The sequence below is a fragment of the Endobacter medicaginis genome, from assembly GCF_014192375.1.
GTDB classification, from domain to species: Bacteria; Pseudomonadota; Alphaproteobacteria; order Acetobacterales; family Acetobacteraceae; genus Endobacter; species Endobacter medicaginis.
In genome coordinates, this window is sequence record NZ_JACHXV010000002.1 from 291,514 (window position 1) to 349,184 (window position 57,671).

Annotated in this window: 49 protein-coding genes, 1 tRNA gene and 1 pseudogene (2 of these 51 only partly in view); 25 read left to right on the plus strand and 26 right to left on the minus strand. The window is 67.0% G+C overall.

The features are described 5' to 3' along the window. Positions 1-79 (plus strand): IS3 family transposase gene (locus tag FHR90_RS03465; protein WP_176622113.1); it begins 1,150 nt to the left of the window's first position. Within the gene, positions 1-79 belong to an annotated coding region that runs on past the window's edge; the region does not span the whole gene. 580 nt (positions 80-659) lie between these two features. Here FHR90_RS03465 and FHR90_RS03470 read toward each other — a convergent pair. The 3 genes from FHR90_RS03470 to FHR90_RS03480 form a co-directional block, all read right to left on the minus strand. Then, positions 660-1,505 (minus strand): ParA family protein, encoded by an 846-nt coding sequence (locus FHR90_RS03470; protein ID WP_176622114.1) that lies wholly within the window; start codon positions 1,503-1,505, stop codon positions 660-662. 71 nt (positions 1,506-1,576) lie between these two features. Continuing rightward, positions 1,577-2,653, minus strand: coding sequence for a DNA cytosine methyltransferase (locus tag FHR90_RS03475; protein ID WP_176622115.1), 1,077 nt, complete (start codon positions 2,651-2,653; stop codon positions 1,577-1,579). Further along, positions 2,650-4,767: an ATP-binding protein gene (locus FHR90_RS03480; protein WP_176622116.1), complete on the minus strand. Its 2,118-nt coding sequence runs from the start codon at positions 4,765-4,767 to the stop codon at positions 2,650-2,652. The genes FHR90_RS03475 and FHR90_RS03480 overlap by 4 nt, the downstream gene beginning before the upstream one ends. Positions 4,768-5,476: 709 nt before the next feature. Here FHR90_RS03480 and FHR90_RS17210 point away from each other — a divergent pair. The 3 genes from FHR90_RS17210 to FHR90_RS03490 all read left to right on the plus strand — a co-directional run bounded on the left by FHR90_RS17210 (position 5,477) and on the right by FHR90_RS03490 (position 6,808). Beyond that, positions 5,477-5,650, plus strand: coding sequence for a hypothetical protein (locus tag FHR90_RS17210; RefSeq protein ID WP_218061927.1), 174 nt, complete (start codon positions 5,477-5,479; stop codon positions 5,648-5,650). A gap of 26 nt (positions 5,651-5,676) precedes the next feature. Next, positions 5,677-6,069 carry a class I SAM-dependent methyltransferase gene (locus FHR90_RS17215; RefSeq protein ID WP_218061928.1) on the plus strand — a complete coding sequence of 131 codons (393 nt, stop codon included), beginning with the start codon at positions 5,677-5,679 and terminating at the stop codon, positions 6,067-6,069. 433 nt (positions 6,070-6,502) lie between these two features. Next, on the plus strand, positions 6,503-6,808 hold the full coding sequence (locus FHR90_RS03490; RefSeq protein WP_176622117.1) for a hypothetical protein: 306 nt from the start codon (positions 6,503-6,505) through the stop codon (positions 6,806-6,808). A 567-nt stretch (positions 6,809-7,375) separates the two neighbouring features. Here FHR90_RS03490 and FHR90_RS03495 read toward each other — a convergent pair. The 4 genes from FHR90_RS03495 to FHR90_RS03510 all read right to left on the minus strand — a co-directional run bounded on the left by FHR90_RS03495 (position 7,376) and on the right by FHR90_RS03510 (position 13,166). Continuing rightward, positions 7,376-8,584, minus strand: a complete 1,209-nt coding sequence (locus FHR90_RS03495; RefSeq protein ID WP_176622118.1) for a tyrosine-type recombinase/integrase — start codon at positions 8,582-8,584, stop codon at positions 7,376-7,378. A gap of 170 nt (positions 8,585-8,754) precedes the next feature. Further along, positions 8,755-9,927 carry an acyl-CoA dehydrogenase family protein gene (locus tag FHR90_RS03500; RefSeq protein ID WP_183274755.1) on the minus strand — a complete coding sequence of 391 codons (1,173 nt, stop codon included), beginning with the start codon at positions 9,925-9,927 and terminating at the stop codon, positions 8,755-8,757. Positions 9,928-9,954: 27 nt separating this feature from the next. After that, the gene (locus tag FHR90_RS03505) at positions 9,955-10,875 is read right to left on the minus strand and encodes an ABC transporter substrate-binding protein (RefSeq protein WP_266152707.1); all 921 of its coding nucleotides are present in this window, start codon (positions 10,873-10,875) and stop codon (positions 9,955-9,957) included. 11 nt (positions 10,876-10,886) lie between these two features. Next, a complete protein-coding gene (locus FHR90_RS03510) occupies positions 10,887-13,166 on the minus strand; it encodes a TonB-dependent receptor (protein ID WP_176624285.1) in 2,280 nt (759 codons plus the stop codon). Between the two features lie 153 nt (positions 13,167-13,319). Between FHR90_RS03510 and FHR90_RS03515 the strand changes: the two genes are divergently transcribed. Then, a complete protein-coding gene (locus FHR90_RS03515) occupies positions 13,320-14,300 on the plus strand; it encodes an ABC transporter substrate-binding protein (RefSeq protein WP_176624283.1) in 981 nt (326 codons plus the stop codon). Positions 14,301-14,327: 27 nt separating this feature from the next. Here the strand turns inward: FHR90_RS03515 and FHR90_RS03520 are convergent, their stop codons facing one another. The 5 genes from FHR90_RS03520 to FHR90_RS03540 all read right to left on the minus strand — a co-directional run bounded on the left by FHR90_RS03520 (position 14,328) and on the right by FHR90_RS03540 (position 18,873). Continuing rightward, positions 14,328-15,089, minus strand: coding sequence for an ABC transporter ATP-binding protein (locus tag FHR90_RS03520; protein ID WP_176624281.1), 762 nt, complete (start codon positions 15,087-15,089; stop codon positions 14,328-14,330). Continuing rightward, positions 15,083-16,066 (minus strand): ABC transporter permease, encoded by a 984-nt coding sequence (locus FHR90_RS03525; RefSeq protein WP_183274757.1) that lies wholly within the window; start codon positions 16,064-16,066, stop codon positions 15,083-15,085. The genes FHR90_RS03520 and FHR90_RS03525 overlap by 7 nt, the downstream gene beginning before the upstream one ends. After that, the gene (locus FHR90_RS03530) at positions 16,063-17,151 is read right to left on the minus strand and encodes an ABC transporter substrate-binding protein (protein WP_176626038.1); all 1,089 of its coding nucleotides are present in this window, start codon (positions 17,149-17,151) and stop codon (positions 16,063-16,065) included. The genes FHR90_RS03525 and FHR90_RS03530 overlap by 4 nt, the downstream gene beginning before the upstream one ends. Further along, entirely contained in the window at positions 17,141-17,863 is a 723-nt protein-coding gene (locus tag FHR90_RS03535; RefSeq protein WP_176626036.1) for a peroxiredoxin-like family protein, read from the minus strand. The genes FHR90_RS03530 and FHR90_RS03535 overlap by 11 nt, the downstream gene beginning before the upstream one ends. Positions 17,864-17,943: 80 nt before the next feature. After that, the gene (locus tag FHR90_RS03540; protein ID WP_183274758.1) at positions 17,944-18,873 is read right to left on the minus strand and encodes a LysR substrate-binding domain-containing protein; all 930 of its coding nucleotides are present in this window, start codon (positions 18,871-18,873) and stop codon (positions 17,944-17,946) included. 158 nt (positions 18,874-19,031) lie between these two features. Between FHR90_RS03540 and FHR90_RS03545 the strand changes: the two genes are divergently transcribed. Genes FHR90_RS03545 through FHR90_RS03565 form a run of 5 tightly spaced genes read left to right on the plus strand, consistent with a single transcriptional unit; the run spans position 19,032 to position 24,305 of the window. Further along, positions 19,032-20,141, plus strand: a complete 1,110-nt coding sequence (locus FHR90_RS03545) for an LLM class flavin-dependent oxidoreductase (RefSeq protein WP_183274759.1) — start codon at positions 19,032-19,034, stop codon at positions 20,139-20,141. A gap of 2 nt (positions 20,142-20,143) precedes the next feature. Then, positions 20,144-21,160: an NAD(P)-dependent oxidoreductase gene (locus tag FHR90_RS03550; protein WP_183274760.1), complete on the plus strand. Its 1,017-nt coding sequence runs from the start codon at positions 20,144-20,146 to the stop codon at positions 21,158-21,160. Between the two features lie 26 nt (positions 21,161-21,186). Continuing rightward, positions 21,187-21,981, plus strand: coding sequence for a class II aldolase/adducin family protein (locus tag FHR90_RS03555; RefSeq protein ID WP_176625896.1), 795 nt, complete (start codon positions 21,187-21,189; stop codon positions 21,979-21,981). 36 nt (positions 21,982-22,017) lie between these two features. After that, on the plus strand, positions 22,018-22,620 hold the full coding sequence (locus tag FHR90_RS03560) for a cysteine dioxygenase family protein (protein ID WP_176625893.1): 603 nt from the start codon (positions 22,018-22,020) through the stop codon (positions 22,618-22,620). Continuing rightward, complete coding sequence (locus tag FHR90_RS03565; protein ID WP_183274761.1) at positions 22,620-24,305, plus strand: rhodanese-like domain-containing protein; 1,686 nt, start codon at positions 22,620-22,622, stop codon at positions 24,303-24,305. Before FHR90_RS03560 ends, FHR90_RS03565 begins: the two co-directional genes overlap by 1 nt. On the opposite strand, the gene FHR90_RS03570 is transcribed toward FHR90_RS03565, so the two are convergent. The 3 genes from FHR90_RS03570 to FHR90_RS03580 all read right to left on the minus strand — a co-directional run bounded on the left by FHR90_RS03570 (position 24,297) and on the right by FHR90_RS03580 (position 30,253). Continuing rightward, complete coding sequence (locus tag FHR90_RS03570; RefSeq protein ID WP_176623846.1) at positions 24,297-25,706, minus strand: glycosyltransferase family 9 protein; 1,410 nt, start codon at positions 25,704-25,706, stop codon at positions 24,297-24,299. The two genes, FHR90_RS03565 and FHR90_RS03570, sit on opposite strands and share 9 nt — an antisense overlap. A gap of 182 nt (positions 25,707-25,888) precedes the next feature. After that, on the minus strand, positions 25,889-29,059 hold the full coding sequence (locus FHR90_RS03575) for an efflux RND transporter permease subunit (RefSeq protein WP_176623844.1): 3,171 nt from the start codon (positions 29,057-29,059) through the stop codon (positions 25,889-25,891). A gap of 9 nt (positions 29,060-29,068) precedes the next feature. Continuing rightward, entirely contained in the window at positions 29,069-30,253 is a 1,185-nt protein-coding gene (locus FHR90_RS03580) for an efflux RND transporter periplasmic adaptor subunit (protein ID WP_183274762.1), read from the minus strand. Positions 30,254-30,399: 146 nt separating this feature from the next. Between FHR90_RS03580 and FHR90_RS03585 the strand changes: the two genes are divergently transcribed. Continuing rightward, complete coding sequence (locus FHR90_RS03585) at positions 30,400-30,990, plus strand: TetR/AcrR family transcriptional regulator (protein ID WP_176625898.1); 591 nt, start codon at positions 30,400-30,402, stop codon at positions 30,988-30,990. A gap of 80 nt (positions 30,991-31,070) precedes the next feature. Here FHR90_RS03585 and FHR90_RS03590 read toward each other — a convergent pair whose 3' ends face one another. Both FHR90_RS03590 and radC read right to left on the minus strand, forming a co-directional pair. After that, complete coding sequence (locus FHR90_RS03590; RefSeq protein WP_246329999.1) at positions 31,071-32,039, minus strand: metallophosphoesterase family protein; 969 nt, start codon at positions 32,037-32,039, stop codon at positions 31,071-31,073. A 45-nt stretch (positions 32,040-32,084) separates the two neighbouring features. Beyond that, positions 32,085-32,840, minus strand: a complete 756-nt coding sequence (radC, locus tag FHR90_RS03595; RefSeq protein ID WP_183274763.1) for a RadC family protein — start codon at positions 32,838-32,840, stop codon at positions 32,085-32,087. 90 nt (positions 32,841-32,930) lie between these two features. On the opposite strand from radC, the gene FHR90_RS03600 reads away from it, so the two are divergent. Next, on the plus strand, positions 32,931-33,674 hold the full coding sequence (locus FHR90_RS03600) for an HAD hydrolase-like protein (RefSeq protein WP_176626405.1): 744 nt from the start codon (positions 32,931-32,933) through the stop codon (positions 33,672-33,674). Between the two features lie 168 nt (positions 33,675-33,842). Then, positions 33,843-34,040, plus strand: coding sequence for a hypothetical protein (locus FHR90_RS03605; protein ID WP_176626407.1), 198 nt, complete (start codon positions 33,843-33,845; stop codon positions 34,038-34,040). A gap of 196 nt (positions 34,041-34,236) precedes the next feature. Here the strand turns inward: FHR90_RS03605 and FHR90_RS03610 are convergent, their stop codons facing one another. Continuing rightward, positions 34,237-34,869: a JAB domain-containing protein gene (locus tag FHR90_RS03610; protein ID WP_246330000.1), complete on the minus strand. Its 633-nt coding sequence runs from the start codon at positions 34,867-34,869 to the stop codon at positions 34,237-34,239. Positions 34,870-35,124: 255 nt separating this feature from the next. Here FHR90_RS03610 and FHR90_RS03615 point away from each other — a divergent pair, with 255 nt between their 5' ends. The 5 genes from FHR90_RS03615 (at position 35,125) to FHR90_RS03635 (ending at position 43,317) form a co-directional block, all read left to right on the plus strand. After that, positions 35,125-37,326, plus strand: coding sequence for an ATP-dependent helicase (locus FHR90_RS03615; protein WP_176622364.1), 2,202 nt, complete (start codon positions 35,125-35,127; stop codon positions 37,324-37,326). A gap of 97 nt (positions 37,327-37,423) precedes the next feature. Further along, on the plus strand, positions 37,424-38,368 hold the full coding sequence (locus FHR90_RS03620; protein WP_246330001.1) for a 50S ribosomal protein L11 methyltransferase: 945 nt from the start codon (positions 37,424-37,426) through the stop codon (positions 38,366-38,368). A 123-nt stretch (positions 38,369-38,491) separates the two neighbouring features. After that, complete coding sequence (locus FHR90_RS03625) at positions 38,492-40,876, plus strand: phosphoketolase family protein (RefSeq protein ID WP_176622362.1); 2,385 nt, start codon at positions 38,492-38,494, stop codon at positions 40,874-40,876. Then, positions 40,869-42,020, plus strand: a complete 1,152-nt coding sequence (locus tag FHR90_RS03630) for an acetate/propionate family kinase (protein ID WP_176622360.1) — start codon at positions 40,869-40,871, stop codon at positions 42,018-42,020. Before FHR90_RS03625 ends, FHR90_RS03630 begins: the two co-directional genes overlap by 8 nt. Before the next feature lie 43 nt (positions 42,021-42,063). After that, positions 42,064-43,317 carry an NRAMP family divalent metal transporter gene (locus FHR90_RS03635; protein WP_317134331.1) on the plus strand — a complete coding sequence of 418 codons (1,254 nt, stop codon included), beginning with the start codon at positions 42,064-42,066 and terminating at the stop codon, positions 43,315-43,317. Here the strand turns inward: FHR90_RS03635 and FHR90_RS03640 are convergent. The 3 genes from FHR90_RS03640 to FHR90_RS03650 form a co-directional block, all read right to left on the minus strand. Further along, positions 43,298-44,545, minus strand: a complete 1,248-nt coding sequence (locus tag FHR90_RS03640; protein ID WP_218061944.1) for an MFS transporter — start codon at positions 44,543-44,545, stop codon at positions 43,298-43,300. The two genes, FHR90_RS03635 and FHR90_RS03640, sit on opposite strands and share 20 nt — an antisense overlap. A gap of 74 nt (positions 44,546-44,619) precedes the next feature. Beyond that, on the minus strand, positions 44,620-46,659 hold the full coding sequence (locus FHR90_RS03645) for an NADPH-dependent 2,4-dienoyl-CoA reductase (protein ID WP_176622354.1): 2,040 nt from the start codon (positions 46,657-46,659) through the stop codon (positions 44,620-44,622). Further along, positions 46,656-47,864 carry a benzoate/H(+) symporter BenE family transporter gene (locus FHR90_RS03650; RefSeq protein ID WP_183274765.1) on the minus strand — a complete coding sequence of 403 codons (1,209 nt, stop codon included), beginning with the start codon at positions 47,862-47,864 and terminating at the stop codon, positions 46,656-46,658. Before FHR90_RS03650 ends, FHR90_RS03645 begins: the two co-directional genes overlap by 4 nt. A gap of 74 nt (positions 47,865-47,938) precedes the next feature. Here FHR90_RS03650 and FHR90_RS03655 point away from each other — a divergent pair, with 74 nt between their 5' ends. The 4 genes from FHR90_RS03655 to FHR90_RS03670 all read left to right on the plus strand — a co-directional run bounded on the left by FHR90_RS03655 (position 47,939) and on the right by FHR90_RS03670 (position 51,774). Further along, positions 47,939-49,702, plus strand: a complete 1,764-nt coding sequence (locus FHR90_RS03655) for an aminopeptidase P family protein (protein WP_183274766.1) — start codon at positions 47,939-47,941, stop codon at positions 49,700-49,702. Between the two features lie 100 nt (positions 49,703-49,802). Continuing rightward, positions 49,803-50,831 (plus strand): isocitrate/isopropylmalate dehydrogenase family protein, encoded by a 1,029-nt coding sequence (locus FHR90_RS03660; protein WP_176625148.1) that lies wholly within the window; start codon positions 49,803-49,805, stop codon positions 50,829-50,831. Next, positions 50,831-51,499 carry an HAD family hydrolase gene (locus FHR90_RS03665; RefSeq protein WP_218062103.1) on the plus strand — a complete coding sequence of 223 codons (669 nt, stop codon included), beginning with the start codon at positions 50,831-50,833 and terminating at the stop codon, positions 51,497-51,499. The genes FHR90_RS03660 and FHR90_RS03665 overlap by 1 nt, the downstream gene beginning before the upstream one ends. Beyond that, the gene (locus FHR90_RS03670) at positions 51,496-51,774 is read left to right on the plus strand and encodes a DUF3253 domain-containing protein (protein ID WP_176625146.1); all 279 of its coding nucleotides are present in this window, start codon (positions 51,496-51,498) and stop codon (positions 51,772-51,774) included. The genes FHR90_RS03665 and FHR90_RS03670 overlap by 4 nt, the downstream gene beginning before the upstream one ends. Positions 51,775-51,978: 204 nt before the next feature. Here the strand turns inward: FHR90_RS03670 and FHR90_RS03675 are convergent, their stop codons facing one another. The 3 genes from FHR90_RS03675 to FHR90_RS03685 all read right to left on the minus strand — a co-directional run bounded on the left by FHR90_RS03675 (position 51,979) and on the right by FHR90_RS03685 (position 53,285). Then, on the minus strand, positions 51,979-52,755 hold the full coding sequence (locus tag FHR90_RS03675) for a DoxX family protein (RefSeq protein ID WP_183274767.1): 777 nt from the start codon (positions 52,753-52,755) through the stop codon (positions 51,979-51,981). 75 nt (positions 52,756-52,830) lie between these two features. Then, complete coding sequence (locus tag FHR90_RS03680) at positions 52,831-53,160, minus strand: hypothetical protein (protein ID WP_176626855.1); 330 nt, start codon at positions 53,158-53,160, stop codon at positions 52,831-52,833. 50 nt (positions 53,161-53,210) lie between these two features. Continuing rightward, a tRNA-Met gene (locus FHR90_RS03685) sits at positions 53,211-53,285 on the minus strand. A gap of 98 nt (positions 53,286-53,383) precedes the next feature. Between FHR90_RS03685 and FHR90_RS03690 the strand changes: the two genes are divergently transcribed. Next, a complete protein-coding gene (locus FHR90_RS03690) occupies positions 53,384-54,514 on the plus strand; it encodes a mechanosensitive ion channel family protein (RefSeq protein ID WP_183274768.1) in 1,131 nt (376 codons plus the stop codon). A gap of 606 nt (positions 54,515-55,120) precedes the next feature. On the opposite strand, the pseudogene FHR90_RS03695 reads toward FHR90_RS03690, so the two are convergent. Continuing rightward, positions 55,121-55,406 (minus strand): annotated as a pseudogene (locus FHR90_RS03695) (DUF4167 domain-containing protein); the annotation flags it as partial. A 344-nt stretch (positions 55,407-55,750) separates the two neighbouring features. Then, a complete protein-coding gene (gene prmC / locus FHR90_RS03700; RefSeq protein WP_246330002.1) occupies positions 55,751-56,605 on the minus strand; it encodes a peptide chain release factor N(5)-glutamine methyltransferase in 855 nt (284 codons plus the stop codon). A 70-nt stretch (positions 56,606-56,675) separates the two neighbouring features. On the opposite strand from prmC, the gene FHR90_RS03705 reads away from it, so the two are divergent. Together FHR90_RS03705 and FHR90_RS03710 are read left to right on the plus strand one after the other, a co-directional pair. After that, positions 56,676-57,137, plus strand: a complete 462-nt coding sequence (locus FHR90_RS03705; protein ID WP_176626525.1) for a hypothetical protein — start codon at positions 56,676-56,678, stop codon at positions 57,135-57,137. Next, positions 57,134-57,671: the 5' portion of an oxygenase MpaB family protein gene (locus FHR90_RS03710; RefSeq protein ID WP_183274770.1), read on the plus strand. It continues 305 nt past the right edge of the window; 538 of the gene's 843 nt are visible here — the first part of the coding sequence; the start codon lies at positions 57,134-57,136; its stop codon lies off the right edge, out of view. The genes FHR90_RS03705 and FHR90_RS03710 overlap by 4 nt, the downstream gene beginning before the upstream one ends.

Below are 57,671 nucleotides of genomic sequence, written 5' to 3' on the forward strand. Positions count from 1 at the left end.
GCCTATCTGCAACATCACCCCAGCCGAGGCCGAGCAACGATATTATGCAGCCATGGACCCAGTCCGCATGGCCGCGTAATTTGATCAAATCACTCTCCGCCAATTCCGGCGCGGTTCACGCTACTCTCGGGGTGGCTCACTGTCGGGAGGACCGCTGGATACTGGAGCAGACTGGCTGCCCCGCATGCTTTCACCCGCTTCTCTGATTGCATTCGATATAGGCTCAAGCTGCGTAGGCCCGGAGTGATGAGACCGTTCAGCTAGCGTCTCCAATCCCTTGGTCGACATCTCTATAAGAATCGGAAGCATCCGCTTGAACGCTTGGCTCCGATCACTCACATTTTTTGCATCTTTCTGATGGGCGGAAAGGAACGCCCTTCCATCAGACACCTTGGGAAAGGCATCCCCGCTGTCGTAGGCAGATGCGAGCCGCAGCAGTGCTTCTCGCTTGATCGCGTCAACTTCCATTTCTTCGACAAGCGATACGGCTGACTTGAGCGCTCTTGCCTTACCAGCTTTCTTTCTTGCAGAAGGCAGGTTTATTGGTGCTTGTGCATGTCGGTTTAACGATGCCGCTACCGCCTCTCGGCCCCAAACATCAATCAGTGTATCGAGAAGGCGATTTAGCGCGTCTTCGCCGGTGGTTCCACGCCGCATTATCAAACTCCGAGGTGATCCAACAGGTCTTTCGCTAAGCTAGGGAAATACGCAGCATCGCCTTGATGGGAATAATCGCCTCGCATCAGCTTTGGATACCCTCGGGAATGGTACATCTGACGAGGGAAAATATACCAGTCGTTCTTCTTGCACTCAATCGCGATGGCTTCCATAGCGCGCTGTTTCTCAGGACCACCATCATTACCGCCATCATAGAAAGCATTATTGATGATAACACCTGCAACTTCGATGGAGTGAGCCTTATTGCGTCGACGAAAATTCGATAGTGACTCAGCAAGAAGCGGAAAGCCAATAGTTGCAAAAAACTCAGGCTTTACCGGAATCAAAACATAGTCACTTGCGTGATATGCTGCCGTAGTAAATACCGACTCTGTTGGTGAGCAGTCTATTAATATGAGATCCTTTTCTTTGTAATTTTTGGCTAAGAACCGAGCCAAGATTCTTGGATCAGGTCTTATGGCATTCGTTAGAGCATCAGAAAAATCGAAGCGCGATGGGATAAGATCAAGGCGTCGATCTCCACTCTCCAGTATCATCTGCGTAACATGATCTGTGGAAAGCGGCTGCGCTCCGCCACCACCCTTCGCGGGCGGCATGTAATCCGCAAAGACCTCGACTATCGATCCCCCATTTCCTTTAATAAAGGCCGTATAGCTCTGATGCATCAATCCTTGACTGAGGTTTGCTTGGGGATCGAGATCAATAGCCAGCACGTTCTTCTTGCGCGTATTAAAAGCGTATCGACTTAGGAGCGCGGTAATCGTCGATTTGCCGACCCCACCCTTCAAGTTTATAACGCACACCGTTAGCGGTTTTTTATCAGTCAAAGCTCGTCCCCTTAACGCCTCATCCGTAGTGTGCGTGCGATGAGTCCTCGGCCATTCAGATAGCCTACATCCTAGTCCGCTCTATGCGTGAGAATCGATTTGCCGACTTCCTTAGCTATCGCCTCCGCAAAGGTGCAAGGCAATGCATTCCCCACTATCGCGCATGCATGCTCGAAGGCATCGGTTTCAAAGTGGTAGTCCTGTGGAAATGTCTGAAGAAGCGCAGCCTCGCGCAGAGAAATGGTTCGTAGTTTATCAGGGTGACCAAAACGGCCCTTGCTTAGGGTGGTGCAACCAGCGGTAATAGTCGGCGATGGTTCATCCCATGACATCCGCCCGTAAACGTTAGAAAAGCCGCTGTAGCCCCCTCTGTGACAGGGCGGTCGGAGATGATCTGGCGTGTCAGAACCGTTCGCCCCTGCCTTTGCTTGAGCTAGTCGCTCGCGGTTTGCATCAGACAGCTTCCGAACGACATGCCAATCAAACAAATGCGCTCCGCCGTTTTTTGAGGCTTCGACAAACTGCATGGCATCATTCATGTGTCCGATCGCCTCCCGGACCGTTTTCCACCGCTTCTTCCCAGCGGCCTCTACCCGTGCATGGGTGGCGGGGGGCATCTCGATCTTGAAGCCTTTCCCAGCTAGCAATACCAGCCGACGACGCATCTGGGGGACACCATAATCAGCTACCTGAAGCACACTCCAATTGCAGATGTACCCATTATCTTCCAGGCGACTGACCAAGTCGTCGAACAAAGGCCGCCCCTTTCCGGCGAGCCCTGGCACGTTCTCGATCATAACCGCAGTTGGGGCGATTTCCTCTGTGAGGCGAGCTACCTCAGAAACGAGAACGTTCCTAGGGTCGTCTCTTCGATACTTTGACGTGAGGCTGGAAAAGCCTTGGCACGGGGGGCAAGCCGCAAGGACATCGATCGCGCCACCGCCAAGATCAAGCAGCGTTTGACCCGATATTTCCCTGACATCTTGTCGAAAGACCTGTACATTTGGGTGGTTCGCCTTGAAGGTCGCGGCGGCATGACGTTCGATCTCGATCGCAGCGACAGCGCGAAAACCTGCCCGATCCAGACCCACTGCCAGCCCGCCCCCCCCAGCGAATATCTCGACTGCGGTTAAACGCTTATCTTTCATGACGCCAATGCCAGCTTCTTTTGACGGTTAGCTTCTTCCAAGAAGTCCTTATGCATATGCTGCGTCCGGCGCAGGAAGTTTGTCCAAGTAATTTGCTCCACAACGCGGTCTTCTTTATATGAATCAAAAGCACGCTTTTGCGCGCCTGAGAGGCCTATTTCGTCGCAGACTAAAGTCACGAAGAACCTTTTGAAAATAGCCCTAAATTCCTCATGCCCCGGCAGGTTCAGGAAATTGTCCATGGTATCTATGTAGACTTGAATGCGATCCCATTCATCATTCTTTATGCTGTGGCCGCCACGCTTTATCTCGATGATCTGGAGGCCATAATCCTGGCTAGACAATACAAAGTCTGGCCTCTTGCCTTTGGCATTGAACTTGTTCAAATGGATCTCTTGCCCTGTTTCTTTCTTGAAGTATTTCTCAAATTCGTCTTTCAGTGTCGAAAGCGACTGGTTCGAGGTGATCGGCGACCACTGAGGATTGATAAGCCACGGAGCCTCTTCAATGGAATCCTGTAAGGCTTGCTCCAGCTTCGATGGGTCGTCCTTTAGATTGATGATCTTTTCGATCACCTGTACCCGCTTCTCCGCAATCATCCCATACGATGATAACTCTGCTACACGGGCCGTGCGAAGGATGGATGCGAGGACGCCAACCGCTCCTTCGCCTTCTTCCGCCGCCTCGCGGAGCGTATCGTCCAGTGTGACGTGCGGGCCAAGCATCAAGCTCAGTTGCACGAGCGCGTCCACATGCTCTTGATCTTCTATTTCTCCTTGCCGAAGTCTTTCGCCCATCATCTTTGCTATGCGCAACGTGGTATCGCGAATCGGCTTCCACTCGTCACCGGGGAATTGCTGCTGTATGCGCTCGACGACATTGCCTGCCTTGAGGAAGTCGACTGTCGCTTGCTTTTTCAACGGCTCTCGTGAGAGCGTGCCTAGCAGCTTTACAACGCTCTGACCCCAGTTCTCTAGGCGCTGACCGAGATCGTCTGACCAAAGGATATCGCGACGATCAGTCTGAATGAGGTCTTCGCTTTCATCCAACCAATCGGCCTCAAGTTCGCCGACCAAATAGCTGCGAACCTGATACTCGCCTGTGAACCCTGACTTGAGATTGAACAGGGGCGTTTGCGCCGCAATCTTCCCTCTGCAGTAGATGCGAACGCCTGCCATCAGCTCATCGCGGTAGGACTCCTTCGCATAGGCAATCCAGCCTTTGACCGGATAAAAGCGTCCATCTGAATGGACGAAGCCCGCACTGAAGCCCAGCAGTTGATTCCCATCCGGACCGATCGCCTGCCATTCGGACATTTGGCTTGCTGCGGTAGCCTCGGTATCGTTGCCCGTGAATGTCACCATAGTGTTAGGCATAGTTTCGATGCTGAACGATCCGACCATAGCCTCGCGCGAGGGAGTGCCGACAGCCTTCTCGGTATCGACGAGCTTCACCGACCAGTTTGCTGCCGATACGCCGAATCGCTGAGATAACTGGCGCGAAAATGTAGGCATCTCTGGCACCATACGGCGAATAAAATCGCTTAGGATCAATGTCGTGCCGTGCTGAGAGCTGACGCGCTTGTCGAGCGCACCGATTTCCGGACGGTATTCATCATCATGATCGGTCATGATATCTGACCGCTTCATGACGAAGTGAGATGTTAAGTATCCCTTCGCGGGTTTACCCTCAGCATCCAAGCCATCCACTAAATCACCGCCGGCGCTAATTACCTCGATCGTATTGCAAATCCCAAACGGTGCCAGCTTACCTACGCCCTTTCTGCCCATCACCCTCCGCTTGTATTTGGTGCTTAGATTTCCTCGCTTCGGGTCCTTTCGACGCTCGCCGCCAACCTTTAAATAGAACGGATTGACGACATCGGGTTCCATCCCAATACCGTTGTCTTGGACAACGATCCTGTAGCCGGCGTCTCCCTTCGATGTCGCGAGATATGTTCCCATCGGGGCTTCAATAGTAACCTCGGTGGCGTCAGCATCATAGCTATTAGCCACAAGCTCTGCCATCACGGCGGAGACGCGATCGTATAACTTCACGCCCAGCTTATCTACCGTAAGCCGGGAGATCGTCATAACATATTCGCCGGTTGCCATGCTTCCCCCGTATTCTTAAACGCACTCTACAAGTGTGTTCTTTTCTGCTGAAATATAATAGATGGATAGAGCGACTAACTGAGTCCCACGACTAATCTGGTGCTCAATGCAGCGCCTAATGCAGAGAAAACCAAAGACAAATTATCCATATTTGGGTTTCCCTTATCAGATAGCATGCGATGCAAACTCTTACTTGGACGCCCTATTTCAGATGCGAGGCCTTCAAAGCCAATCGATGCATTCACGAGATCTCGCAATGCGAGACGAGAGGCGCGCGCATCTCCGATCAGGAAATGCGTTGCAGCCCGCTGCAACAGGGCAGTATGATCGGTACTGCCTATTTCCTGTATCGTCGCCATCTATCCCCCAATCGGCCGATACCACCCGATGCTGAAGACCATCGAGCGCCCATGAGGCTTGGGGCTCGAAAGCGATTCGGCATTATACGAGAGGCATGGTAACCTTTAGGTTACCGGAGGTCTATCGAAATCGAAAGCTAGGGGCTCCGCCCCACGCGGGGGGTCAAGGGATCGCTGGCGCTCGCCCGGGCCGGTATCCCCGGCCTTCCTCCATGTCGTTGCTCCGTTCCGTGCAGGTCGGGCGAGCGTCCTCCAGCTCGGACGCCCTTGCTCCTTGCTACCCCGCTCTCGCCGAGGGACTGGAGGTCAGACGCGGCGCTGCGCTGACCTCCAGCACGAAGGACAAGGCCATGACCACAACCGCCCAGGCTCCCCGCAACGTGATCTTCAACGGCGATTGCATCGACGTGATGCAGGCGTTCGATACCGGCAGTGTCGACTTCATCCTGACCGATCCGCCCTATGTCACGACCGCGACCGGCAGGGGCGTAGCGTCGCCAACGACGACAACGGCCGCTGGCTGAAACTCGCCTTCGCCGAATTACACCGCGTGTTGAAGGACGGCGGCTTCGCGGTCAGCTTCTACGGCTGGAACAAGGTGGACCTGTTCATGGAGGCATGGCGCGCGGCAGGGTTCCGCATCGTCGGGCATCTGGTGTTCCGCAAGCGGTACGCCTCGTCGTCGCGGTTCCTGCGCTACGAGCACGAACAGGCGTATCTTCTGGCCAAGGACAATCCCCGGATGCCGGTGCGCGTGATCCCCGACGTGATCGGCTTCCCCTACCCACGACAGGGTTGCGAAGGCTGCCCGGTAAGCGTGAGTCAGGGTCGTGCCATCGAGCCGAGGCAACAAGGTCATCGCACCCGCTACATCGTCACCGCCAGCCGTTGGCCCGCGTGCGCCGCAGCTCCCTCGGACAAGCCAGGACGCCGTGCAGCGTAGCTGCGATCAGCGCGGCGAGCGCGGGGCTGACAATGGCGAGCGCCACGCCTTCGCCCGCCACGCGTACCGTGCCGAAGATGCCGGTCTGAGGTGGTCCTGTCCAACGAGACGGGACCACCTCACCGGCGCGGCCCGCCGATTGCCCTCCATAGCCCGATATTGCCGCCGATCACCGCGTACCATCGTGCGGTATAGCAAGCCGCCATTTCCACGTTATTGCCTGATACTTGCGTGCCCAAGCCGACAATGCGGCCGCTTTCGACCAGCTTTCGCCACTTATCTGCTGGCTCTTGAATGGCCTGTGTCGCAGGAACCTGCCTGCTGCCAATTATGGCTGACCGGTCCACCACAACCCTTATCGAAAAATTATAGCTCGCCTATTTACGTCTTATCGTATATATGGTGTGTGTAGAATTCAGATTAGGAGTTCCGAATGAGCCTGACCATGCGACAAATCGACGATTTTATCGACGTCGCCATAGACCGCCTATCAGGAGAAGAGGGGGTTGCCATAAGCAGGTTTTATATTGATCTGCGTGACTACCAGCAGCGCATCACCCCAAAATTGGTGGAGCAGTGTGTGAGCATTTGCGAGTCACGCGGGCTTTCCGCCGAACGCCAAGGCGACGGGCTGCAAATCCTTGTGAATTTGAATAGTTGCTTGATGAATCACAGTCAGGCGGTAGCTTATCGTACAGCTTTGGCCTTTACGAAGAGCCAATATGGTAATCACACTTGAAAGTTTATCAGAAGCATTATTCGCTGTATGATTTCTGGATAAGGATTTATTAATTATGCCTGACAGGCGACTGGACAAGTATCATTCCAATTTCACTTCGTAAGACTCTGACTTCGAAGAGACTGCTCGCAACATCGTCGAGCTTGATCCGAGAATGAAAAAACTTCGAGGTGCAAGCAATAGAGACGGCGATGATGGCCTTTATGAGAACGAAGAAGCTGGCGATCGCTTAACAGCCGAAGCTAAGCATTACAGGGAGCACTAGCCAGTCCCAAAGCGAGATATCGTTAGCCTTAGAGAGACAACAGCTAGAAATAATTCGCTGGGCAATGGCAAGGGGTGTGGACGACTCTACTCTACATCCGGTCGTCTCAGCCAACCAGCGAAAGCAGAGCTTCGGGATGCGCAGAGAAGTAGTGAGGATATCAGTGTGAACCTTTACGCTGAATTGAAGGAGCTGGTTGCCAGCGAAACCACCCTAAATCAATCCTCTATTCCGCTCAAGGCCTCGCTCGTTGAGAAAGGGTGCCGAACAAAATCTGAACCGCCCCGGAATTGGCTGAGGCTTCATATCTCGAGAGATCGGACCATCCCACAGCAAAATGAATTCCACGTCTGCATCATCTCGCGGCGCTTGTCGAACAGATCGCCACGCCGATAAGCGGCCTCGACCTTGTCGCGGATGACATGCGCCAGCGCCATCTCCGCGACATCGCCCGGAAAGTCGGTCTCCTCCGCCACCCAGTCGCGGAACCCCGATCGCAGCCCGTGGACCGTCACATTATCCGACCCGGCCGCCGCGTGCAGGGCCTTCGACAGCGCGACATCACTTAGCGGGCGACCCTCACGCCCGCCGGGGAAGACAAAGCGATCGGATTGCACGCCGAAGAGCTTCAATTCCTCCAGGATCGATAGAGCCTGCTCCGAGAGCGGCACGCGGTGGTCTCGGCGGCTTTTCATGCGACTGGCCGGGATCACCCACAGCCCGCGATCGATGTCGACCTCCTTCCAGGTCATACCCCGAACCATGTCAGAGCGTGACGCAGTCAGGCACACGAAGCGGACAGCCATCGCAGCCATGCCGCCCTGGCCGGCCAGTCGTTGCATGACGCCGGGGAGCTCACGATACGGGGTGGCCGCAAAATTCCGAACGGGTGCTACGGCCGAGGGACGCGGTAGGATAGTGGCCAGATGGCCGCGCCATCGCGCCGGGTTCTCACCGGCATACCAGCCCTGGCTGCGAGCGTAGTCGATGATGCGCTCGATGCGGCCGCGCAACCGGCTCGCGGTTTCGGTCGTGCTGCTCCATAGCGGCCGCAGAACGCTCAGGACGTCGTCGGTAACCAGGGACTGGATCGGGCGGCTCCCGATGGTTGGGTAGACATGATGCGAAAGGGAGCTGCGCCAGATCGGCACCGCCCTGGGGTCGCGCCAGCCAGGTGCCTGCTCGGTGATATATGTCTCGGCGACCTGCTCGAAGGTTCTTTCGCTGGACCTGTTCCGACGGTTCTCCCGGTCATCGATTGGATCAATCCCGGAGAGCAGCAGGCGCCGGGCATCAGCAGCGATCTCCCGAGCCTCCGCGAGCGAGATATCGCGGGCAGGGCCCAGCCCCATCTCGCGGCGCTTGCGGGAAGCCGGGCTGGTATAGCGGAAGGTCCAGGCCCGGGTCTCGCCGCGGATGGTGATCCATAAATTGCCGCCATCGCCATGCACGCCGTCCGGCAATGTTGCGAGTTTACGGGCGGTCAACCGGTTCGGTGGACGCCTGCTCATTAGGATTCCTATCCCATCTTCAGTCCCACCTTAATGCCTGCGTTTTTCTGCGTCGAGATGCGTCGTCGGGCGTTGTTGATTTGGCGTAAAACACTGAAAAGACGCCGATATGACATCGCCATGCGTCGTCGTGAGGGCATATATCGGTGGACACCCCATCCGCCATTTTGTCAGCCCAGCGCCCGAGCACCCGCAGCGGCCAGCACCGCGTCGCCTTGTGGGGTGTGGATGCGGCCGCACAGAACGTTGCGGTAATGGCGCTCCAACGGGTTGTCCAAGTTGAGCGCGGGATTGCCGATCGCGGCGACGGCGCGCCCGACCGCATCGATCGCCGCTTCGGTCACGTTGTGCTTGACCAGCAATGCATCGGCGCCAAGACCTCGCCCGCTGTCGTCGCGCTGATAGGCGAATTCGAGCTGCGCCTCGTTTGCCAGCAGCAGCGCGTCGATCTCGCCGAGCAGGGACCGAAACCGCGGCAACGTGGCCAGCGGTGCGCCCAGATTGGACGGTGTGCGGGCCTTGAGAAACCCTACCAGCCAGTCGCGGGCCTCGCGGGCGATGGCGTCGTACAGTGCGGCGATGGCGATGGTGGATTCGAACGCCGCCGACAGCTCCTCGCCCGGTGCCGCATCCGGACGGTTGAGATTGACCAGCCAGCGGGCGGGGATCTCGACATTCTCGAAATGGATCGTATGGCTGCCGGTGGCCCGCATGCCGAGCTGATTCCAGCTCCGCTCGATGCGCACCCCGGGACGGTCCAGACGCACCAGCACCTGGCCCACCCGCGGGCTCGCCTCGTCGGTCGCCGCCCAGACCACGCCCCAGCCCAGCGCCTCCGAGCCGGTGGAGAAGATCTTGCAGCCGTTCAGGCGCCACACCCCGTCGTGAAGGCTCACCCGGGTCGCCGGCAGCCCGCCGCGCGCCGGCGTGCCGAGCTCGGGTTCAACGCGCAGCGCGTTGACCAGCGCGCCCTCGTCGCGGATCGAGGCGAACAGCTCCGCCTTGACCGCATCGTCCCAGGCCGCCGAGCGGCCGACGCTGCCCGATTGCAGATACTGCATCGCCAGAATCAGCGCGGTGGACGGGTCGCCGCGTGCGACATCGGCGACGATGGTCGAGATCCGCCGCAGCCCGATCGCCCGGCCGCCATGTGCCCGCGGCAGGGCGAGAGCCAGCAGCCCGGCCTCGCGCAACTCCGCGAGATTGTCGAACGCGATCTCGCCCGAGCGGTCATATCCCGCGGCACGCGCGGCGAAGCGCGGCCTCAGCACGGCCAGTGCTGCATCGATGCGGTCGTCGTCCTGCGCCTCGTCCACGGCGATCCTCGTTGATTGTCCGTCCATCGTGGCGGCTCCTCGCGATCATACGGCCTATCGGCCGAGGACAAAGGCCGATGCCAGCGGCGCATCGGTCTGCAGCAGGCCGGCGCTGCGATAGGCGTCGAGCGTCGCCTGCTCGTCCGCCACCACGGCGGCGGTGAGCGGTCCGGGACTGGCGATCATCTTCGCCGCCACCGCGCGCGCGACCGGCTCCGGCAATCCGGTCTGGCGCGCCAGGATCTGCGCATACGCGTCCTGATGCGTTCGTCCCCACGCAAAGGCAGCCGTCACCCGGCGGTAGAAGTCGTCAAGCAGGGCGCGCTTCCCGGCGAGTGCGGTGTCGCTCGCGACCCAGAAGGCGTCGTTCGGCATCAGCCCCGCCGCATCGACGACCACGCGACCCTGCCCACCGACACTCTCCAGCGAAACATAGGGCTCCCAGGTGGACCACGCATCGACGCTGCCGGCTTCAAGCGCCGCCTTGGCCTGCGCGGGGGTGAGGAACACGATCTGCGGCGCCGGTGGCGGGATGGCTCCGGTCTCGATCAACCGCAGCAGCAGCAGATGACCGATCGAGCCGCGCCCGGTGGCGATGCGCCGGCCGGACAGCTCGGCCGGATCGTGAATCGACGACCCCGCCGCCACCACCACCGCCACCGCATGGCCGGCACCGCGCGGCGGCAGCAGCCAGGCGGCCTTGAGCGGCATCCCCGCACCCCAGGCGAACAGGAACGGCCCGTCACCGGCAATGCCGGTGTCGACCGCGCCGGCCGCCAGCGCCTGCAGCAGCGGCGACGCCGCCTCGAAATCGGTCCAGGCAATGGTGTAGGGCGCACCCTGCACCGCGCCCGACGCCTCCAGCAGCGCGCGCTGTTGCCCCTTCTGGTCGGCCACCGTCAGGGTCTCCGCCACCGCCGGCAACGCGGTGCAGGCGAGGACGATCAATACTAGCAGGGTTCGCGTCCACCTCACGATCATCTCCCTCACAGCCGGTAGCGCAGGGTGGCGAACACCGTGCGGGGGTTGGCGTAGGATGCCGCCCAGATCAGCGGCACGCCCTGTGCCTGCACGAAGCTGAGCGTCTGCGGCAGGCGACGGTCGGCGAGGTTGCGCGCCGACAGGCTCACGTCCCAGTGCCTGTCGGCGCTCGTCCAGGCGAGAAGGGCGTTGAAATAGGTCTGGTCCGGCAGCCTGGTCTGGGTATTGTCGAGCGCGTCGGTGAACAGCGCGCTCTGATAGCTGACATCGCCGCCAATGCGGAATTCGCCCGGCAGATTCCGCGTCCAGCGCTGCGGCAGGGTGTAGCTGGCGGCAAGATTGCCCTGGAAACGCGGCGCGTAGGGCAGCCGTTCGCCGGCATGCGGCGTGTTGTTGATCGCAAGCCCGCTGGCATAGACGGTGCGTGAGAACACCCCGGCGAAACTGTCGAGCTGCGCGAACAGATACGAGCCGGTGGCGTCGATCGAGACCGCGGCGACGGGATGCCAGTGCGCCTCGAACTCGGCACCATAGGAGTGACCGTCGCCGGCATTGTAGCGATGGCTGAGGCCGGTCGACGGATCGAGCGTGGTGATCTGCAACGCATCGAAGCTGTTGTAGAACAGCGCACCGTTCAGCGTCAGCCGCCCGGCCAGCGGCTCGCTCTTGGCGCCCAGCTCATAGGTGGTGACGGTTTCCGGCGCATAGGGCAGCAGCGCCTGCTGGCGGCCGCTCGCGATGGGCGTCTGCGCGCGATAGTCATAGCCTGCCGACTTGCCGCCCTGGCTGATCGTCGCATAGCCCAGCACGCGCGGCGTGATCTGGTATTCGAGCGACCCCTTGGGCAGCAATTGCTCCCACGATCCATGCGCGTTCGCACGCCACGCCACCGCCGCGGGGCTTGCATTGTAGAGCACGCCGAGCGCTGCCGGCCACGCCACCGTATGTGTCTGGGTGGAGGCGAGATAGCTCAGCGTTTCCGCGTTGCCGTGATTTTCGAAGTTCCAGCGCAGGCCCACGGTCGCGGTCAGGCGCTGCGTGAGCCGATAGCGAGCCTGGCCGAAGATCGCCGCATTGCGGTTGATCTGGTCGATATTCGCATAGACCGGCATGTAGACGGTCTGGCGCGGATCGACGGTGTAGCGCGAGACATTGTTGGCCCAGCGCTGTGTGAGCCAGTCCTCGTAGAATCCATAGACGCCGCCGACGAAGGTCAGCCTGTCCCACTGGCCGGTGGCACGCAGTTCCTGCGAATAGCTGCGGTCACGATAGTAGAGGAGTTGCGAGGTGCGGGCGTAGAGATCGCCGGTATTGTCATAGGCGCCGCGATCGTCATAGCCGCGCACGGCACTGATCGAGCGCAGGATCCAGTGGGCGCCGAAATGGTTGGTCACGGTGCCGGTGAAACCGGCCTCGCTGTAGTTGTTCTTCGGATAGATCGACGATGCCAGCGCGTAGCGATCCGCCGCCAGCAGGCTGCCATAGCCGCGATTGGTGCTGCCGTCGGCGGTACCGTCGAACGCGAGCACGATGTCGAGATCCTCGGTCGGCGTGAAGCGCAGCTTGCCGCGCGCCTGTGTGTAATCGATGTCGTTGACACGCCGCTCGAGCGTGACGTTGCGGTCGAACCCGTCCGACGCATGATGCGACACCGCAAGGCTGGCATAGACGCGATCGCGCACCAGCGGACCGCTGACCACGACGCCGGTGCTCCATTCGTTGAAGGTGCCATAGCCGGCCTGCGCGATCAGCCGCCTGCGGTCATCGGGCAGCATGGTGTCGATGCGCACCGCACCACCTTCGGCCTGATGACCGGTGGTGAAGCCCACCGGGCCGCGATCGATCTCGATCGCGTCGATGTCAAGCAGCTCCTGCATCGTGCCGATCGTGCGCGGCAGATACACGCCGTCGATATAGGTGCCAACCGAGGGCTCGCCCTGCGGGTCGAGCTCACCGATGCCGCGGATGAAGTAGTTCGCGTTGGAATAACCGACCGTCGCGCGCGGCTGGTAGAGATTGGGGGTGAGATTGGCGAGCTGGCGCGTGCTGACGATCGCACGCGCCTCGAGCCGCGCCGCGCTCAGCAGCGACACCGAGGCGGCCGTATGCTGGATGCGCTCGGCCCGCCGCGCATTGCGCGAACGGCTCACCACGGAGATCGTCTCGGTGGTCGCCTTCGCCGCCACCCCTGGCGCATGCGCCACCGGTGCGGCGAGCGCGGGTGCGGCACAGCCCAGCGCCAGTCCCGGCAGGACGAGCGAGAAAGACAGGCTTGGGCGAGACATGGACGACCGATCGGGTTGTTGAAGGCGGCCCTGCTTACGACGCGATCACGCGATATATCTCATTCATTCTTATCGGGGCGTAGTTTAACAAAACTCACTCTTTTGGTTCGCGGTGTTCGTTTACGCTCTGGGTCTTCCTGAGGAACCACCGCCATGACCGTCCTTTCGCGTCGGCGCCTGCTGATCGGCGCCGCGGCCGCTGCCGCCGTGCAGCCCGCCATCGCCGCCCCGAGTGCCATTCCCGCTGATTTCACCTTGCGCGTCGGCACCTATCGCGGCGCCGACGCGACACTGCTGCGCGGCACCGGGCTCGACCACGCGCCCTACCGGATCGCGTTCAATGAATTCAGCGGCGGCAACCTCATCACCCAGGCGATCAATGCCGGCGCGCTCGATCTCGGCACCTGGAGCGAGATCCCGCTGGTCTTCGCCGCCGCCGCCGATGCGCGGGTGCGCGTGGTGGCGACCCTTGAGGGGCCGACCGCCAATCAGGCCGTGCTGGTGCCGCAGGATTCGCGCGCACGCTCCATCGCCGATCTGCGCGGCCGCCGTGTCGGCTACATCCGCGCCACCACCTCGCAGTATTTCCTCATCAGGATGCTTGCGCAGCACGGGCTCGGCCTTGCCGACGTCGAGGCGATCAGCCTGGGCTATGCGGAGGGGCTGGCAGCGTTCCATTCCGGTGCGATCGATGCGTGGGCGACCTATGGCTATGCGATCGCCACGCTGGAAGCGCAGGGCAGCGCGCGCGTGCTGCAGAACGCGGTCGGCATCCTGTCGGGCAACTATCTGATCGGAGTCGATCCCGACCGGCTCGGCGATGCCGGCTTCCGGGCCGCCGCGTCCGACTATATCGACCGCATCGGCCGCGCCTACGCGATCCTCGATGCCGACAAGCCGCGCTGGTCGAAGCTGCTGGCCCCCGCGGTCTCGGTGCCCGAACCGATCGCGCTCGCCTATCTGCGCGAGGAGGAACAGCCCTACCGTGTCCGCGCCATCCGCCCCGCCGACATCGCCAGCGCCCAGAACGTGGCCGATACCTTCATCGCCCAGGGTCTGCTGCCGAAGGGCACCAGCGTCGCGGCCTACTTCAGCGACGCGCTGCCGCCCCGCGAGCCTGGCCGCCAGGGCTGACGACCCGTCGGCTGACCGCTCCACGCCCTACCACAATTCGCGGTGGCCGAGCTGGCCGAGGATGTCGCGCCGCAGCCCCAGCAGGCGCGCATCGTCGCGATGGCGAGGCGCCTGCATGTCGATGGCGATGTCACCGATCACCCTTCCGGGCCGGCCGCCGATCACCACCACCCGCGTCGCGAGCAGCAGCGCCTCCTCCACGTCATGGGTGACCATGACCGCGGTGAAGCCGCGCTGCTCCCACAGGCGTCGCAATTCGGTCTGCATGGTCAGTCTGGTGAGGCTGTCGAGCTTGCCGAGCGGCTCGTCGAGCAGCAGGGCGCGCGGCGCATTGACCAGCGCGCGGGCAAGGGCTGCGCGCTGCGCCATGCCGCCGGAGAGCTGATGCGGCCAGGCCCGTTCGAACCCGCGCAGCCCGACAAGGTCGATCGCACGCTCGACCGCGTCGCGATCGCCCCGTCCGGCAATATCATGGCCGAGCGCGATATTGCCGCGCACGCTGCGCCACGGGTACAGCGTCGGGTCCTGAAACATCACCAGCCGGTCCGGACCCGGACCGGCGATCTCGACATCGTCGGCGAGGATGCGGCCCGAGCGCGGCCGCTCCAGCCCAGCCATCAGGCGCAGCAGGGTGGACTTGCCGCTGCCCGAGGCACCGAGCAGGGCGACGAAGGCGCCCGGCGCGATGCGCAGATCGATCCCGTCCAGCACCGTGCGCTCGGCCCCGTCGATGCGGTAGGCATGCGAGACGTCCGCAATACGGAGCGACAGCGGTGCGGCATTCACCATTTCAGACCATCCTTCTGCCAGCGCAGCACACGGTCGCGCACCTTGAACAGCAGGCTCATCAGCACGCTGCACATCACCGACATCACCAGCAGGGCGGCATACATGTTCGGGTAGGCGGCCCAGCCCTGCGCCCATTGCAGATAGAAGCCGAGCCCCGACTTGACGCCCAGCATCTCGGCCACCACCAGCATCGCGAACGACACGCCAAGTCCCATGAACAGGCCGACGAAGATCTGCGGCATCGCCGCCGGCAGCGCGACACGCCACACCAGGAAACGATCCTTCGCCCCCATCGTGCGGGCGACGTCATACAGCGCGGGATCGACCGCGGCGATGCCCGACCAGGTCAGGATCGCGACCGGAAATCCGGCTGCCAGCGCCAGCAGCGCCTCGCTGGCCAGCCGGCTCGACGGGATCAGTACGAAGGCCAGCGGCAGCAGTGCGGCCGGCGGCAGCGGACCGACCAGCCGGATCACCGGCTGCGCCCAGTAGCGGAAGCGCGGCGCCCGGCCGAGCCCGACACCGACCGCAACGCCCAGCAACGCGCCGGCCGCATAGCCCACCCCGAGCAGCGCGAGCGAATGCGCCAGGCTGTCGGCGAGCCTGCGCCAGTCGCTGACGAACACGTCGAGCAGATCCTGCGGCGTGCCGAAGAACGGGCGCTTCAGCCACAGCAGCTTCGCCTGCACCACCTCCCACGCGGCCAGCGCCAGACCCAGGGCGACCGCCCACGGGCCCCGCCTGTGCAGACGACCCGACAGGGCGGCGACGAACAGCACCGCCCCGACGAGGGCCAGCAGTCGCGACAGCAGCGCGGTCTCGGGAAAATCGTCCGCATCCGGCCAGTACCAGGTCACGAACGCCGCCAGCCACCAGGCCGGCGCGGCGAGGAACGGGCGCCAGTCCGGCCGACGGGCGGAGGCGCGCCTGCCCGTGGCGCCGAGCCGCGCGGGTGCGGCGGCGAGCAGCCCGCTCATGCCGCGAACAGGTCCTGGGTGACGCGCGTGGCATAGCGCACGGAGTCGAGCGACGGACGAAACACGCCGACCTCCTTGAGCGCATCGGCATAGCGCGCGATCTCGGCGCGGAACGCCCCTGCCAGCACCTGGTGATGATGACCCTGCATGGTCAGCATGGCGGCGAGATCCTCGGCACTGGCCTTCGGCGCGAACGGCCTGAAGATGCGCGCCGTCTCCTCGGGATGGCAGGCGACCCACGCGCCGGCGTCGAGGATCGCACGTGCCACAGCAGCGGCCACCAGAGGCTCGTCGCGGATCAGGCTGCCGCGCAGACCGATCACGCAGCAGGCGACATGCGCCCACTCGCCGCGCATGTTGCTGTCGATCTCGACAAGCCCGAACTGCTTCTTCTGCAGATACGAGATCGGATCGCCACTGGTGATCGCAGCCACCTCGCCGCGCTGCAACGCCAGTGGCAGCAGATCGGCGGGATATTGCCGCCACTGCACGTCGCCCTGCGGATCGAGTCCCGCCTCCTTGACGCGGATCGAGAAGAAATTGCGGTCGGGCCCGCCGATATCGCTGACGCCGACCGTCCTGCCACGCAGATCGGCGATCGTCTTCACCGGACCCGCCGGCGGCGCGAGCATGTACATGCAGCCCGCATGCAGCCCGCCGACCAGCTTGACGTCGAAGCCCTGGCTGAGCGGCTTGAGCCAGCGCAGCGCCATGCCGGGTGCGCCATCGGCCCGCCCGGTCGACAGTGCCTCGAGCAACTGGTCGGTGGAGCCGGCGAAGTTGACGTAATCGACGTCGAGATTGTAGCGCGCGAAGAAACCCTTCTCCTTCGCCACCGGCACCGCGGCGGTGCAGATCGCGGTCTCGTTCCAGGCGATGGTGAGCTTGCGCGCGGCCCCTGCGACCGGCCGCACGGATGCGCCGCCGGCGGCCGCGCATCCCGCCTCGGGCATGTCCATACCCGCCATCGACGGCGTGGCGGAGCGGGCCGGCAGCAGCGGCAGTGAGGCCGCACCGACTGCCCCGGCCAGCCAGCGCCGCCGCGACAGCAGGCCGAGACGGCTGGAGACGATATCAGGCGGCATGGATCTGTTCCTGTTCGTGTCGGGCGAGATCCGCAGCCCGTGCATCGAGGCCGAGCGCCTCCAGCACGGCAGCGGACTCGGTGCGGTCCATCCAGTCCGGCGAGACATCGACGAATCGCGCGATCCGGCCAGGGCCGACGACCAGCACCGCCGGTTTCGGCAGCTCCCATTGCGAGACGCCGTTGAGCGTCTCGGGCCGCTCGCCGCGCGCCTCCGCCACCGCGCGCGAGGCGTCGTCGAACACATAGGTGATGCCAAGCGCGCGCGACAGCGACAGCGCCGGATCGCTCACCACCTCGAACGGCAGCGCGTGCCGGCGCGCGATCTCGCCGAGTGCCGGATACGGCTGCGGCGAGACCGCCAGCAGCGTCACTCCGGCCGCCGCGAGCGCGGGTGCGAGCGTGTCGCGATAATAGGGCAGTGCGATGTTGCACGCCGGACAGGTCGCGAACCGAAAGAACACCAGCACCACCGAACCGCCATCGACCAGCGCGTCGAGCGACAGCAGCGTCCCGTCCTCGCGCCGCAGTTCCGTGTCCGGCAGCACGTCGCCCACGCGGACGTGACGGGCCGCATCATGCGTGCGTCGCAGCGTGGCACGCTGGCCGGCATTGATCGCCAGCGCTGCCGGCGACCAGCTCCGCTCGCGCTCCTGCTGCAAGGCGCGGAAGCGCTCGCCAAGCGAAAGGGGAGCGACGGCGATGTCGGGCATGCGTTGGGTCCTTCGTCAGCGATGCAGTGTGCAGGCCGCAAGTATGCGACCGCGCTGCATGTGCGACGAGGGAGTTCTGCTCAAGCGAGACTTGGCGATCTGTCATCGCTCGCCGCCTCGGCGAGCAGGCTGGCGAGATCGGCACCCGCCTCCGACACCCCCTCGCGCTGCACCAGGACGGTCTCGATCCGCGGCACCGGCGGCAGCGCGCCGGACGGCAGCATCGCCAGCCCCTCGGCCAGCGCGAAGCGACGCGTCCGGCACGAGATGCCCAGGCTGCCGCGCACTCCCGCGCGCAGGGCGGGCAGATGCGGCGTCTGCATCACGACGCGATAGTCACGCCGCGCCTCGCCGAGCGCGCGCAGGGCCGCCTCGCGAAACCGGCAGGGCGGCTCGAGCAGCACCAGCGGCAGTTCGGACTGGTCGACGATCGCCGGGTCGCCCAGCCACACCATGCGGTCCTCGGCGACGATGCGGGTCTGCGCACCGCTGCGCTCGGCATGGCGGCCCAGGCACAGCACGATATCGAGCCGGGCGCGGTCGAAATGCTCCAGCAGTTCGGCTGAACCGCCGACCCGCACCGTCACCCGCGCGCGCGGATGCTCCAGCCGGAACCGGCCCAGCACGTCGGCCAGCACCGTGTCGGCGAAATCCTGCACCATGCCGACCGAGACCGGCTCCGGGTCGGCGGCCTGGCCGAGCTGAAGCATGATGCGGTCATTGAGCTCCAGCAATTGCCGCGCATAGGCGACCAGCTCGACCCCGGCGGCAGTCAGCACCAGCCGGCGGCCCTCTCGCTGGAACAGCTTCTGCTGGAGCACGTCCTCGAGCCGCTTCATCTGCAGGCTGAGTGCCGACTGGGTCAGGAAGATGGTGTCGGTGGCCTGCGCCATCGAACCGGCCTCGGCGATGGCGACGAAGGAGCGCAGCAGTTCGGTCGGCACGTTGCGGGTGACGCGCCTGAGCGCGGTCTCCGCCGGCGGCGCCGACGGCAGGACGGACGCGGACATGTTCGGCTCCGGTGTTTGACGAACGAAGATCGTATTTAAGGATTAAAACCTTGCCATGACGGTTTCTGGCTTGTTCAACTCGCTTCTGCAAGTGTTGAATTCAATTATCAACGATCATCGTAAGTTGAATTAACCAGCACGCCAGCAGGAGCGGGTCCATGTCCAGCGAGAGCGCCGTCGAATTCATCGGCTATGTCGGCAGCCGCAACCATTCCGAGACCATCCCGGCCTCCGGCCCGGTGATCGACCTCGCCCATATCGAGGCCGCAGCCCGTGTCCACGAGAACGCCGGCTTCGATCGCGTACTGGTGGCGTTTCACTCCAACTCGCCTGAAAGCCTGCTGATCGCCCAGCATATCGGCGCGGTGACGCGTGAACTCGGCCTGATGATCGCGCATCGGCCCGGCTTCACCGCGCCCACGCTGGCTGCGCGCCAGCTCGCCACCCTCGACCAGATCACGCGCGGCCGTGTCGCTGTACACATCATCACCGGCGGCAGCGATACCGAGCTCGAGGCCGATGGCGACCGGCTGACCAAGGCCGAGCGCTATGCGCGCACCGGCGAATATCTCGACATCGTCCGCCGCGAATGGACCGAGACCACGCCCTTCGACCATGACGGGCCGCATTATCGCATCCGCGGCGCCCATTCGCAGGTGCGGCCGTGGCGCGAGGCCGGCATCCCGGTCTATTTCGGCGGCTCGTCGGACGAGGCGATCGCCGTCGCCGGCCGGCATGCCGACATCTACGCGCTGTGGGGCGAAACCTACGACCAGGTGCGCGAGACCGTCTCGCGCGTGCGTGACGCAGCGGCCGTCCATGGCCGGCGGCCGCGCTTCTCGCTGTCGCTGCGTCCGATCATCGCCGAGACCGAGGACGCGGCCTGGGCGAAGGCAGACCGCATTCTCGACATCGCCCGCGCCCAGGCCGAGCGCACCGGCTATGTCCGCCCTGCGGTGATCCCCAACGAGGGCTCCCGTCGCCTGCTCGACGCCGCCGCCCGCTCGGACGCGGCGGGGCGTGCCGACAAGCGGCTGTGGACCGCACTTGCCCAGGCCACCGGCGCGCGTGGCAACTCCACCTCACTGGTCGGCACGCCCGACCAGGTCGCCGACGCGCTGCTCGACTACTGGCGCCTCGGCATCGACACCTTCCTGATCCGGGGCTTCGACCCGATCGAGGACGCGCATGCCTATGGCCGCGACCTGCTGCCACGGGTGCGCGCGCTGGTCGCCGCCGAGACCGGTCGCAGCGCGAAGGCCGCCTGAGCATGGCGCGGCGCGAGACGCTGGTGGTGGTCAACCAGCTCGGCGAGGCGGTGCGCGACGCGCTGGCCCCGTTCGGGTCACGGCTGCAGATCGTCGAGGCCGATCGCGACAGCGACACGCCCTGGCAATACGCCAACCTCGCTCGCGCCGCCGACGTGCTGCTGACCGGCCCCTCCCCCGGCTGGAAGAATGCCCCGGTCCTCGCCCCGCCCGGATGGGCGGCACATGACGAGGGGCCCGAATGGGTGCAGCTCGCCTCCGCCGGGATCGATGGCTACCCGCACTGGCTGCTGGCCGGGCGGACGGTCACCTGCGGACGCGGCGATGCGGCGGTGCCGATCGCCGAACACGTGCTCGCCGCGCTGTTGCTGCACACGCGCCGCCTCGACCGGCTCGGCGTGCACGGCCGCGACGCCTGGATCGCGCAGGGCACGCCATTTCGCCTCGGGACGCAGACGCTGCCCACGCTGTCCGGCCGTACGCTCGGCATTGCCGGGTTCGGCGCCATCGGCCGTGCGGTCGCACAGCGCGCCCGCGCCTTCGGGGTCGAGATGCTGGCCTGGCGACGACGCGATTGGGCGCCGGGCGAGGCGGCGGCGGAGGCGGTCCGCCCGGTCGCCTCGCTGGCCGAGCTCGCTGCGTCCTCCGACGACCTCCTGCTCGCCCTGCCGCTGACCGCGGCAACGCGCGGCATCGTCGATGGCGCGGTGCTCGGCGCGGCACGGCCCGGGCTGCATCTGATCAACGTCGCCCGCGGCGCGCTGATCGACGAGACCGCGCTGCTGACCGCCCTCGCCTCGGGGCGGGTCGGTGCGGCGACGCTGGACGTCACCGAGCCCGAGCCCCTGCCGGACGGACATCCGTTCTACGCCCACCCGTCGATCCGCCTCACCCCGCATGTCTCGTGGTCCGGCCCCGAGGTACGCGCCAGCTTCGCCACCCGCGTGGCCGACAATCTCGACCGCTTCCTCTCCGGACGGCCCCTGCGCGACCTCGTCGACGCCGCCGCCGGCTACTGATCCCCATTTTTCGGACACACCCGACCATGCCAGACACACTCGTCCTCGACCGGCCCGCCAGACTTGAACGCAAGCTGGTGCCGCGCCCGCCAGCCGCCTCGTTCGCCGAGGAGCGCCTGCACCGCAAGCAGCGCCTCGCCGCCACCTTCCGCCTGTTTGCCCGCTCCGGCTTCGACCAGGGCCTCGCAGGCCACGTCACCGCACGCGACCCGGAATTTCCCGACCGCTTCTGGATCAATCCGCTGGCGGTGCATTTCTCGCAGATCCGTGTCTCCGACCTCCAGCTCGTCGAGCATGACGGCACCATTTTGATCGGCGACAAGCCGATCAACCAGGCCGGTTTCACCATCCACTCGGCGCTCCACAAGGCGCGCCCCGACGTGATCGCCGCCGCGCATACCCATTCCACCTACGGCAAGGCGTTCTCCGCACTCGGCATCGAGCTGGCGCCGATCACCCAGGATTCCTGCGCATTCTTCGATGATCACGCGGTGTTCGATCCGTTCAGCGGCGTGGTGCTCGACGAGGGCGAGGGCGACCGCATCGCCGCCACCCTCGGCAGTCGCAAGGCGCTGATCCTGCAGAACCACGGCCTGCTCACCGTCGGTGGCTCGGTGGAGGCGGCGGCATGGTGGTTTCTCACCATGGACAATGCCGCCCACGCCCAGCTCCTCGCCCAGGCCGCCGGCCCGCTCAAGCCGATCGCGCCGGACATCGCCCGCCTGACCGCCTCCCAGGTCGGCACCGAGCAGGGCGGTTATTTCTCCTTCCAGCCGCTATGGGACTGGATCACCGCCGCCGAGCCGGACCTCCTGGCGTAACGGACGCGCCGGGGACGAATTCGAGGGATTTGAGAGATGTCTGCTTCCATTGCGCCGTTGCGCGACTTCGTCCGTGACATCACCGCGCTGTTCGACCGTGGATTGAACCCGCCCGCCGTGCAGCTCGAAGGGGTCAATCTGCTGCGGCGGCTGGTCTCGCGTGACGACTGGCTGCCCGATGCGTTCGCCCGTCCTGATCCGCAACGTTACAGCCAGTATCTGCTGCATTGCGATCCCGCCGAGCGCTTCTCGGTGGTCAGCTTCGTCTGGGGCCCGGGGCAGTCCACCCCGCTGCATGACCATCGCATCTGGGGGCTGATCGGGATGCTTCGTGGCCGCGAGGTCGAGACACAGTTCGTCCGCGACGCGCAAGGACGCTTCCACGAGGCGGAGTCTTCCGAACTGCACCCCGGCGAAGTGACGATCCTGGAGCCCGATCTCAACGATTATCACCGTGTCGCCAACGCATCCGCCGACACCACAGCGATCTCGATCCATGTCTATGGCGGCAATATCGGCGGCGTGCTGCGCGCGACCTACGATCCGGCGAGCGGTGCCCGGAAGGCCTTCATCTCCGGCTACAGCAACGACACCGTGCCCAATCTGTGGGACCGTTCGCGACAGACGGAGCCTGCGTGATGACCCATCTCGCCGCCCCCGTCACCACCGCCGAAGCCGTCCGCCGATCGCTGCGCGATGGCGACGAGATCGCGCTGATCGACCTGCGCGAGGAAGCCGCCTATGCCGCCGGCCATCCGCTGTTCGCGATCAACCTGCCGCTCGGACGCATCGAGGAACGCGTCGGCGCGCTGCTGCCGCGACGCGATGTCGCCATCGTGGTCTATGACGATGGCGACGATTCCCGTATCCGCCGCGCCCTGCCGCTGCTTGCAGCACTGGGCTATCGCCGCGTCAGCCGGCTCGAGGGCGGTCTCGCCGGCTGGCGCGCTTCGGGCGGCGAGATCTTCATCGACGTCAACGTGCCGTCGAAGGCGTTCGGCGAGCTGGTCGAGCATGTGCGCCATACGCCCTCGATCCCGGCCACCGAACTGCGCGCGCGGCTCGACCGCGGCGACGATGTGGTGATCCTCGACGCGCGCCGGTTCAGCGAATATGCCACCATGTCGATCCCTGGCGGTCGCTCCGTGCCGGGTGGCGAACTCGCGCTGCGCGTGCGCGACCTCGCCCCCGATCCGGCGACCACCGTGGTGGTCAACTGCGCCGGCCGCACCCGCTCGATCATCGGCGCACAGTCGCTGGTCAATGCGGCGATCCCCAACCCGGTGTTCGCGCTGCGCAACGGCACCATCGGCTGGACCCTGGCCGGACTCGAGCTCGAGCGCGGCGCCGAACGACGCGCCGGCGACCCCTCCCCCGCCAGCATCGCGCTCGCCGCCGCCCGCGCCCGCGATCTCGCCACGCGTGCCGGCGTGCGCATCGTCGATGCCGCCGGACTCGCGCAATTGCAGCGCGATCCGGCCCGCAGCCTGTATCTGCTCGACGTGCGTTCGCCCGAGGAGTATGCGCGCGGTCATCTGCAGGGCTTCCGCTCCGCGCCGGGCGGCCAGCTTGTGCAGGCGACCGACGAGTGGGTGGGCGTGCGCGGCGGCACGCTGGTGCTGACCGACGATGACGGCGTGCGCGCCCGCATGACGGGGCATTGGCTGCGCCAGCTCGGCTGGGCCGAGACCTATGTGCTCGATGACGGGTCCGGCCTGCCCCGCACCGAGGGTCCGGAGCCGCCCGTGCTGGCCGTGCCGCCGCCGCCGGTGCCGCAGATCACGCCACAGGAGCTCGAAGACCGACCGGAAGCGCTGCTGATCGACCTTGCCACCAGCCCCGAGCACCGGCGCGGCCACATCCCGGGCGCACGCTTCGCCATCCGCGCCGATCTCGCCACGCATGGCGATGTCGCCTCCGCCGCCGACATCGTGCTGGTCTCGCCCGACGGCATCGCCGCCGCCTTCGCCGCCGCAGAGCTGATCACGCTCGGCCACCCGGCCCGCATTCTCGCCGGGGGCACCGACGCCTGGCGCGCCTCCGGCCGCACCCTCGCCACCGGCCTCGACCCCAGCCGCGCCCTGTCGGCCGCCGACGACGTCTACAAGCGCCCCTACGAGGGCACCGACAACGCAACGGCCGCGATGCAGGCCTATCTGGACTGGGAATTCGGCCTCGTCGCCCAGCTCGAAGCCGATGGCACGCATCGCTTCGAGGTGCTGGGCGGAGAGCCTGCTGCTGCGTCCGCGCCGCCGGGCGCGTCGACCGGCCCGATCTCGCATTCGCGCCTGCCGACGCAGGCTGTGGCGTCGCTGTCAGGCTGACGCGAGACTGGCCGCGAGTTGCGTGATCGCGCCATCCCAGTCGCCGGGTGTCGGCTGCCGGAACAGCCGCATCGACGGATACCACGGTGAGTCGCTGCGGCCACGCTGCCAGCGCCAGTCGGCGGGCGAAGGCGTCAGCACGCTGACCGGCCGGCCGAGGCTGCCGGCGAGATGCGCCACCGCGCTGTCGACGGTCACGAGGAGATCGAGCTGGCCGATGATCGCGGCGGTGTCGTCGAAACTGTCGAGATGGGGCGACAGATCGACGATTCCACGCGCTGCGAGCGCGGTGGCATCGGCCTTGCTGAGCTCCTTCTGCAGCGAGACCACATACGCATCGCCGATCGCTTCCAGCACCGGTCCGAGGGCGTCCAGTGGCAGCGAACGACGCGCATTGTTCGGATGCGTTGCCCGCCCCGACCAGAAAAGCCCGATCCGCCGCCGCCCTGCCGCCTTGCGCTCGAACTCCCCCCGCCAGCGCAGCGTGCGTTGGGGATCGGCGGTCAGATAGGGGATCACGGCCGGGATGCTGTCGATCTCGGTACGAAGCAGCCCCGGCAGGCTGGAGATCAGCGCATGCGCAGAAAAGCCCGGAATATCCGCCCAGCGGTGGCAGCAGCGCGCTACCCCAGGCATGCGTGCAAACAGCGTCTCCAGTTCGGGGCTGCAGACGAGCACCAACTCTTTCACCTTCGCCGCCGCCAGCGGCAGATAGCGGGCGAACTGGATCGCGTCGCCGAAACCCTGGTCGCACACCACCAGAAGCCGACCACGCGGCAGCACCATGCCGTTCCAGGCGGCGGCGTTGATCGGCGGGACGCGGCCCTGCGCCTCCGGCAGCCGGTTGCGCCATTCGTATTCGATCCAGCCGGGCGCGAATTCGCCATCAGCCAGCAGCACCTGGCCGAGACCCATATGCGCCCCGGCATTGTCCGGATCGAGCGCGAGGATGGCGAGGAAACACTCCGCCGCATCCTCCGGCTCGTCACGGTCGATGCGCAGCCGCGCGAGTTCGAGCAACGGTTCCAGCCGTGCCTGACCGGCCGAGCGAGACACCGCGGCCAGACCGGCGGCAAGTGCGGCGTCGAGCCGGAAGCGCCTGCGGTAGAGATTGCACAGCAGCGCCAGCCAGGACGGCTCGGCACGCTTGGCGGTCGCCGCCTCCATCAGCAGCACCGCCCGATCGACCTCGTCGCGGGCGGCAGCGACGAAACCCCGCACCGCCAGCGCCTCCGCCAACCCCGGCGCGCGGGCGAGGATGTCGAGTGCGATGCCGTCCGCCTCATGCAGCCGGTTGCCGAGCCTGGCCGCCTCGGCGCGTTCGAGATCGGATCTGATCGCCGCCAGCGCGGGCGGCTCGGCGGCGGGTACGATCGAGGTCGACGTGACCGGCTCGGCCATATGCGCAATCTCCGTTGCCGCAGACTAGACCGCTAGCCCTCCGAAGTCGATTCGAAACCGGTTCGACGATGTGCGGGAGAGACGCGCTACCGGCCGCCGCAAACAGCCGTACTGCCCCCGCCAGCGCCGGGTCGACCGGCTGGAGCACCCTTGCCGGGAGGACGACGCACGAGCGCCGGGGCTCAGCCTGCCCCGGCCCGGCTGAGGACGGCCGCCCGGCCCGGCCGACGGCCGAAACGCTGCACCACGGTGTAGAAGGTTGGCGTGAACAGCAGACCGAATCCGGTCACGCCGATCATGCCGGCGAACACAGCCGTGCCGAGCGAGCGACGCATCTCCGCCCCCGCGCCCGTCGCGATCGCCAGCGGCAGCGTGCCGAGGATGAAGGCGAACGAGGTCATCAGGATCGGCCGCAGTCGGGTGCGCGCAGCATGCATCGCGGCCTCGGCGGCCGATGCCCCCTCGTCTTCTGCCTGGCGGGCGAACTCGACGATCAGGATGGCATTCTTCGCTGCCAACCCGACCAGCACCACGAAGCCGATCTGGGCGAGGATGTCGATCGCCATGCCGCGGAACAGTAGTCCGGTGATCGCCGCGAGCAGACACATCGGCACGATCAGGATTACCGCCAGCGGCAGCCTGATGCTCTCGTACTGGGCTGCCAGCACCAGGAACACGAACAGTGCCGCCGCCCCGAACACCAGCAGCGTCGGCGTGCCCTTGAGCTGCTGCTGGAAGGCGAGCTCGGTCCATTCCATCCCGAAGCCCGGCGGCAGCACCTCATGCGCAATCTGCTCGATGCGGTGCAGCGCGGTCCCGGTGGCGACCCCGGGGGCGGCCGCACCCAGCACGTCGGCGGCGGGGAAGAGATTGTAGCGCGGCACACGATAGGCCGAGGTCACGCGCTCGAAACGGGCCACCGTGCCGAGCGGAATCATGTCGCCGTTGGCATTGCGCGCGCGCAGGCGCGCGATGTCGTCGACGTCGCGGCGGAAGCCGGCATCGGCCTGCGCGATGACCTCGTAGGTGCGGCCGAGAAAGTTGAAGTCGTTGACATAGGTCGAGCCAAGATAGGTCTGCATCGTGTCGAAGATCTGCGTCGGCGACAGGCCGAGCTTCTCGGCGCGCACCCGGTCGATATCGGCATAGATCGACGGCGTGGAATTGGAAAACAGCGTGAACACGCCGGCGAAAGCATGATCCTGATTTGCCGCGGCGAGGAATTTCTGCGTCGCCGCCATCATCGCCGAAGTGCCGAGACCGGCGCGGTCCTCGATCATCAGCTTGAACCCGCCGGCGGTGCCGAGACCCTGCACCGGGGGTGGGGCGATGGTCAGCGTGAACGCGGTCTGCATCACCGACAGTCGCCTGCGGAGCTCGCCGAGGATGTACTGCGCCGTCTGGCCCTTCTTCACCCGCTCGTCGAAATCGTCGAATTTCGAGAAGATGGTGCCTGTATTGGGCGCGTCGGTGAAGGTCGCTGCCTCGAGCCCGGCGAACGGTACCGCGTGTGCCACGCCCGGCGTATGCATGATGATCTGCGTCGCCTCCTCCACCGCGCGCTGCGTGCGCTCAAGAGAGGCGCCGGGCGGCAACTGCAGGATGGTGATCAGGTAGCCCTGATCCTGGTCGGGAATGAACCCGGTCGGTGCGCGGGCGAACTGGAAACCAGTCAGGCCGATCAAAGCCGCATAGACCAGCAGCACCAGCCCGGAGACCTGGATCATCCGCCGGGTCAGTCGCGCATAGAAGTTCGACAGGCGCTCGAAGCCGCGATTGAACAGATCGGCCGCCGACGCCAGGCCCCGCATCAGCAGCGGACGGCGCACATGATGAGCCCCCGGCGCATGCCCCTTGAACAGCAGCGCGCAGAGCGACGGGCTGAGCGTGAGCGAGACGATGCAGGAGATGATCGTCGAGGCGGCGATGGTGACCGCGAACTGGCGGAAGAACTGCCCCGAGATGCCGGAGATGAACGCGGTCGGCACGAACACCGCGCACAGCGTCAGCGCGATCGCGATCAGGGCGACCGCCACCTCGTCCATCGTGCGGTGAGCCGCCTCGGATGGCGACATGCCCTGGGCGAGATTGCGCTCGACGTTCTCGACCACGACGATCGCGTCGTCCACCACGATGCCGACCGCCAGCACCAGCCCGAACAGAGAAAGGTTGTTGAGCGAGAAGCCGAGCGCTGCCAGCACGGCGAAGGTGCCGATCAGCGACACCGGAATCGCGATCACCGGGATCAGCGACGCGCGCCAGGTCTGCAGGAACGCAATCACAACCAGCACGACGAGGAAGATCGCGATACCGATGGTGACGATCACCTCATGAACCGAACGGGCGATGAACTCGGTCGGATCGTAGATGATCTTGTAGGCCACGCCGGGCGGGAACTCGGCTGCCAGCCCGTTCATCGTGCGCTTGACCTCGGCCTCGACGGCCAGAGAGTTCGCCCCCGGCTGCGCGAACACCAGCAGCGGTACCGCCACACCGTCGTCGAGATAGCCGGCGGTGCCGTAATCCTGCGCGCCGATATCGATATGCGCGACATCACGCACCCGCGTCACGCGGCCGTCGGCATCGGTGCGGATAACGATGTTGCCGAACTGCTCCGGCGTCTCCAGTCGCCCCAGCGTCTGCACGTTGAGCTGGTAGGCGTTGGGCGAATGCACCGGCGGCTGGTTGAGCACGCCGGCCGAGACCTGCACGTTCTGCGCGCGCAGGGCCGAGATCACGTCCGATGCATTCAGTCCCAGCGCCGCCACCCTGTCCGGATCGAGCCAGACCCGCATGGCGTAGTCCTGGCCGCCGAAGATCTGCACGTCGCCGACGCCCGAGAGGCGGGCGAGGATGTCCTTCACATGCAGGGTCGCGTAGTTCGACAGATAAAGCTGGTCGCGCGACCGGTCCGGCGAGATCAGATGCACCACCAGCAGGATGTCGGGCGTCGCCTTGCGCACCGAGACGCCGATGCGCTGCACATCCTCCGGCAGGCGCGGCAGCGCGTCGGTGACGCGGTTCTGGGTCAGCACCTGCGCGGTGTTGAGGTCGGTGCCGATGGCGAAGGTGACGGTGATGGTCAGCTTGCCATCGCCCGTCGACTGGCTGGACAGGTATAGCATGTTCTCCACGCCGTTGACCTGCTGCTCGATCGGGGTGGCGACGGTGCGGCTGACCACGTCGGCCGAGGCACCCGGATACGAGGTGGTGATCTGCACCGTCGGCGGCACGATCTCGGGATATTGCGCGATCGGCAGGGTGAACAGCGCACCCGCACCCACCAGCGTGATGAACACGCTGACCACGATGGCCAGCACCGGCCGGTCGATGAAGCGATGGAAGAACTGCATGATGTCGCCTCAGGCCGGACCGTCCGATTTGATGCTGCCTCGCACGGCGTTCACCTTCGCGCCGGGGCGGACCAGCATCAGGCCGCCGATGATGACGCGATCGTTCGGATCGAGCCCCGCGGTGACCACCCGCAGGCCCTGCGTCACGGCCCCGGTGGCGACCGGCTTGGGTACCACCGATCCGTCATGACCGACGGTCATGACGATCTGCTGCGACTGGTCCGACATCACCGCCGCATCCGGCACCAGCATCGCCGGCGCAGGGTTGGCGAGCGGCAGCCGCACGCGGGCGAACTCGCCCGGGGTGAGCGCTGCATCGGCGTTGGCCAGCGTCGCGCGCGCCCTGATCGTGCCGGAGGCGCGGTTGACGGCATTGTCGATGAAGTCGAGCGTGCCGCGCAGGCGGAAATCCCGGCTCTCGCCAAGGGCGATCTCCACCGCCGGCGGTGCCGCATCATGCGCATGCGCGCGGCCGTAGGTCACGAAATCCGCCTCGCTCATGTCGAAGTCGACATAGATCGGATCGATCGACACCAGCGTCGCCAGCAGCGAGTTCGCCGACCCGCCGGTGCGGCTGCCGCTGATCAGCGCGCCGACCGAAACCTGGTGCGCGCCGATGCGGCCGGTGAAGGGTGCGCTGATGCGGCAGTAGTCGAAATCGAGCTGCGCGTCGCGCACCGCCGCCTCCGCGCCGGCCAGGGTCGCCTGGGCGGCATCGAGATCGGCCTGGCGCTGGTCGACCACCTGCTGGCTGCCGAAATCGTCCTGGCGCAGGCGCTTCGCCCGCCACAGCTCCTGTGCCGCCAGCGACACCCGCGCCTGCGCCCCGCGCAGCGTGGCGACCGCCTGGGCGACCTTGATCTGATAGGGGCGCGCGTCGATCTCGAACAGCAGGTCGCCCTTGTGGACCAGCTGACCGTCATGGAAATGGATCGCGGTCAGCGTGCCGCCGACCTGGGCGCGCAGCTGCACCGTGTCGACGGCAGAGAACTGGCCGAGGAACTCGGTCGGCACCGCCAGCGTGCGCGAAAGCGGCGTGGCGACGGTAACGGTCGGCGGGGGCCCGCCCGCCCCCTGCGCGCGCGCAGGCAGGCAGCCGACGCAGGCGGTCAGCGACATTGCCGCCATGAACGCCCCCGTTCGCCGGCGCGAACGGACGGCCGCGAGCCAGCTGGCCTGAGAATCTGCGGGCATGGGCGTCTTTCCTGCATCCGATCGGCGACGTATGGCGTTCTGTACCGCACGATACGATTCGACCTTGAATGAAGGCGTCCAGAATCGATTTTCAACCCTCGCGCGCCGAAAAACCTCGGCCGCCCGATTTGCACGGGGACCATTCGATGGGTAGACCGCTGGGCTTCGATCCGAAGGTCGCGATCCGCGCAGCGCTGGCGGTGTTCTGGGCCAAGGGCTTCGAAGGCGCGACGCTCAGCGAACTGACCGAGGCGATGCAGATCAGCCGCCCGTCGCTCTACGCCACGTTCGGCGACAAGGAGACGCTCTTCCACAAGGCGATGAAATGCTACGATCTCGGGTATATGGGATTTTTCGACGACGCACTGGCCGATCCATGCGTCGACGAGGCGATCCGGCGTATCGTCGATGGCTTTCTCGACCTCAACACCTCCGAGACCCACCCGCACGGCTCGCCCGACACGGTGGGGGCGCTGGTCTGCTCGGATGCGGCCGACTCCGTTCGTCGCTGGCTACTGGAGCGGCGCCAGAAGCGCGAGGCGGCGCTGGCCGCGCGCTTTGCCAAGGCCGTCGAAGAGGGGCAGTGGCCGCCGGGAACCGACACGCACGGGCTTGCGGCGTATCTGATGACCTTGCTGCACGGCATGGATGTGCAGGCGGCATCGGGCGCCTCGCGCAAGCGCCTGCAGCAGATTGTCGGACTTGGCCTGGCGGTGATCCCGAAAGCCACAGCGTAAGCCCTCGCCCGGTTGCACCGCCCCGCTCTGCTTTGCCTAGTACTGGCCAAATCTGACCAGGGTATGCAAGCAGTCTAGGATCAGGTGTCCTTCGGGTCGACCGAGCGGAACCCGAACGTCTCGTAACGCGGCGTGACCCTTCCGTCGGCCACATCGATCACCATGAACCCCTCCGGCGTGCCGAGCCTCGTGCCATGCCACCAATTGCCGCTGACCGCGCCGCCGGTGATGTAGGGCACGCCGTGCCATTCGACGCGCTCGACGACATGGGTATGGCCCTGCAGCACGGCGATGACGTTCACATCGTCGAACAGCGGCAGCACCTCGTGCGCGTTGGCGACGGTGAGGGCGTGATGCGTCGGCAGATCGGCCGGATCCATGTAGTCGGCGATCGCGCTGACCAGCGGAATATGGGTCACGACGATGATCGGCGTGCCGGCCGGCTGTGCCGCGAGATCGGCCTTCAGCCAGGCGAGCTGGACCGCATCGATGCGCCCCTCATAGGCGCGGTCGGCGGTCACCCCGATCGAGTCCAGAATGACGAAATGCACGCCCTTGTGGTCGAAACTGCGATACAGGCTGCCGAAGGCGTCCTCGAAATACTTCTTGCCGTAGAGCGGATCGTCTGGCCGCGCGCCGCTTTTGGTGTAGATGCCGAACAGATCGTGGTTGCCGATCGTGTCATGGACCGGCAGCGACAGGTCCTGCGCGGTGCGCTTGTAGAGATCCATCAGCATGGTCGCGCGCGTCGCCGGCACGCCGAGCGCGTCGAAGACGTGGTCACCGCCCTGGATGACCAGGTCCGCGCGGAGGGTGCGGGCCTTCGCATAGGCCAGCCGGCAGCCATGGGTCGCCTCGAGTTCCGGCTGCTGATGGGTGTCGGTGATGAACAGGAAGGTGAACGGCGCATGAGCCCGCAGCGGCGGGCGTTGCGCCGAGCGCGCCGCATGGGCGAGCAGGGGCAGCGCTGGGGCCATCGACAGCAGGCGTCGGCGCGGCAGCTTCAGCATCCCGCCTCGGGACCCGGCGGCATCGCTGGTTGGGTTCATCGCTCCGGTCTCCTTGAAGAACGAGAGCCGGGCGCCGCACCGTTACTAGCGTGGCAACAGGCCCTGCTCGGAAAAATGGGTGAAACGGCCGTTGCCGACGATGACATGGTCCAGCACCGCCACCCCGAGCAGCGCACAGGCTTCCGACACCATGCGCGTCATCGCCAGATCCTCGGCGGACGGCGTCGGATCGCCGGTCGGGTGGTTGTGCACCAGGATCAGCCCGTCGGCGCCCAGGTCGAGCGCGCGACGGACTACCTCGCGCGGATAGACCGGCGTGTGGTTGACGGTGCCGCGTGCCTGCGCCTCATCGGCGATCAGCCGCCCTTGCCCGTCGAGAAACAGGATGTGGAACTGCTCGACCTTCTCGCGCGACAGCACCGAAGCGAGGTAGGCGCGCAGCCGCACAGGATCGGCCAGCACCGGTTGGCCCTGCACCGAGGCCCGCGCCATGCGCAGCGCCGCCTCCTGCAACAGCCGGATGGCCGCGAGCCCGTGCGTGCCCAGACCGGAAATGCCGCGCAGTTCGGCGTCAGGCGCGCTCAGCAGGGCCGCGAAGCTGCCGAACCGGCCGATCAGCCGGGCCGCGAGCGCCGTGGCGTCATGCCCCTGCATCGCCGCACCCAGCAGCAGTGCGGCGAGCGCCACATCATGGGCCTGAGCCGGCTCCGCCGCCTGGGTTGGGGCCGACGCGGCCGTGGCGCGCTCCGCTCCCGCATCGCGCCGGCCCCGTGCCCAGCGCAGCGCACCCTCGGCGAAGCCGGGGCGCGGGGGTCTCTGATCCGCCTGCCTCGTGACCATCCGTTACCGTCCAATCCGTGCTGCGCCATTGACCGACGCCGCCGCGCCGCGACAATGAACTGCTACACCGTGCCGGAACCGCCACCCACCATGCTGACCCGACCCCTCGACGGCGCCTCCATCCTGCTCGATCTCGACGGGACGCTGATCAATTCGCAAAAGGCCATCCTCGACAGTCTGTTTCACTCGATGCGCGCGGTCGGCCAGGAGCCGGATCCGCAGGGCGACTATCGCTGGGTGATCGGACCGCCGCTGCATGACGTGGTGGGCGCCATCCTCGATCCGTTCACACCCGAACGCGCCGAATCCGCGATCACGGCCTACCGGGCACATTATGCGACGCTGGGAATGCTGGCGAGCCCGTTGTTCGAGGGCATCGAGGCCCTGCTCGACCGGCTGCGCGCGCAGGGCGCAAAGCTCTATCTCGCCACCTCGAAGCCGCTGCACATGGCGCGCCCGATCCTCGCCGCGCACGGCCTGCTCGACCGCTTCGCCGCCACCTACGGCGCGCGCCCCGATGACAGCGGGGCGGAGAAGCCCGAGCTGATCGGCGAACTGATCGCCCGCGAGGGGGTCGATCCCGCCCGCGCGGTGATGGTCGGCGACCGCCGCTTCGACATCAGCGGCGCGCATGCCAACCGCCTGCGCGCGATCGGCGTGCTGTGGGGATTCGGCGGTCTCGACGAGCTCGAACAGGCCGGCGCGGAGGCGATCGTCGCCGATCCGGAGGCCCTCTACGACGCCATCGTCGAGCAGATCTCGGCCGCCGCCCGACATGACGGGCGACACGGCACACCCGCCCGGCAAACCACGCTCTCCCAGCCCTCCGGCTGAGCCCGGGGGTGTGCCCCCGGAGCGGCGGTTCGCATCAACGACCGGTGGGCGGCAGGGCGGCGACAGAGGTCAGCTGTCCGGTGGCGAAGGCCAGCGTCGCCGCTGAGGCCAGCACCTGCGCAATGGCCTGCGCCAGCGTCGCGTTGGCCCGGTCGCGCTGGCTGGCCAGTGGCGGAAGGTGTCGGCATCGGAGGTGTAGGCCAGCCGGGCGGCCTTCGCCTGCTCGACCGCAGCCCGATAGCGGGCGATTCCGGAGGCCAGCTCGTCATAGGCCATCGCCACCTCGCGCATCGCATGGCCCTCGGCCTGCTGGAGGCGGTCACGCTGCTCGGCCTCCCGGCTCTCGGCGAGGCGGATGCGGTGTGACGTCGCGCGTATCGTTGCACGCCCCCAGGATGGCTGCCACCAGCAAGGCCGCAAATCGTGAGGCGAGCGGACTCAACGGTCGGTCATGATCGAGGCACCGACCAGCCTCAGACCGGCCATGGGCTCGGCGTCAAGATGCTGCCCAGCCGTCACCCCCCTTCCTTGTCGATGCCGGCGTCCGCCGCCATTCGTTGGGTCACAGCATTCCGCGCTGACGCAGGCTGGTCCAGCCTCCCCCGCAGCCGACCATGGTATCGTGCAGCACCACGCTGAGCAGCGTCGAGGCGCGTCCCAGCTCGGCCGACAGCGCTGCCGCCTCCTGCAGGCTCGCCGCCCCGGCGCGGGCTTCGACATGCAGCGCGATCAGTGCGGTCGCATGCAGCGCCAGCGCGCGCGCCAGCACCGCACGCCCGACCAGCGCGCGGCTGCCGGGCAGCACCGCCTCGTCGGCCAGCAGCCGGTTGCGGTTGTCGAGGTACAGCATCCGCCATTGCCCGGGCTCGATCTGGGTGGCGCTGCGGTCGAGATAGGCGCCGAGCTGTGTCCAGTCGCCGAGTGTGAGCGTCTCGCGCGGCTCGGCCTCGGCCAGTCGCGCAGCCGCGATGCGAGGCAGGCCGAGAATGTCGAGACAATCGGGGGCGAGGTCGAAATCGACTGCGACCGTCTCGCGATCGGTCCGCAGCACGCCGTCCAGCGAGCCGTAGCGGTTGATCATCGCCTTGGCGAGCGGCTTGGTGTCTCGACGCGGGATGCCGAGAAACAGCAGCATCTCCAGAATCTCGTAATCGGCGAGGCTGTCCGCCCCCGCGCCCAGCAGCCGCGCCCGCATCCTCGCGCGGTGCCCGGTCGGGCCCGTGGACCGGAAAGCAGGCGGCACGAGGCCGGGCAAAGCGACGTCTGAGACGATGGTATCCGGCACGGCTACGGCGACGATCCTCTTCGTTACGCAGCAGGATAGGGTCATTTGTCGACCGGCGTCTGTCTCAAGAACATTGCCGCCGAGACATCCTGCGTCCATCTCCGCCCCCGGGCGAGCGATCGGGCGAACTGGCGAAGCACCCCTCTTTGTTCTATGTTCGTTGCCATGAGTGACTATCTCGACCGGCTGAATCCCGAGCAGCGCGACGCGGTGCAGAGCCTCGACGGCCCGCTGCTGGTGCTGGCCGGCGCGGGCACCGGCAAGACCCGCGTGCTGACCACCCGTTTCGCCCATATCCTGCTGTCGGGGCGCGCCAGCCCGCATCAGGTGCTGGCCGTCACCTTCACCAACAAGGCCGCCCGCGAGATGCGCGAGCGCGTCGGCGCCATCCTCGGCCATCCGGCCGAGGGGCTCTGGCTCGGCACCTTCCATGCGCTATGCGCGCGCATGCTGCGCCGCCATGCGAGCGAACTCGGCCTGACCTCCTCGTTCACCATCCTCGACACCGACGACCAGCTCCGACTGCTCAAGCAGGTGATGGAGGCGCACCGGATCGATGCCAAGCGCTGGCCGGCGCCGGGGCTGATGGGGGCGATCCAGCGCTGGAAGGATCGCGGCCTTACCCCCGACCGCATCACGCCCGCCGAGGACACCGAGTTCGGCGGCGGTGCCGCGCGCGCCATCTATGCCGACTACCAGGCCCGGCTGATCACGCTGAATGCGTGCGATTTCGGCGACCTGCTGCTCCACGTCACCGAGCTGCTGCGCACCCGGCCCGAGATCCTCGACGGCTATCACAGGCTGTTTCGCTACATCCTGGTCGACGAGTATCAGGACACCAACGTGGTGCAGTATCTGTGGCTGCGCCTGCTCGCCCAGCGCGCCGATGCACCCGCCAACATATGCTGCGTCGGCGATGACGACCAGTCGATCTATTCCTGGCGCGGCGCGGAGGTGGAGAACATCCTTCGCTTCGAGGCGGATTTCCCCGGCGCGAAAGTGGTCCGTCTCGAACGCAACTATCGCTCCACCGCGCCGATCCTCGCCGCCGCCGCCGGGCTGATCGCCCATAACGACGCGCGCCTCGGCAAGACCCTGCGCCCAGGGCGCAACGACGCCTCCGGCGAAAAGCTCACCGTCGCCGCATTGTGGGATTCCGACGAGGAGGCGCGCTTCGTCGGCGAGCGCATCGAGAACCTTCGCCGCGACGATCACAGGCTTTCGGAAATTGCCATCCTGGTGCGCGCCGGCTTCCAGACCCGCGCCTTCGAGGAGCGGCTGATCACGCTCAACATCCCCTATCGCGTCATCGGCGGCCTGCGCTTCTACGAACGTGCCGAGATCCGCGACGCGCTCGCCTATCTGCGCTGCGTGGTGCAGCCCGCCGACGATCTCGCCTTCGAGCGCATCGTCAATGTCCCGCGCCGCGGTGTCGGCGATGCAGCCCTCGCCAGCCTGCACGCCCATGCGCGCGCGCGTTCCATCCCGCTGATCTCCGCGGCCGCCGAGATGATCGACAGCGGCGGCGTGAAGGGTCGCGTGCGCGACAATCTTCGCGCACTCATCACGCTGTTCGCCGAATGCCGCGACGATCTCGACCGCGGCGTGCTTGGCCATGTCGCCGTCGTCGAGCGCCTGCTCGACGAGAGCGGATACACCGCGATGTGGAAGGCGGACAAATCCCCCGACGCGCCCGGCCGGCTCGACAACCTGTCCGAACTCACCCGCGCCATCGCCGAATTCGAGACTTTGGCCGGGTTTCTCGAACATGTCTCGCTGGTGATGGACAATGACGAGAGTGCGGGCGACGACAAGGTCAACCTGATGACGCTGCATGGCGCCAAGGGCCTCGAGTTCGACAGCGTGTTCCTGCCCGGCTGGGAAGAGGGGCTGTTTCCGTCGCAGCGTTCGCTCGACGAGGGCGGCAACAAGGCGCTCGAGGAGGAGCGTCGCCTGGCGTATGTCGGCATCACCCGTGCACGTCGCCGCGCCATCCTCAGCCACGCCGCCAACCGGCGCATCTACGCCAACTGGCAGAGCTCGATCCCCAGCCGCTTCCTCGAGGAAATCCCCTCCGAGCATGTCGAACAGACCGGATCGGCGGCCTTCGCCCGCGAGCAGGTCCGCAACGCACCGCCGGTGTTCGGCAGCCCGTTCGGGCTGACCGCGCGCCGGCCGAAGACGATCGAGGCCTGGGAACAGCCCGCCCGTCCGGCACGCAGCAGCGCCATCGCGGTGGGTGCGCGGGTGTTTCACCAGAAATTCGGCTACGGAACCGTGACCTCGGCAGAGGACGGGCGGCTCGACGTGACGTTCGAGAAGGCGGGGAGCAAGCGGGTGATGGATAATTACGTGGAGATGGTGTGATGTTCTTTCTCGAAAGAAAGAACCAAGGAACTTTCGAATTTTCTGGCGGCTGCGGGGGGATTTGCGGTCTTGCGAGCTACCCGGAAGAGAATTTCTGATGCGCACCACCGCCCCGATGCTGTTCACCCCGCCGGCCACCGCCGGCGCCCGCCACGCCACACGGCTGGAAACCCTCTCCGTCACCGTGCCGGAGGCCGCCGTCGAGCCCTATGAGCAGGCGTTTCTGTCGGTCTGCGCCACCGTGGGCATGTTCGAGGCCGATGACGAGCAGCTCTTCTGGCGCATCGAGGGCGTCAAGCAGGCCGGTCAGGGCGAGGCGGAGCTCGAAGCAGGTCTCGCGCTGGCCGCCCTGCTGAGCGGCCACGAGGCGGAACTCAGCCGTGAGCCGACCGAGGCCGAGGGCTGGCTGGCGCGGATCTACGAATCGTTTCCCGAGCAACGCATCGGCCGCCGTTTCGCCGTGCGCGGCACGCATCTGCCCCGCACCACGCCGCGTGAGAACGGGCGGCTGGTGCTCACGCTCGATGCCGGCATCGCGTTCGGCTCCGGCGAGCACGGCTCGACGCGCGGCTGCCTGCGCGCCTTCGAGGCTGTCGCGCATCGCCGCCCACGCCGGATCCTCGATCTCGGCACCGGCACCGGCGTCCTGGCCATGGGTGCGGCCGCCCTGCTGCGCCGAAAGGTGCTGGCGACCGACATCGAGCCATGGTCGGTGCGCGTGACGGCAGAGAACGCAAATCTGAACGGGCTCGGCAATCTGGTGCGCGCCGAGCTCGGCAATGGCTGGCGGACGCGGGCGATCACCCGTGCGGCGCCGTTCGACCTGGTGTTCGCCAACATCCTCGCCCGTCCGCTCTGCGCGATGGCCGGCCAGCTCGCCGCGCATCTCGCTCCGGGCGGCACCGCCATCCTCGCCGGGCTGCTGGATTCGCAGGCCAACATGGTGCTTTCGGCCCATCGCCGGGCGGGGCTGGTGCTGGAACGGCGCCTGCACGAAGGACAATGGACCACGCTGATCCTGCGGAGGCTGCCAGAACGCTGATGCCGCCCATCACGCAACTGTCACGCGACGAGGGGTGACACCGACCGCCATCCTGCGTTCAGTCCGCAGGAGCTTGATGCAGCGCAAGGACCGATCCTGCGCGCGAGTGGAAGGATGGACGGCATGAACGACACACCCCGACCCGATTCACTGACCACCGAGCTGCTGAGCGATGACGAGTTGCACCGCATCGACGGGTGGTGGCGGGCGGCGAACTACCTGACTGTCGGACAGATCTACCTGATGGCCAACCCGCTGCTGCGCGAGCCGCTCGCGCCGGAGCACATCAAGCCACGCCTGCTGGGCCACTGGGGCACCTCGCCGGGGCTGAGCCTGATCTACGTGCATCTCAATCGGCTGATCGTGAAATACGATCTCGACGTGATCTATATGGCCGGCCCCGGCCATGGCGGGCCGGCGCTGGTGGCGAATGTCTGGCTCGAAGGCAGCTACAGCGAGTTCTACCCGGAAATCACCGCCGACGCGCCCGGCATGCTGAAGCTGTTCCGGCAGTTCTCCACCCCCGGCGGCATCCCCTCGCACGTCTCCGTCCCAACCCCCGGCTCGATCCACGAGGGGGGCGAACTCGGCTACGTGCTGGTGCACGCGTTCGGCGCGGTGATGGACAACCCCGACCTCATCGTCACCGCCGTGGTCGGCGACGGCGAGTCGGAGACCGGGCCGCTGGCCGGGAGCTGGAAGGGGATCGATTTCATCAACCCGGTGCGCGACGGCGCGGTCCTGCCGATCCTGCATCTCAATGGCTACAAGATCGCCGGCCCCACCGTCTGGGCGCGGCATGACGACCGCGATCTCGACGCCTTCTTCCGCGGCCAGGGCTACGCGCCGGTGTTCGTCGAGGGCGACGATCCGGCGACGGTCCATCGGGCGATCGCCGCCGCGCTGGAAGAGTCCGTCACCACCATCCGCGCCATCCAGCGCGATGCGCGCGCCAACGGGTTGCGCGGCCGCCCGCACTGGCCGCTGATCGTGCTGCGCACGCCGAAGGGCTGGACCGGACCGAAATTCGTCGACGGCAAGCCGATCGAAGGCACGTTCCGCGCTCATCAGGTGCCGGTCGCCGACACACGCAACAATGCCGAACACCGACGCATCCTCGAGGACTGGATGCGCAGCTACCACCCCGAGGAGCTGTTCGACGAGGCGGGCAGGTTGCGCGCCGAATACGCCGCCCTCGCCCCCGCCGGCGCCCGGCGGATGGGCGCGAATCCGCAGGCCAATGGCGGGCTGCTGATGACACCGCTCGCCCTGCCCGAGTGGCAGGACTACGCACTGCATCTCGAACATCCCGCCACGGAACGCATCGGCTCGACCGCTGTGCTCGGTCAGTATCTGCGCGACATCTATCGCGCCAACCCGCACAATTTTCGCCTGTTCTGCCCCGACGAGACCAACTCCAACCGTCTCGGCGCGGTGTTCGAGGTCTCCGATCGCTGCCTCGTCAGCACCATCATCCCCGGTGACGACCACATCTCGCCCGAGGGCCGCGTGATGGAGGTGCTCAGCGAACACAACTGCCATGGCTGGCTGGAAGGCTACACGCTGACCGGGAGGCATGGGCTGTTCGCCACCTACGAAGCCTTCGCGATGATCGTCGATTCGATGGCGATGCAGCACTCGAAATGGATCGAGCATGCCAAGCGGGTTCCGTGGCGCGCCGACATCCCGTCGCTGAACTACCTGCTGACCTCGACCTGCTGGCGCAACGACCATAACGGCTTCAGCCACCAGGGGCCGGGCTTCATCGACACCATCATCCACCGCAAGCCCACGGTCGCGCGTGTCTATCTGCCGCCCGACGCGAACTGCCTGCTGTCGGTCGCCGATCACTGTTTCCGCAGCGTCAACTACCTGAACCTGATCGTCATCGACAAGCAGCCGCAACTGCAGTGGCTCACCCTCGAGGAGGCGACGGCGCATTGCGCGGCCGGCGCCGGCACATGGCCGCGATACAGCCGCAATCCCGAACGTCCCGACATCGTGCTGGCCTGCGCCGGCGACATCCCGACCCAGGAAATCATCGCGGCCGCCTCGATGCTGCGGCAATACCTTCCCGACCTTGGCGTCAGGATCGTCAATGTCGTCGATTTGATGCGCCTAGCGCCCGCGGACCGTCACCCGCACGGCATGTCGGACGAGGAATTCATCTCGATCTTCACCGCCGGCACGCCGGTGGTGTTCGCCTTCCATGGCTACGCCGGCGTCATCCACGACATCCTGCATGGCCGAGACGCGCATGAGCGTTTCCACGTGCGCGGCTACCAGGAGGAGGGCACCACCACCACGCCGTTCGACATGGTGGTGCTCAACGGCATCAGCCGGCTGCATCTCTGTCTCGATGTCGTGCGCTACGTGCCGGGCCTGCTGACCAAGGGTGCGGCGCTGGTCGCCGAGTGCAATCGGCTGCTCGCAGAACACGAGGTCTATATCCGCGAACATCTTGAGGACATGCCGATCGTTGCCGACTGGGTGTGGACGGATGGCTGAGCTGATCGCGGCGCTGAACGCCGGCTCGTCGAGCATCAAGTTCGCGCTCGCCGAGACCGACGGTGCCGCGATCGGCGCGCGTCGCCTGTCGGGCGAGCTCGAAGGCCTGCACACCGCGCCGCATCTGCGCATCCGCGACCAAGGCGGCAACACGGTCGAGGAACGGCGCTGGTCGGCCAAGACGGATCACGACGAACTGCTCGACATGCTGCTCGGCTGGATCGACCGGCATATCGCCCCCGACCGGCTGATCGCGGTCGGCCATCGCGTGGTGCATGGCGGCACGGTCTTCACCGCTCCGGTCCGCATCGACGATGATGCGATCACGCAGATCGACGCGCTGACCCCCCTCGCCCCGCTGCACCAGCCATTGTCGCTTGCCCCAATCCGCGCCATCGGCAAGCTGCGTCCCGGCCTGTTACAGGTGGCCTGTTTCGACACCGCCTTCCACCGCACCATGCCTCCGGTCGCCGCGCGCTACGGCCTGCCGCGACGCTACGAGGCTGAGGGCATTCGTCGCTACGGGTTCCACGGCCTGTCCTACGAGCATATCGCGTCGATGGTGCCGAAGGGCCGCACCATCGCCGCCCATCTCGGCAACGGCGCGAGCCTGTGCGCCCTGCGCGACGGGGAAAGCATCGACACCACCATGGGCTTCACCGCGCTCGACGGGCTGGTGATGGGCACGCGCTGCGGATCGATCGATCCCGGCGCGCTGCTCTACATCCAGCAGACCGAACAGCGCTCCGCGGCCGACATGCAGGACATGCTCTACCACGACAGCGGCCTGCTCGGCGTCTCCGGCCTGTCATCGGACATGCGCGACCTGCTCGCCTCCGACGCCCAACCCGCACGCGAGGCGGTGGAGCTGTTCGTCTACCGGATCGCCCGCGAGACCGGCGCGCTGGCCGCCTCGCTCGGCGGGCTCGACACGCTGATCTTCACCGCCGGCATTGGCGAGCACATGGCCGCGATCCGGCAGTCCGTGTGCGAGCGTCTGGCCTGTTTCGGCGTGCATCTCGACGCCCAGGCCAATGCCCGGCATGATCCGGTGATCTCGGCCGGCACGTCGACGGTGAGCGTCCGCATCGTCCCCGCCGACGAGGAAGCGGTGATCCTGCATGAGACCCTCGTCCTGCTCTGAGTGCGTCCTGACGGCACCTCCCGACCCTGAAGCGCCGAGCGATGTGGTCGGTCCGAGCCGCCCGCATCTGCTGCGCGTGCTCGGCCCCGGCCTGATCACCGGCGCGTCCGACGACGATCCGAGCGGCATCGCCACCTATGCCCAGGCCGGCGCGCAGTTCGGTTATACGCTGGGCTGGACGATGCTGTTCACCTACCCGTTGATGGTGGCGATCCAGATGATCAGTGCGAGGATCGGCCGCGTCACCGGTCATGGCATCGCAGGCCTGCTGCGGCTGCACTATCCGCGCTGGCTGCTCGACATCACGGTGGGTCTGCTGCTGGTCGCCAATGTCATCAATCTCGGCGCCGATCTGGGCGCGATGGCCGATGCGCTCGCCCTGCTGCTGCCTGGACCGAGACCACTGTATGTGATCGGCTTCTGCGCGCTGTGCGTCGGGCTTCAGGTCTTTCTGAATTACGCCCGCACCGTGCGTGTGCTCAAGTGGCTCAGCCTCGCCCTGTTCGCTTATGTCGCGACCGCCGCCATCGTGCATGTGGACTGGCCGGCCTTCACTCTCGCCCTGCTGGTTCCGCATCTTCCCCCGACCCGGGACGGGTTGACCATGCTGGTTGCCATCCTCGGTACCACGATCAGCCCCTACCTGTTCTTCTGGCAGGCCTCGGAGGAGGTCGAGGACCTCGCCGTGCATCCCCGGCGGATCGACCTGCTCGACGCACCCGCCCAGGGCCGCGCCGCCCTGCGCCGCATCCGCACCGATACGCTGGTCGGCATGGCGTTCTCGAATCTCGTCGCGCTCGCCATCATCGTCACCACCGCGGCGACCCTGCATGTGCGCGGCATCACCGACATCGCCACCTCCGCGCAGGCGGCGGAGGCGCTGCGGCCGATCGCCGGCCGTTTCGCGGCCCTGGTCTTCACCATCGGCATCGTCGGCACCGGGCTGCTGGCGGTGCCGGTGCTGGCCGGGTCGGCTGCCTATGCAATCGGCGAGGCGCGGCACTGGCCGACCGGGCTTGGCCGCCGCCCGCGCGAAGCGCGCGCCTTCTACGCCACCCTGGTCGCCGCCACGGTGATCGGCGCGGCGATCAACTTCACCTCCATCGACCCGATCCGCGCCCTGCTGCTCAGTGCCGTGCTCAACGGCATCGTCGCGGTGCCGGTGATGGCGCTGATGATGCTGATCACCGCACGGGCCGACATCATGGGCAAGTTCGCCGTGCGTGGCACGTTGCGCCTGCTGGGCTGGCTGGCGACCGCGCTGATGGCGGGAGTGGTCATCGCGATGCTGGTCTGAGCCGGAAAATCGCCAGCGCGCAACCCGCACTGATCAGGCCCACTGCGACCAGATACAGACAGATCCAGACCGGCGACCCGCCGCCCAGCCCGAGCAGCCAGGTGGCGATGATCGGCAGCAGTCCGCTCGCGAACACGCCGGAGAGTTGATAGACGACCGAGATGCCGGTGTAGCGGACTTCAGGTGCGAACAGATCGGCGAACAGCGCCGATTCCGGCGCGTAGCACAGCGAATAGAACACCCCGAGCGGCAGAATGACACCAAGTGCCACGCCGACCGGATCGCCATGATCCATCAGCCAGAACGACGGATACGCCGACGCCGCCAGCAACAGCGCGCCGATCGCATACGGGATTGCCCGGCCCCAGCGATCCGACAGCCTGCCGACGACGGGGATCAGAACGGTCAGCACGACCGCCGCCACGGTCACCGCCGCCAGCGCACGTCCTCGCGGCACGTGCCGATACTGCGACAGATACAGCACCGAGAACACCGAATAGGTGTTGAACGCCACCCCCTCGATGCACCGCGCGCCCATACCCAGCCACAGCTCGCGCGGATAGTCGCGCAGCATGTCGCGCAGCGGCAGCCGCACTAGCTTGCGCTCGCTGCGCGCGCGCTCGAATTCAGGCGTCTCGAGCACCTTGAGCCGGATGTACAGCCCGATCGCCACCAGCACCACGCTGAGCAGGAACCCGACCCGCCAGCCCCACTGCATGAACGCCGCCTCCGGCAGCAGCGACATCACGCCGACCACACCCGAGGCGAGACACAACCCGATCGAGAGACCGAGCTGCGGCAGGGCGGCGTAGAAACCGCGCTTTCCGGGCGGCGCCGTCTCGTAGGCCATCAGCACCGCCCCGCCCCACTCGCCCCCGATGCCCACGCCCTGCAGCAGGCGCAGCGCGAACAGCGCGACCGAAGCCGCCGGGCCGATCTGCGCGTAGGTCGGCAGCAGGCCGATCAGCGTGGTGGACACCCCCATGATGAGCAGTGTCGCCACCAGCACGCGCTTGCGCCCCAGCCTGTCACCGAGATGGCCGAAAATCACCCCACCGATCAGCCGCGAGACGAAGCCCATCGCGAAGGTCGAATAGGCGAGAAGTTCGGAAAGAGCATCGCTGTGCGAGGGAAAATACAGTCTCGACAGCACGATCCCGGCGACGATGCCGTAGAGGAAGAAATCATACCATTCGATGATCGCGCCGATCGTCCCGGCGAGGATCACGCGGCGGAGGTGGGCCTCCGGGGCGTCGCCCCGGCCCCCGCCAGAAGCCTGAGGCTCCTGGACCTGCATCCGTTTCACAGGCGCGCTGCGAGCCGGGTGCCCTGGTCGATGGCACGCTTCGCATCCAGTTCGGCGGCGACATCGGCGCCGCCGATCAGATGCACGGAGCGGCCCTGGGCGAGCAACGGGGCATGCAACTCGCGCAAGGGCTCCTGGCCGGTGCACAGCACGATGGTGTCGGCCTCGATCAACGTCGGGTCGTGGCGCTCCGGGCCGTGGGTGATGTGCAGCCCGTCGGCGTCGATGCGTTCGTAGTTGATGCCGCCGATCAACGTCACGCGCAGTTTCCTGAGCTGTGCGCGATGGATCCACCCGGTGGTCTTGCCGAGAGCCTTGCCGAGCGGCGCGGGCTTGCGCTGCAGCAGCGTGATCGCGCGGGCCGGCGGCGGGACGTGTGCACCCTTGACCCCACCTCGCGAGACGGCCGGGTCGGTCACACCCCATTCCTCGCGCCAGAGTTCGGGCGACAGCGCCGGCGAGACACCCGCAGTGCCGAGATACTCGGCCACGTCGAAGCCGATGCCGCCCGCACCCAGGATCGCCACCCGCTCGCCCACCGCCCGGCGTCCACGCAGCACGTCGACATAGCTCAGCACCCGCCCCTCCGCGGCACCTTCGTCCTGGCCGGTGATCCTGGGGTCGCGCGGCAGCACGCCGGTGGCGAGCACCACCTCGTCGTAGCCGACGAGATCCTCTGCGCCGACGCGACGGCCGAGGTGCAGCACGACACCGGTGGTTTCGAGCTTCCTTCGGAAATAGCGGATGGTCTCGGCGAATTCCTCCTTGCCGGGAATGGTCATCGCCATGCTGAACTGGCCGCCGATCCCGTCGGCGTCGTCGAACAGATCGACGTGATGGCCGCGCTCGGCCAGCGTGGTCGCCGCCGCCAGCCCGGCCGGCCCGGCCCCCACCACGGCAACCCGCTTCGGCTGCGCCGCGGGCCCGATCGTCAGCTCCGTCTCGTGGCAGGCGCGCGGATTGACCAGACAGGATACCAGCTTGCTGGCGAATACATGATCGAGGCACGCCTGGTTGCAGGCGATGCAGGTGTTGATCTCGTCGGCACGACCCGCCTGCGCCTTGGCGACGAAACCGGGATCGGCCAACAACGGCCGCGCCATCGACACCATGTCGGCATCGCCCGCCGCCAGGATCGCCTCCGCCGTCTCGGGCGTGTTGATCCGGTTGGTGGCCACCACCGGGATGCCGACCTCCACGCGCAGCTTGCGGGTAATCCAGGTGAAGGCGCCGCGCGGCACCGAGGTGTGGATGGTCGGGATGCGTGCCTCGTGCCAGCCGATGCCGGTGTTGATCAGGCTCGCGCCTGCCGCCTCCACGGCGCGACCGAGCTGGACGATCTCGGTCCAGTCGCTGCCATCGGGGATCAGGTCGAGCATCGACAGGCGGTAGATGATGAGGAAGTCGCGCCCCACTGCCTCACGCGTGCGGCGCACGATCTCCACCGGCAGGCGCATGCGGTTCTCGTATGCACCGCCCCAGCGATCGGTGCGGTGATTGGTGTGCGTGGAGAGGAACTGGTTGATCAGATACCCCTCGCTGCCCATGATCTCGACGCCGTCATAGCCGGCCTCGCGCGCCAGCTTCGCGCAGCGCACGAAGGCGCGGATCTGCCGCTCGACACCGGCCGCAGAGAGGGCACGCGGCCGGAACGGCGAGATCGGCGCCTTGATCGCCGAGGGCGCGACCGCCAGCGGGTGATAGGCATAGCGCCCGGTATGCAGGATCTGCAGCGCGATATGGCCGCCCTCTTCATGCACCGCGTCGGTGATCGCCCGATGCCGCCGCGCGGCCGCCGGCGAGGCCAGCATGCCGGCGAACGGCTTCACCCAGCCGGCGATGTTGGGCGCGAACCCGCCGGTGACGATCAGCCCCACCCCACCCCGCGCCCGCTCGGCGAAATAGGCGGCGAGCCGGGGGATGTCGCGAGCACGGTCCTCGAGGCCGGTATGCATCGAGCCCATCAGCACCCGGTTGCGAAGCTGCGTGAAGCCGAGATCGAGTGGGGCGAGCAGATGCGGGTAGAGGTCGGTCATCGGGCAGTCCGTGTTCGCGTTCCCGCCGAGAGCACCACCATCACCGCCCCGCCGGCAAGCAGGCCCCAGAGCGGCGCGCCGATGCCGGCGACGGTGATGCCCGACAGCACCACCAGCAACGTCACCAGCGCCGGCAGCCGTGACGCCTCCTCGGCCATCGCGCCGGTCAGCGCCGCGGCGAGCGCAGGCAGCAAGGCGAGACCCGCGATCGCCTCGATCAGCAGCGGCGGCGCGACCAGCAGCAGCCGGGCCGCCAGCCCGGCGCCGAGGCCGAGCGCGATATAGACCACCCCGGAGACCACCGAGGCGATCCAGCGCCGTGACGCATCCGCCCCCGCCTCCGGCCCGGCGCAGAGTGCCGCGGTCAGCGCGGCCAGATTGACCGGGATGCCGCCGAACAGTGCGGTGACCACGCTGCCGAGACCGGTGGCGACGAAGCTCCTTCCTGGATCGATCTCGTAGCCATTGGCCCGCATCACCGCGAGACCCGGCAGGTTCTGCGATGCCATCGTCACCAGATACAGCGGCACCGCGAGGCCGAGCACGGCGGCGGTGTTCCAGTGCGGCATCACCAGGTGCGGCCAGGTCAGCACGGGCAGGCTGGCCGGAGCCGCCGCACCCGTCACCGGCGGCACGAGACACAGAACCGCCACCAGCATCGCCAGTGCGATCACCACCGCATAGCGTCGAGCCAGCCGCAATGCGACCAGCCAGGCCAGGATCGGCGGGATCGCCTGCAGCGGGAACCGCACCACCGCCTGCGCCGGGGCGAGGCAGATGCCGGCCAGGATACCGGCCAGCATCGCATTGGCGAGCGGCATCGGGATCGCGGCCACCGCCCGGCCGAGCGGCCGCGCCAGCCCGGTGGCGACGATCAGCACCGCGGTCAGCGCAAACGCTGCCACCGCGATGCCGAAATCCGCGCCCTGCGTGCCGGCCCCGATCAGCAGCGCCGCCCCGGGCGTGGACCACGCCATGGTGATCGGCTTGCGCGACCGCAGCCCCAGCCCGACCGCCAGCGCCCCCTGCACGAGGCACAGCACCAGCAGCGCGCCGGCGGCGGTGCTGGCATCGGCCCCCACGGCGGCGAGACCCTGCAGGATGATGGCGAAGGTGGCGGTGAAGCCCACCAGGGCCGCGAGCACGCCGGCCACCACCGGCGCATGCAGGTCGACGGAGGCGGGCGGAGTCGCGGTTGCTGTCATGCCGGCAGCATAACCAGCCATCCGCCCCTGTCAGCCGATTGCGGGGCAGGCGGAGGGGTGAGACAACGACGCTCATGACCGATACGCTTTCTCCGCCCGAGAAACTCGCCGCCCTGCGCGCCGTGCTGGCGCGCGACGGAGTGCAGGGCTTCCTGCTCACCCGCGGCGATGCGCATCTGGGCGAGTATGTCGCCCCCGATTCCGAGCGTCTCGCCTGGCTGACCGGCTTCACCGGCAGCGCGGGCTGCGCGGTCGTGCTCGCCGAGCGCGCGATGGTGTTCTCCGACGGCCGCTACGTGCTGCAGCTCGAGACGCAGACCGACGGCACGGTCTGGGAGCGCGGCCACATGATCGAGCTGCCGCCCGAGCGCTGGACCGCCGCCGCGGCGCCGGGCGCGCGTGTCGGCTACGACCCGCGCCTGATCAGCGCCGAGATGCTGGCCCGTTTCGAGCGCGCCGGTCTGGTGATGGTGGCCCTCGACCACAACCCGGTCGATGCGGTCTGGACCGACCGCCCGGCACCGCCGCTGGCCCCGGCCCTGCCGCACGAGGCGCGCTTCAGCGGCCGCGACAGCGAGGACAAGCGACGCGCCATCGCCGCCATGATCGCCGAGACCGGCGCGGACGCGGTGGTGCTGACCGACCCGGCCTCCATCGCCTGGCTGCTCAACATCCGCGGCTCCGACGTGCCCTGCACCCCGATCGCGCAGGGGTTTGCCATCCTGCGCGCCGATGCGTCGGTGACGCTCTACATGGCACCCGAAAAGCTGCCCGAGACGACGCGGGCCTGGCTGGGCAATGCGGTCGCCACCGCCGCGCCCGAGCGGATGGCGGCGGATCTCGCCGCCCTCGCGGGCCAGCGCGTGCGCGTCGATCCCGCTGGCAGCGCGGTGTGGTTCGCACAGGCCCTGCGTGCGGCGGGTGCCACAGTGGTGGACGGGCCAGATCCCGTGCTGCTGCCCAAGGCGCGCAAGAACGCCGTCGAACAGGAGGGCGCGCGCTCGGCGCATCTGCGCGACGGCATCGCGCTGGCTAAGTTCCTGCACTGGCTGGACGCCAACGCCGCCGCCACCAGCGAGATCGGCGCCATCGAGGCGCTGGACGGGTTCCGCGCCGAGGCGGCCGAATTCCGCGGCAATTCCTTCGATGCGATTTCCGGCGCCGGACCGGACGGGGCGATCATCCACTACCGCGTCACCCCCGAAACCGACCGGCTGATCGGCGCCGACACCGTCTATCTGATCGATTCCGGCGCCCAGTATCCCGACGGCACCACCGACGTGACCCGTACGGTGTGGACCGGCCCCTCCCCCGCCCCGGACGAGGTCGCCGATGCCGCGACGCGGGTGCTGCAAGGCCATATCGCGCTGGCCGCGGCGATCTTCCCCAAGGGCACCACCGGCATACGGCTCGACGCGCTGGCGAGGCTGCCGCTGTGGCGTGCCGGACTTGATTACGACCACGGCACCGGCCACGGCATCGGCAGCTTTCTCGCCGTGCATGAGGGCCCGTGCAGCATTTCGCCGCGCTCGCCGCCCGTGCCTCTGGAACCTGGGATGATCCTGTCCGACGAGCCGGGCTATTACCGGCCCGGCGGGTTCGGCATCCGTGCGGAGAACCTGCTGCTGGTGGGCGAGCATACACCGGACGGGCGGTTTCTCGCCTTCGAGACCCTCACCCTCGCCCCCTTCGACCGCCGTCTGATCGCGACCGCTCTGCTGTCGCCGGCCGAGCGCGACTGGATCGACCGCTACCATGCGCGCGTGCTGGCCCAGATCGGCCCGCACGTGCCGGACGCCGTCCGCGCCTGGCTGGCGTCGGCCTGCGCACCCCTCTGAACGCCCGCCCGGGCACAAATAAGCCCTCGGGGGTTGCCTCGCCGCGCACATTGGTCGAAACCGGCACCGACGAGACAGACAGCGACAAAGAGGCGACACGATGAGCGGCGGGCAGCGCATTGCGGCAACCCTGATCCCGGGCGATGGCATCGGACCGGAAATTACCGCCTCGGTCGTCGCCGTTCTCGACGCGCTCGGCGCGCCGTTCGCCTGGGAAGAGCACGTCGCCGGCATGGCGGGCATCGCCGCCAAGGGCGATCCGCTGCCCGGTGCGACGCTGGACAGCATCGCGCGCACCAAGCTGGCGCTGAAAGGTCCGCTCACCACCCCGGTCGGCGGCGGCTTCAAGTCGATCAACGTCACCCTGCGGCAGAAATTCTCGCTCTACGCCAACCTGCGTCCGGCGCGCACCATCCTGCCCGGCGGCCGCTTCGAGGACATCGACATCGTGCTGGTGCGCGAGAACCTCGAAGGGTTCTACGCGGCGATGGAGCACTACATGCCGATCGGCGACGACCCCAAGGCGATCGCCATGTCGGCGGGCTTCAACTCGCGCGCCGAATGTCGCCGGATCTGCGAATACGCCTTCGAATATGCCCGCAAGAACGGCCGCAAGAAGGTGACGCTGGTCCACAAGGCCAACATCCTCAAGGCGCTGACCGGCATCTTCCTCGAGGAAGGCCGCGAGGTGGCGCGCAAATATGCCGGCGAGATCGAGTGCAACGACCGCATCGTCGATGCCTGCGCGATGCAGCTGGTGCTCGATCCGTGGCAGTATGACGTGATCGTCACCACCAACCTGTTCGGCGACATCCTCTCCGACCTGATCGCCGGCCTCGTCGGCGGGCTGGGCATGGCGCCGGGAGCCAATATCGGCCCCGAGGCGGCGATCTTCGAGGCGGTGCACGGCTCCGCGCCCGACATCGCCGGCAAGGGCATCGCCAACCCGCTCGCCCTGATGATGGCTGCCGGGCTGATGCTGCGCCATGTCGGGCGCCACGATCTCGCCGACCGGCTGACCGCCGCGATCGACAAGACGGTGCGCGTCGATGCCGTGCGCACCGGCGATCTCGGCGGCCGCGCCAACACCGAGGGGCTGACGAAGGCGCTGATCGGCAACCTCGCCTGATGACCGCCCCGGCCCTGGGCCTGCTGTTCGACCTCGACGGCACGATGGCGAACAGCGACCCGGCGCATTTCGCCGCCTTCAACGCATTGCTCGCCCCGCATGGCCGCTCGATCGACCAGGCCGAATTCCACGCCCACATCGTCGGCGGGGCGAATGCCCAGATCATGCGTCGTCTGTTTCCGGAGCTCGACGAGGCGGCGCATCGCGAACTCGCCGACCGCAAGGAGGCGCTGTTCCGAGCCTCCGGCGACCGCATCGAACCGATCGCCGGGCTGCACGCGCTGCTCGCACCCATGGCGGCGGCAGGCGTGCCGGTCGGCGTGGTGACCAACGCGCCGCGACGCAATGCCGAGCACATGCTGGGCGCGCTGGGGCTGGCGCATCTGCTCGATACGGTGGTGATCGGCGAGGAAGTCGGTCGCGGCAAGCCCGATCCGCTGCCCTACCGCACCGGGCTGGAGCGCCTCGGCCTGCCGGCAAACCGCGTGATCGCGTTCGAGGATTCGCGTGCCGGCATCCGCTCCGCCACCGGGGCTGGGCTGTTCACCGTGGGGATGACCACCAACCTGCCGGCCGAGGCCCTGCGCGAGGCGGGTGCGGGGCTGACCGCGCCGGATTTCGAAGACCCTGCCCTTCTTGCACTGATCGATACGAGGCTGGCGGCATGAGCGACAGGACCGACAAGCCGGTTTCCAACACGCTGATCCGCGAGACCATCCTCGCGCAGACCGGCGAGCGTGGCACCGCCAAGTCCATCTGCCCGAGCGAGGTCGCCCGGGCGCTCGCCACCGAGTGGCAGGGGCTGATGAGCCGCGTGCGGCGCGAGGCGGTGGTGCTGATGCAGGAAGGCGCGATCGACATCCTGCGCAAGGGCAAGCCGGTGCCGGCGGAGGAGGTGCGCGGCGTCATTCGCCTGCGCCGCCGCGCCGCCCCACAGGACTGAGCCGGAATGCAGCCGGCGCCGGCGAGGCTGGTGATCATCACCGGCCCGAACGGCGCGGAGACGACGACCTTCGTACGCTCGTTTCTGCCGGCGGTGGGGATCAGGGATCTCGCCATCGCCGACCTGAGCGGCTGGTCATGTCAGCGCCGAAGAACGCTGCGGCGAACGCGCTCAGGCTGCGGCGGCGCTACCCGGCCCCACCGCTCAGGCCCAGCCCTTCGACCGCGCCATCTCCTTGGCCCGATCGCTGGCCTGGGCCGCCGCCTGGCGGGCGTAATCCGCCGCCACATCCCCTGCACGGCTCGCCTGCCGCGCCGCCTTGCGTCCCAGCACCCTCGCCTGCCGACCGGCGGCCTGTCCTGCCGAGCTCGCCGCACGTCCGGCCAGATCGGCCGCAGCCGCGCCGGCCTGCTTCGCCACCCCGGCCGCAAGCCCGCCTGCCTTGCGTGCAGCGAGGCTGGTCACTCCCATCGCGGCCTTGCCTACGGCGCAGCCCGCACGACCCGCCACCGACGCGCTTCCGGCGGCCAGTGCGCCGGCCACCTGCCTGACCTTCGACGGTCCCGGCGCAGGCGCACGATACGGTGCGGAAGGTGTGGCCGGCTTGGGCGTGGGAACGGGCGCGGAGGGCGCTTCGGGGGTCGCCGCGTGCGCCCTGCCGCCACCGAGGAACCCGCTCGCCGCAGCCAGCAGCATCGCTGCGCGCGGCGTGACCAGTTCGTCGTCGCCATGCGCGATCTCGTGCTGGAGCACGCAGCCGGACGTGGTTGTCAGCAGCGCCGCGCCGACCTTCTGCGTGCGACCAGTCACCAGCAGCAGCGCGCCGACGAGTTCGGCCGCACCGATCACCTGCATGCTCTGCTTCGGCCAGCCCCAGGATTCGAACAGCTCCGCCTGCGGCCGGACCGCGAGCAACTTGCTCGCTCCGGCGACCCCGAAGCCGAGACCGACGAGCGTGTGCCATGCAGAGGGTTTGGACATGTCGTTTCCGTCGCGCGATTGAACCGTTGACTGCCCAACGCCGGGCCGCGGGCGGGGTTCTATGGGGTCGGGCGCTCAGGGATCGATGGTGGCGGCGAGTTCCATCGGCAATGCCAGCAGCCGGGCCACCACCTCGTCACCCTGCCCGGCCACCAGCACCTCGCCGGGCCGCTCGCTGTCGATGACGGTGATGCCGCGCTTCGGACAGATGCCGAGGCATTTGATGTCGATCACCTTGAGATAGCGGCCGCCATCGCGCCTGAGCGCCTTCTTCAGCGAGAGGTCGCCCTGCTCGCCATAGCCCTCATTGTCGAGCTTACGCGAGCATTTGCGGCAGACGCCGATCACCCGGCGCCATTTGACGCGGATCGGCAGGATCTCGCCATCGGATGCTACGATGCCCATCGTTCCTCGCCTCGCCGTAGCGCGCATAACGAAAAGAGGGCCAAAACGGTTGGTAGCGGCGGACGGATTTGAACCGCCGACCAAGGGATTATGATTCCCCTGCTCTACCGCTGAGCTACGCCGCCAAGCCGTTCGGTGCGCCCCAATAAGGCCCGCAGCCGCAGGTGTCAAACCCCCGCAGGCAGTTTGCAACCCGACCGCAGGCAGGGCTTTTGAGACAATGATGAACCGATTTACCTATTTCATGGGCCAGGTGCGCGACTGGCTGAGCTGGCTGCCGGCCCCCGTCGCCGCGGCGGCCGTGCTGGTGCTGGCCGGCGCGGGGGCCGCGCTGCTCGGCCGGATGACGACCAATGCCTTCCTGCGCGTGCCCGGCAGGCGCGGCGCGGTGGTGCGCTCCTTCGCCAAGGACATGCGCCGGCCGCTGCGGGTGTTCCTGGTCATCGTCGCGCTGAGTGCGACGATCCCGGTCGCCGGCCTGCCCTATCGCTGGATCGCCATCCTCTACCAGATGCTGCTGGTGGTGTTCATCCTGCTGGTCGGCTGGTCGCTCAGCATCGGCGCGCGGTTCTGGTCGCAGCAATACCTGTCGCACATGTCGATGGATGGCGACGACAGCTTCACCGCCCGCAAGCACGTCACCCAGATCCGCGTGCTGCGCCGGGCCATGGATCTGATGATCTTAGTCATCACCGTCTCCGCCGCCCTGATGACCTTCAAGCCGGTGCAGCAGTATGGCGTCAGCCTGTTCGCCTCCGCCGGTGCGGCATCGCTGATCGTCGGTCTCGCCGCACGGCCGCTGCTGACCAATCTGATCGCCGGCGTGCAGATCGCCATCACCCAGCCGATCCGGCTGGAGGATGCGGTGATCGTCGAGGGCGAATGGGGCTGGGTGGAGGAGATCACTTCCACCTTCGTGGTGGTGCGGCTGTGGGACTGGCGGCGGATGATCCTGCCGATTTCCTACTTCCTGGAAAAACCCTTCCAGAACTGGACCCACCAGTCGGCCTCGCTGATCGGGGCAATCTATCTCAATCTCGACTATCGCGCGCCGATCGAGGACATGCGCGAGGAACTCGCCCGCATCGTGCGCGCCAGCGCGCTGTGGGACGGCAATATCTGCAATCTTCAGGTGTCCGACGCGACCGAGCGCACCATTCAGGTGAGAATGCTCGCCAGCGCACGAAACGCACCGCAGACTTGGGATCTGCGGTGCGAGATCCGCGAGAAGATGGTGGCCTTCCTGCGCGCCAACTGCCCGGAGGCGCTGCCGCGCCTGCGGCTGTTCGACGACCGGCCCGGCGACGGGCCGGAGATCAGTCCTCCACGGCCGACAGGCTCGTCGCCGGGGTGATCTCGGGCTGATCGCCCGAACGGCGGTCCTCTGCGACCTGCGGCTCGGCAGGCGCCGACGCGACCCGCCGGCGGGTGCGCGGCGCGCGCGGCGCGCGCGCCGGCGTGGGGGCGGCTTCCACGGCCGCGGTCTCGGCCGCAGGCGCGGGATCGACCACCACCTCCCTGACCACGGGCTCGACAGCAACCGGCGGCGCAACGCGCTCCTGCCTCAGTTCAACCACGGCGTCGTCCGGTGTCTGGACCGGCAGCTCGGCCTGGCTGGCGGCCTGTGGCACGGGCTGGCGGAAGCGCTGGTCACGGTCGCGATCGCGGCCGTACGTCCCGTCCGACCGCTCGTTGCGCCCGTCGCCGCGAGCCTCGCTGCGCTGGCCCTCATTGCGTTGGCCGTCATTGCGATAGCCATCGCGGGGCTGGTCGCGATTGTGTTCGCGGTTGCGGTCGCGATTGCCGTAGTCGCGGTTTGGCTGCCCGTCGCGCTGACCACCGCCATTGTTGCCCGTGAAGCGTGGCTGCACATCGGCCTCGTCCTCACCCTCCTCGGGATCGGCGAATCGGCGCTGGTTGGAGTTGTTGTAATGCGCGTTCTGCTGGCCGCCCTGGCCATGCTGGTTCTGCTGTGCGGCCTGCGCCATCGCGTTGACGATGCGGAAATAATGCTCCGCATGCTGAAAATAGCCCTCGGCGGCGACGCGATCGTCGCTGCTGCTGGCATCGCGGCCGAGCTGGAGATACTTCTCGAACAACTGCTGCGCCGTGCCGCGCACGCGCATGTCAGGACCGTTGCTGTCGAAGACGTGGTTCCGGTTCAGCGGCACCTGGCCGTTATTGTGCCGGATCGCGCCGCCACCCCCCGAACGGTGGTTGCGGCCTCGCATGCGCTTCATGTTCATCGGCTTGTTCGCAGCACTTTCCTGTCTGGTCCGGCCGTCATGTCGACCCTGACCCGGGCGCCCGCCCCGTCTTCGACGCTACCTGGATGAAGCGCGCCGACCTCCGCGAACCCATCCCGAAGGATGAATTGGCGACCTTGAAAACCGGGGGGCCGTTCTGATGGCCTCCGCGCCCTGGACTTGCGAACCACCCGCACCCTGGCAGGAATTCCGCAACGTCCGAAATGGGGCTGGACCATCCGTCTGCCGCCTGAGCGGCCTCTGGATCAGGAAAATATCGCGATTCCCGTCCCGTGCCAATGGTTTTTCGGCCACACCCGACCGCCAACCGCACAGCGCCCCGATCAGACGAGGCGCCGCCGCGCCGCCATCACACGCTCGATCCCGCCCAGGTCACACCGCAGCGCCAGCAGATCGAACCCGTGCGCCGCCAGCATCGCCACCAGCGCCGGGGCCTGCCCGATGCCAAATTCCAGCAGCAGCACCCCCTCTTCGGCGAGCAGACGCATGGCCAGCGGCAGGATGGTCCGGTAGGCATCGAGCCCGTCCGCGCCACCATCGAGCGCCGCCCGCGGCTCCCAGTGCCGAACCTCGGCCATCAGCCCGGACAGGTCGCCGCTCGGGATATACGGCGGGTTGGCGAGGATCACGTCGAACCCGCCTCCACGTCCCCGCTCGCCCAGCGCGGCGCCCCAGTCGCTGCACAGGACCGCGCTGCGTCCGGCCAGCCCGTTGCGACGCGCGTTGGCCCGTGCGAGGGCCGCGGCCTGTGGCGCGCGCTCCACCCCCAAGCCCCAGGCGGACGGATACTCGGCGAGGGCGGCGAGCAGCAGACAGCCGGTCCCGGTGCCGAGATCCAGCACCCTGCGCACCGCACCACGCTCCGGGCGCAGCGCCAGCAGCGTCTCGATCACCGTCTCGCTGTCGGCCCGCGGCACCAGCGTCGCCGGCGAGACGGCGAGATCGAGGCTCCAGAAGCCCCGCGAACCCAGCAGATGCGCCATCGGCTCATGGCGCAGCCGGCGCGCCAGCAGGGCGTCGAACCGTGAGACGGACACCATCGTGTCGCGCGGCGCCAGCATCAGCGCACCGGGGCTCTCGCCCAGCACATGGGCGAGCAGCAGACGCGCCTCGCGTGCGGGGGAGTCGATGCCGGCCCCGCGCAATGCGGCCGTCGCCCGATCCAGGGTCGCCCCCAAGGTCGCCGTCCCGGGGTCGCTTTGGCCGGGGGGCTGCAGCAAGGAGGCGCCTGGTGTAGTCTTGGCCGTCATGTCCTCACCACGTCTGCATCCCATCGCCGTCGCCTGCGGCCTGTCCCTTGCCGGATGGCTGGCCTGCACGCCGGCGCTGGCCGCGCAGTTCAGCATCGTCGACCAGCGCGGCGAGGGCGAGATCTCCGAGCGGACGCGCTTCTACATCGACGGCGTCCTGGTCGCCCAGGCGCAGCTCGGCGACCGCCAGAACGAGACCGTGATGCAGGTCACGGTCCCTGACCGCGACCACTACGAGTACAGCCTCTGTGGCAGCGTGACCATCCAAAACCCCGGCGGGACCGAGACGCATGAGGTGAATGCCTCGGGTATTCTGCGTCATCCGGACGGGCACCGCTTCGAGGCGATGGGCACCGAGAACTACAACGGCTTTTACCTGGTCGACCGCACCGACCCGACCAGCGGCAGTGTCGAGAACCGCGCCATCCGCTCGCTGGCCTGCGCGTCGCCAAGCAGTTGACTCCACCCGACCGCCTCGCCGGCACCCCGCGCGACGCCATCGCCCGTCGCGTCTCGGAGCTGTTCACCGATCCCGACCGGCCCGATCCCCCGGTGCGGCGCAGCAGCGAGGCGCTGTTCGCACCGGATTCGATGGCCTGGCGGGTGCATGGCGATGTCGGCGCGATGATGGTCGGCGGCATCGCCTCGCTGCTGATGCAGATGCTGCACCCGGCGGTGCTGGCCGGCGTGTGGGACCACTCGGCCTTCCGCGAGAACATGCAGGGCCGCCTGCGCAGCACCGCGCGCTTCATCGCACGCACCACCTATGCCGCACGACCCGAGGCGGAGGCGGCGATCGCCCGGGTGCGGGCGATCCACGAGCGGGTCTGCGGCACGTTGCCGGACGGCACGCCCTATCGGGCCAGCGATCCGGCCCTGCTGGCCTGGGTGCATGTCACCGAGACGAGCTGCTTCGTCGAGGCGTGGCGGCGCCATGTCGCGCCGGGGGCGACGCTGGCTGAGCAGAACCGCTATCTCGACGAGATGGCGCGGA

Coding starts and splice junctions, on each gene's coding strand:
- FHR90_RS03475 (WP_176622115.1), bottom strand. CDS start 2,653: ATGAAAGATAAGCGTTTAACCGCAGTCGAGATATTCGCTGGGGGGGGC.
- FHR90_RS03480 (WP_176622116.1), bottom strand. CDS start 4,767: ATGGCAACCGGCGAATATGTTATGACGATCTCCCGGCTTACGGTAGAT.
- FHR90_RS17210 (WP_218061927.1), top strand. CDS start 5,477: ATGACCACAACCGCCCAGGCTCCCCGCAACGTGATCTTCAACGGCGAT.
- FHR90_RS03490 (WP_176622117.1), top strand. CDS start 6,503: ATGAGCCTGACCATGCGACAAATCGACGATTTTATCGACGTCGCCATA.
- FHR90_RS03495 (WP_176622118.1), bottom strand. CDS start 8,584: ATGAGCAGGCGTCCACCGAACCGGTTGACCGCCCGTAAACTCGCAACA.
- FHR90_RS03500 (WP_183274755.1), bottom strand. CDS start 9,927: ATGGACGGACAATCAACGAGGATCGCCGTGGACGAGGCGCAGGACGAC.
- FHR90_RS03510 (WP_176624285.1), bottom strand. CDS start 13,166: ATGTCTCGCCCAAGCCTGTCTTTCTCGCTCGTCCTGCCGGGACTGGCG.
- FHR90_RS03515 (WP_176624283.1), top strand. CDS start 13,320: ATGACCGTCCTTTCGCGTCGGCGCCTGCTGATCGGCGCCGCGGCCGCT.
- FHR90_RS03520 (WP_176624281.1), bottom strand. CDS start 15,089: ATGGTGAATGCCGCACCGCTGTCGCTCCGTATTGCGGACGTCTCGCAT.
- FHR90_RS03525 (WP_183274757.1), bottom strand. CDS start 16,066: ATGAGCGGGCTGCTCGCCGCCGCACCCGCGCGGCTCGGCGCCACGGGC.
- FHR90_RS03530 (WP_176626038.1), bottom strand. CDS start 17,151: ATGCCGCCTGATATCGTCTCCAGCCGTCTCGGCCTGCTGTCGCGGCGG.
- FHR90_RS03535 (WP_176626036.1), bottom strand. CDS start 17,863: ATGCCCGACATCGCCGTCGCTCCCCTTTCGCTTGGCGAGCGCTTCCGC.
- FHR90_RS03540 (WP_183274758.1), bottom strand. CDS start 18,873: ATGTCCGCGTCCGTCCTGCCGTCGGCGCCGCCGGCGGAGACCGCGCTC.
- FHR90_RS03545 (WP_183274759.1), top strand. CDS start 19,032: ATGTCCAGCGAGAGCGCCGTCGAATTCATCGGCTATGTCGGCAGCCGC.
- FHR90_RS03550 (WP_183274760.1), top strand. CDS start 20,144: ATGGCGCGGCGCGAGACGCTGGTGGTGGTCAACCAGCTCGGCGAGGCG.
- FHR90_RS03555 (WP_176625896.1), top strand. CDS start 21,187: ATGCCAGACACACTCGTCCTCGACCGGCCCGCCAGACTTGAACGCAAG.
- FHR90_RS03560 (WP_176625893.1), top strand. CDS start 22,018: ATGTCTGCTTCCATTGCGCCGTTGCGCGACTTCGTCCGTGACATCACC.
- FHR90_RS03565 (WP_183274761.1), top strand. CDS start 22,620: ATGACCCATCTCGCCGCCCCCGTCACCACCGCCGAAGCCGTCCGCCGA.
- FHR90_RS03570 (WP_176623846.1), bottom strand. CDS start 25,706: ATGGCCGAGCCGGTCACGTCGACCTCGATCGTACCCGCCGCCGAGCCG.
- FHR90_RS03575 (WP_176623844.1), bottom strand. CDS start 29,059: ATGCAGTTCTTCCATCGCTTCATCGACCGGCCGGTGCTGGCCATCGTG.
- FHR90_RS03580 (WP_183274762.1), bottom strand. CDS start 30,253: ATGCCCGCAGATTCTCAGGCCAGCTGGCTCGCGGCCGTCCGTTCGCGC.
- FHR90_RS03585 (WP_176625898.1), top strand. CDS start 30,400: ATGGGTAGACCGCTGGGCTTCGATCCGAAGGTCGCGATCCGCGCAGCG.
- FHR90_RS03590 (WP_246329999.1), bottom strand. CDS start 32,039: ATGAACCCAACCAGCGATGCCGCCGGGTCCCGAGGCGGGATGCTGAAG.
- radC (WP_183274763.1), bottom strand. CDS start 32,840: ATGGTCACGAGGCAGGCGGATCAGAGACCCCCGCGCCCCGGCTTCGCC.
- FHR90_RS03600 (WP_176626405.1), top strand. CDS start 32,931: ATGCTGACCCGACCCCTCGACGGCGCCTCCATCCTGCTCGATCTCGAC.
- FHR90_RS03610 (WP_246330000.1), bottom strand. CDS start 34,869: ATGCGGGCGCGGCTGCTGGGCGCGGGGGCGGACAGCCTCGCCGATTAC.
- FHR90_RS03615 (WP_176622364.1), top strand. CDS start 35,125: ATGAGTGACTATCTCGACCGGCTGAATCCCGAGCAGCGCGACGCGGTG.
- FHR90_RS03620 (WP_246330001.1), top strand. CDS start 37,424: ATGCGCACCACCGCCCCGATGCTGTTCACCCCGCCGGCCACCGCCGGC.
- FHR90_RS03625 (WP_176622362.1), top strand. CDS start 38,492: ATGAACGACACACCCCGACCCGATTCACTGACCACCGAGCTGCTGAGC.
- FHR90_RS03630 (WP_176622360.1), top strand. CDS start 40,869: ATGGCTGAGCTGATCGCGGCGCTGAACGCCGGCTCGTCGAGCATCAAG.
- FHR90_RS03645 (WP_176622354.1), bottom strand. CDS start 46,659: ATGACCGACCTCTACCCGCATCTGCTCGCCCCACTCGATCTCGGCTTC.
- FHR90_RS03650 (WP_183274765.1), bottom strand. CDS start 47,864: ATGACAGCAACCGCGACTCCGCCCGCCTCCGTCGACCTGCATGCGCCG.
- FHR90_RS03655 (WP_183274766.1), top strand. CDS start 47,939: ATGACCGATACGCTTTCTCCGCCCGAGAAACTCGCCGCCCTGCGCGCC.
- FHR90_RS03660 (WP_176625148.1), top strand. CDS start 49,803: ATGAGCGGCGGGCAGCGCATTGCGGCAACCCTGATCCCGGGCGATGGC.
- FHR90_RS03665 (WP_218062103.1), top strand. CDS start 50,831: ATGACCGCCCCGGCCCTGGGCCTGCTGTTCGACCTCGACGGCACGATG.
- FHR90_RS03670 (WP_176625146.1), top strand. CDS start 51,496: ATGAGCGACAGGACCGACAAGCCGGTTTCCAACACGCTGATCCGCGAG.
- FHR90_RS03675 (WP_183274767.1), bottom strand. CDS start 52,755: ATGTCCAAACCCTCTGCATGGCACACGCTCGTCGGTCTCGGCTTCGGG.
- FHR90_RS03680 (WP_176626855.1), bottom strand. CDS start 53,160: ATGGGCATCGTAGCATCCGATGGCGAGATCCTGCCGATCCGCGTCAAA.
- FHR90_RS03690 (WP_183274768.1), top strand. CDS start 53,384: ATGAACCGATTTACCTATTTCATGGGCCAGGTGCGCGACTGGCTGAGC.
- FHR90_RS03705 (WP_176626525.1), top strand. CDS start 56,676: ATGTCCTCACCACGTCTGCATCCCATCGCCGTCGCCTGCGGCCTGTCC.